Genomic DNA, 52,156 nt, shown 5'->3' with positions numbered 1-52,156 from the left:
GCGAAGGAGCGCTGCACGCACAGGGCGACCAGGCCATCGGGGCGCAGGCCCTGGGCGATGAGGTGGTGCGCGAGCTGGTTGGCCTGTGCGTTGAGTGCAGCGTAGCTGAGCGTGTGCGTGTCCAGGACCAGGGCCGTGGCGTGCGGGCTGCGCTGCACCTGCTCCTCGAACAGCTGGTGGAGGCAGCGATCGTCGGGATAGGGGGCCGTGGTCTGGTTCCATGTCTCCAGCAACAGCTGGCGCTCCTGCGGTGCCAGCAGGTCGATGCGGGACAGCGGCTGGTCTGGCGCATGTACGCTTGCCTCGAGCACGCGGACCAGCGCGTCTGCCATGCGCTCCATCGAGGCATCCTCGAAGAGGCTGCGGTTGAAGCGCCAATCCACGATCAATCCCGCATCCGACGCAACGGCGTCCACCTGCAGGTCGAACTTCACCGGAGCGCCGGGGTTGTCCAGTGCCTCGACGTCGATGCCAGGCAGGCGCAACCCGGCGCGCTCCTGTGTTTGCAGCGCCAGGAAAATTTGCACCAACGGCGTGTAGGCGGGGCTGCGCCCCGAGCACAAGGTGTCGACCAGGGTGTCGAAGGGCACGTCACGATGCTGCAGCGCTTCGATCACGGCCTCCCGGCTGAGCGCCAGGGCATCGGCGAACGTCATGTCGCCGCGCATTGGCACGCGTAGTACCAGCGTGTTGACGAACAAGCCGACGACCGTTTCCAGTTCCTTGCGTTGCCTGCCACTGACGGGGAAACCAAGAGTGATGTCGTCCTCGTTGCTGTAAGCAGACAGGACAGTGGTCAGTGCCGCATGCAGATACATGAAAAGCGTGGCGTTGCTGGCCTGGCATAGCGTCTGCGCGGCTTGCAGCCAGCGTTGCGGCAGAATCCGGCGGACGGTGCCGCCGTCGTAGACCTGGACTGCAGGCCGCGGCTTGTCCAGCGGCAGGCTGTGCAGCGCCGGCAAATCAGCCAGCTTTGCTTTCCAATAGTCGAGCTGCGCCAACTGATCGGGGCCCTCGGCCTGCTGGTTGCTCCATGCTGCGTAGTCGATGTAGTGGAGGGTCGGTGCCGGCAGCGCCGGCGGCGTGCCGGCGGAAAGCGCCGTATAGAGCGCGCTGATCTCGTGCTCCAGAATGCCGATGGACCACTCGTCCCCGGCGATGTGGTGGATGTTCAGCAGCAGCATCCAGTTGCCGTTGCCGAGGTCGCTGCAGGTGGCGCGGAGCAATGGTCCGGCGGCAAGGTCGAAACGCCACCGGTTCTCGCGCTGCAGCAAGCGCTGCAGGGCATGCTCGGCCTCATCGGAGGTGGCCATGGAGAGATCGAGGTGCTCGAATGCCACGCGCCCTGTGGGCTGCACGCATTGCCGCACCTCGCCATCTTCCTCGGCAAAGACGGTCCTCAAGGCCTCGTGGCGCGCCACCAGCGTATCCAGCGCGGCCTGCATGTGCGCGGCATCGAAACTGCCGCGCACGCGGTAGACCCCGACCATGTTGTATGCGCCATTCGCCTCCTCCAGCATGTGGAGCAGCCACATGCGGCGTTGCGCCATGGATGCCGGAGCCGATGTCCTCGTCTCCGGGGCCAGTGCCTGGATGCCCGCGACATGCCGCGTCTCCGACTTGGCCAGTTGTTGCAGGATGTCCTGCTTGTGCCGGCGCAAAAGATCGAGCAGTGCGCGATCCGGGGTGGGACCATCGAAGTGGACGCGCAGATCGCCGTTGTTCTCGGCCAGACGGATGCCGCTGCGAACGCATTCGCTCAGGAGATCGTGAATGTTCATGTGCGCGCAGACGTCCGTTCCAAAGTGAAAGGGTTCATGGCGGGCTGGCGGCTGCCTGGGGGGCTGTCGCGTTCCACGCAACAGGCATCGCTCGGAGTGTTTTGGGTGGTGGACGCGATCACGCCGTTGTCGAACTTCAGCACCTTGTCGGCGAGATGGAAGTAACGCTCGTCGTGACTGACCACGATCGAGGTCTTGCCCAGCTTCTTCAGCCCGGGCAGGAAGGTGCCGTAGAAGAACTCGCGAAACTCCACATCCTGGTCCGCGGCCCACTCGTCGAAGACGTAGATCTCCGACTGCTCGAAGTAGGCAATCAGCAGGGCCAGGCGCTTACGCTGGCCATAGGACAGCCTGGTGGTGGACAGGCGTCCGTGCTCGACGCTGACCTTGTCGGAGAGATGCAGCCTGTCCAGCCAGTCTCGCACCTGCTCGGGCTCAATCTCCTTGCCGTGCTTCGCCACCAGCGTTTCGAACAGGTAGTAATCCTGGAAAATCGCAGAAAAATACTGGAAGTGCGCCCGCTGGTCTGCCAACTGCACGCCATTGATCAGCACTTCGCCGGCATGGCGCTCGTACAATCCGGTCAGCAGCTTCGCCGCGGTGGTCTTGCCGCTTCCGTTGCCGCCGACGAAATAGACGATCTCGCCACGCGCGATGTCCAGGTCCAGCGGGCCGACATTGAACCCGGGACATTCTCCGTCCGGATTGTCATGGCGGAAAAACAGTCCTTTCGCCGACAGCGACTGAAACGGCTCCATCGCCAAAGGTGAGGAGGAGGCGGTATCCGTGGCATCGAGTCTGAGCGCATGCAGGTGCGCGATGGCCGCCTTGGCGGCATGCACGGTGCGGAACGAATTGATGAGGACCGTGAGCGGGCCGACGATATAGAAAATGGTCAGCACGAAGGTCACCACCGGTTCGCGGTCCGGCACGCCGATGTGCGAGGACAGGAACAGAAGCGTGCCGACCCCGATGAAGATGATCGCGGTCGCCCAGCTGTTGGAGATGTTGAGAAACAACTCCGCGGTCTTGGTGGCGTCCTTGTATTTTTGGGCGAATCCCTCCAGCTCATCCCGGATCAACCAGCCCTCCCGGTCCGGGTTCAGCTTGAGTTCCTTGCTGCCGTCGATGACCGCTTCGTAGCACTTGAACAGATCGTTCTCCACCTTGCGGCGCAACTGGAAGCGCGCCTCCGCCCGGTCGGCGATGACGACCTTGGCCACGTAGAGGCCGATGAGGAGGAGTACGAAGAAGACCAGGAACAGGCGGGATGAGATGACGGCGAGATAGACCAGGCACGCCAGCACCACGGTGATGTTGAACACGTAGTTGGGCAGCGCGACGAGGAAGTCGTGCAACGCAGGGACGTCGCGGGTGAGCGCGGCGTACAGCCGGTGGCGCCCGATGGCCTCGATTCTGCGAACCGATAGGTGGCTGATGGCCTGCACCAGCTTGTGACGGAGGCCATGCAGCATGTTGGCGCTGAGTCGCGACAGCGCCACCTGAGAAACCAGGCCGAACCCGACCATCAATACCAATGCGCCGGCAAATTCTGCGATTGCGTCCGGCGCGGCGACGGCGGCGCGCATGTCGCGGCCAACCAGGGCCAACAGCCAGATGTTGGCTGCGCCGGCAGCGATGCTGATCGCGCTGGCGAGCGCGATTTGCGGCTTGCTTTGCTTGACGACGTCCAACACCATGGCTTGATAGTCCGTTCTGCGATCAAAGATCGATGAAGGTGTCCGATGACGCTTCCCGCAGATCGCATGTCGCGTGGCGCACGCGCTCCAGTTCCAGTTGCTGGATCAGCAAGCGGCCTTGTGCGGCGATCGTGGTGTTGGAGAACAGCAGCGGCAGGTCGACGCGCAGCGCGAATTCGCGTTCGATGGACGAGGCAAGCTTGAGCAGCAGCAAGGAGTCGCCGCCTCTCGAAAGAAAGTTCTCGTGAATGCCGATGCCTTGTTGCTGCAGCGTCTCCTGCCACAGCATGGTCAGACGGTGTTCGGTGTCATTGCGGGGTGACGCGTCGGCAGCCGCGCCGCGTGGTGCGGAGCCTGGCGCAGGCAATGCCTTGCGGTCCACCTTGCCGTTGGGGGTCAACGGCAGCGCGGAGAGCGGAATGAAGCGCGATGGCAGCATATGTGCCGGCAGGCGCATGGTCAGGAACCTGGCGAGATCGTCCAGAATCTCGGGCATGGCGGGATCTGCTTTGTCCTCGCCTGCCGGCGCCACGACGACATAGGCCAGCAGGATCCGGCCTTCGGCGACCCCCGCCGTGCCGTGGCCGACCACGGCGCATTCGGTGACCGCGGGGTGCTCCAGCAGGCATGCCTCGACTTCCCCTGGCTCGACCCGATAGCCGCGGATCTTCTCCTGATTGTCCTTGCGTCCTCTGTACTGCAGGCGGCCATCGCTGGTCCAGCGCGCCAGGTCGCCGGTCCGATAGACCCGAGTTTGCGCGTGGGGGTTGAACACGAACCGCTCCGCGGTGGGCGCGGGTTGGTTCAGATAGCCCCTGGCCAGACCGGCACCGGCGATATGGAGTTCGCCGACCATGCCGGTCGGAAGCGGATCGCCTGCCTCGTCCAGGACGTAGACCTGGGTGTTGTGGATAGGCCTTCCAATGGAGGCGTCCCCGCCTTTGCTGCGCAGGCAGACGGTGGAATAGGTCGTGCTTTCGGAGGGGCCGTAGAGGTCGTAGACCTTCACTGCCGCAAGCTGCATATAAAGCGCGTCCACCAACTCCTGCTGCAACAGTTCCCCGGCCAGGTTGAGGCAGCGCACAGAGGTGGGAATGGCTGCGGCATCGAGCAGTGCTCGGATCGCCGATGGAACCGTATTGATCAGCGAGACGCCGTCGAACTTCTGGTCCCTGAGCGCCAGCACGTTTTCTGCCAGGACGACGCGGCCGCCGATGGCGAGCGGCACGAAGAGTTCGAATACCGACAGGTCGAAGCAGATCGATGTTGCAGCGAGCACCGCGGACAACTCGCTGGCCGAATAGTGCGCGAGCGCCCATTGGATGAACGCGGCGGCGTTGCGATGCTCGATCAGGACGCCCTTGGGTCGCCCTGTCGAGCCGGAGGTGTAGATGACGTAGGCGACTTCCCGCGCGGACAGCCCGGTTGTCGCGCGCGCCGGATTCACCGCTGCACGCTCGTCCTGTGCGGCCTTGGCGCAAGGGAGGTCCGTACGGATGGCTGACCCACCGACATCACCCAGGGCTTGGGCACCCACCGCGTCGGCGAGCAGGATCGCTGGGCGCGCATCGTCGAGAATGTGGCGTATCCGCGATGGTGGATAGGCCGGATCGATCGGGACATAGGCAGAGCCGGACTTCAGCACGGCGAGCAACGCGACCACCAGTTCCAGCGATCTGCCATGGCACACACCCACCATGTGCCGAGGGCCGGCGCCTTGCTCGATCAGCCGGGCGGCCAGCAGGTTGGCCCTACGGTTGAGTTCGGCGTAAGTGAGCGTGGAATAGCCGCACGCCACGGCGACGGCGTCGGGTGTGCGCTCGGCCTGCTCTTCGAAGAAATCGTGGATGCATGCGCCCGGGCGCAACGCGACGTCGGCGCCTTGCCAGACGCTGAACTGATCCTGCGATTCCTCCGCGAGCAGGAGCCGGTACGCAGCGACCTGCTGTCTGCCATCGGCAGCGACCTGGTGCAGGACGTGCACGAGCCTGTCGAGCACGGCCTGCGCGTCGGTCTCGCCGAAATGGCCGAGCGCATAGTCCAGATGCAGCCGCACGTCCTGGTTTCCATAGTCGCAAAGCACGAAGGTCAGTGGGACACGCTCCTGCGAGTGCGACAGGTAATGCGTTTCCACCGGCTCGCCATGGATCTGGAAATCGAAATCCAACTTCTGATAGTTGAAGGCGATTTCGTATGGGAGATCGTCGCTGGTGCCGTGCTTTTCGCGAAGTGCCCTGACCAGGTCGCCGAGCGGGAAGCGGCCATGGCGATAGTCCTGCCGCAGCACCGAGGCCACGTATTCGACCAGCTGGATGAAGGAGATGCAGGGTTGCGCGGCGAACCGATGCATGTTGACGTTGACGATGGAGCCGATGGTGTCCTTGTCATCCGCATTGCGTCGGTTGTGCACAGGCGAGCCGATGACGAGATCGGTGCGCTGGTACGACCTGGAAAAATAGAGGCACAGCGCTGCATGCATCACCGCGACCAGATCGGCCTTCGCGTCGGCGGCCAGTTGCCGCAGCGAGGTGAGCAAGGCCGCATCCAGGACTGCACTGACACGCTTGCTGCCAATTGCTGCCGGCGCATGCAAAAGCGGGAACAGCGCATCCCTTGTGCCAGTGTGGCGCGAAAGCCAATGTTCGCGGCTGCGCAGATACTGCGGGCTGCCGCGATAGCCGGATTGGCGCAGCATGTGATCGACGAAGGAGCAGGGTGGGCGGCCGAGCGCCACCTCAGGAGCGGTCTCGCCCAGGTCCGCGTACATCCCAAGAAAGCGGCGCATCTGCAGGGCGAATCCCCAGCCATCCATGATGAGATGATGGGCTTTGGAGAAATACCAGTGCTCGCCGGATGCCAGGCGCAGCAGCGCATCTTCGAATACGTTCGATGCGATGTCGCCGAACGCCGTCGCCATGCGTTCCTCGATCCAGGCCAGCGCAGCCGCCGCGGTGGCAACATCCACGATGCGCAGTTCGGTCTGGCACACGTCGCTGAGAAACGGCGTGCAACGGCCCCCGACTTCGCGGAAACGCAGGCGATAGGCATCGTTTTCCTGCAACAGACGAGTGCGTGCCTGCCGAAAGCGGCCAAGATCCAGCTCGCCGCGATAGACCTGATAGCCCCCGATGTTGTTCACCACCTTCCCGAAGAGCTGTCCCTCCAGATAGATGTCCTGCTGTGCGGGTGTCAATTCGAGAACCATGTGCTTCATCCAATCGCTTCCATCGCCATACGGTGATGTCGGACGTGCGACGCGGCTTACGCCGCCGCCGTGCTCTTGCCTTGCTGGTGGTGCCAGGTATGGATCGGGAGCGCCTCTTTCGGGTCAGAGCGTGACGTCGCTGATGACGACGCTTTGGTCGCCGTCCTGGTAAGGCACGGCGCTGCTGTCCCTGGCCTTCGCCAGCGCGCCAGCCTGCTTGGCCAGGGGTGAGAATGACTTGACCAGCACGGTGGCCGGGCCCTTGTTGGCCATCGCGAGGGTGAGCTGCATGCCGTTGCATGACCTGCCTCGACAATTGAGGACCTTGTATCGCCCGTAGCTGGAGCGGCTGCCCGCATAGTCCATCCGTTGGTCTGCGGTTTCGATCGAGCGCAATCCCATTGCCTCCGGGAAAAACAGGCCTACACGCCGGATCGAGGCATCCGCATCGATGCGAATGGTCGAGGTCCTTCCGGTGGCGGTTTGCTCCGTTCTCAGAACGATCACGTTTGCCGGGCTCAGCGACGCGGATGCCACAGGCACGGCGAGATAGGTCTCACCGGACTCGGGGAAGACGGGTTTCATGGACGCCCTGGCTCCCATTGCACGGGCCACAGCGAGAGGCGGCGTCGCGGTTGACGAGACGAGATGGGCCTCGCCGCCGGCGCCCTGTACGTAGAGGATGTTCACCGCCTGCGGCTGCTCTGCGTCGTAGGCGGGGGCGTGCATCGAAAAGAAGGCGCTGCCGGCAACGACCAGCAACATCGCGGCGCCGCCGTAGCGCAGGGTCCTGGAGGGCGCGCCGGTCGGCATCAATGGCGCAAAGAACGAGGCGGCCAGGCCGATGAGCACGCCCATGCCGACAGCGCCGATTGCCTCATTGAATCCGAGCAGCATTTCGAAGAGGAATGCCGCGTTCAGCAAGGTCGCGAACGCCACAGATGCCGGCAGCAACAGAACAAGCGGCAAGGCCTTGCGCAATGGCGGGGCAGCCAGGAGCAGCAGTGCCGCGGCCGACAGTGCCATGGAGGGAAGGATGAACAGGTAACTGATGCCGGGCAGGAGCAGGGCCGTCACCACGCCAGCCAACAGCCACGCATAACCCACGCCGATCCAGCTTCCTTCGGGACTGCTCCAGCGCCTGAGTGCGCGTTGCGTGGCCAATGTCGCCAGCAGCACGCACGTCCATAACAGCAACCGGTTGGCCGCGGTGGCGCTGTGCCATGACGGATCGCCCCCATTTGCCATGGACAGGGCGGCCGTCAGCAAGTAGCCGACCAGGCCGCCCAGCACGGCGCAGGCGACGACCAGCAAGAACCCGGTCAGGATGCTGACCCCGGCAATGGGCTGCCGCTGTCCGCGGCGCCAGTGGCACAACGCGAAGATGCCAAGCAGGGCGACGGCCAGGCCGGTGCCGGCGCTTGCCGGCCATCGAACCACGCCCACTCCCATGATGTCGGTGTACACCCGGCGGCCCATCGCCTCCGGTGCAGGAATGTCGCGATCCAGCAGCGAGACAAGCAGGCCGTAGACGTGATCGCCTTGTTGCTGAAGGCTACCGCGGTTCAGCGACTGCAGATTGTCGCGTGGCGTGTGGTAGTAGGCCATGTGATCGCCATAGGCGAAGTTGACGCCCTGCATGCCGTGCGATTTGAAGATCGTCAGGTCGGTGTCGTTGGGCAGCAGCGCATATGCTGTGTCGAGCAGGGAATTGGCCAGCGGCCGTGCGGAGCTGGCGGCGAAGGCGTCGACCAGCCAGCCGCTGGTGCTGCCGGTTTCGAACAACGCACTTTGTCCGGACGTGCCGCGTGCCTCGATGTTGATCGCCAATGCGAGACCGGCGGCGAGCGGGGACTGGGTGGCGAATGCGTTGGCACCCAGCAGTCCGGCTTCTTCGCCGTCCGTGAACAGGAAGCGAACGCTGTTCCTGCCTGCGGGACGTTGCGCAAGCATCCGCGCCGTCTCAAGCAGGATCGACACGCCCGCACCGTCGTCGCTTGCACCGGGGCCTGCATCGACCGAGTCGTAGTGCGCAGACAACAGCAACGTCTTGCCGTCTGCCGATCCCTCGCGCAGCGCGGTGATGTTCTCCACCTTGGCGCAGACGTAGACCCTAAGCTTGCGGCAGGACATGGCTTGTTGGACGTCCGGCTGATAGCCGTACGCGCGCAGTGTGGCGAGAATCCGCTGGCGTACTTTGTCGTTTTCTTCGCTGTCAACAGGATGTGGCAGCTGCTGCGGCAGGAGGTGCGTCAATACGTCGAAGGCCCGATCGGCGGAAAAACGGTCCGCGTCGGTTGGCGTGGCCGGAGGAACCGGCTCAAGACGCCACTTCGTGAGCGCCGCAAAGATAATGAATAGGCTGACGGAAACAATGAATGAAATATTCGCTACTTTCCCAATCCATTTGGGGTCTGCCTGAACATTCGGTCGCGTCAAGGCCGTACTCCATGTAATTCAGCATAATGCAGCGTGCTGCAGGAATTGCAGTTCTCTGTGCGTCATCCTGGTTGCGTTGCAGCATGTCGCAAGTGAACTTGATCCTGGCGATGGTGCAGCGAAGGGATCGTTGCGACAGGCGCGAACTCTATGCATTTCCACGTTTTTTTTGGTAGACAATTCCAGCTCTGTTCGATTTCCAGATGGCGTTCCGTGTGGTTGCGCACTGTTTGCAAGTGGACAGGAAATCGCAGTCGAATGGTCACATTTTCCGTTTAGAACTGTCTTCGTAAATCTGTGCTGGATTGCGCGGCGTATCGCAGAATCTTCGTTGACAGTGCGAATCTCCCGAGAGTAGGATCGGTTCCTCGCTGAGGGGCTAGTGCCTGATTTTTCAGCAGTGCATATTCGACGCATTCGCGCTGCTGCCGCAATCGCGGCGGCTTACCAGCAGAGATCGCCGCTTAATCTGAGCGTTTCTGTCCCGACGTCAACGGCCATTGATAGGCGGTGAGAAGAATGGAAAGTGCACCTACGACGTTGTATTACTCCGCTCCGCTCACCCCAGGAGGTCGGGTGGACAACTGGCAATGCGACGCGGCCACGCGTCCGCCGGAGGTCATCTGCAACTTCCTGACAGTCGGGATCGAGCTAGGCGTAAACGATCTGCGAACCGCACCCGATCTGAGTCCGACGCTGGATGGCTGGGGATTCCAGAAATTCGACGCCCCCACTGCAGTGGACCAGAAGGATTTTCTGGAGTACGGAAATGCGTCGATCGAGTCTTACATCGAGGAAACCAAGGACCTGCTGAAGAACGTGCTTGGCGCGGACGATGTCGTGCATTTCGATACATGCATCCGCCAGAAAGATACGGAATCCGCCGTCAAGCTGGTCAACAATCCGTTCGTCGGGCCATACCAGCGCGTGCACGTTGACCAGAATCCAACCAGTGCGCAGGCGCGGCTCGATCATCATGCCAGCCACGCGCGGCATGTCAGCCGGTTTCAGATCATCAACGTCTGGCGTGCGTTCGTCGAGCCGGTCAAGAACTTTCCACTCGCGTTGCTCGACTACCGCACGGTGGATCCGGTAGAGGATCTGGTGGTCACGCGCAGGATCCTTCCGGAATGGATGCATGAGCGCTGGGTGCAGGACCGTGAAGGATTTTCGCTCAAGCACAGCGACGCGCATCGCTGGTATCACTGGAGTGGGCTGAGGCCGGAAGAAGTCATCCTGTTCAAATGCCACGACAGCGCCAGTAAGAGTCTGCTCACCTCGCATGGCAGTCTCTCGTCGGGAACCGACACCGGCTTGCGCGATGTCGCGGGGGTGTGTGCGCATACCGCCTTCTTCAATGCGCAGGGACCGGCCACGGGTCACCTACGCAGTTCGGCCGACCTGCGGTTTCTGGTGCTTTACAACTAGGGTCTCAGGTTGGCCATGTCGCTAGACGACCACCGCTTTCCATGTCCGAGTCACTGATTCATGGTTTTCAAGGAGATTGGCAATGACGAACGAAGAAGAGCAGGTTGAATCGGTGGCAAAGCTGTACGCGAAAGCGACCGAAAACGATTGGCGCACGGTGCAGTCTGCTGCGCAGCACGTGCAAGCCGATCGCCCGGTGGCTGCAGGTGAAGAGCCGGTCGGCGGGCAGGCGTCTACCGAAGCGTCATCGTCGGCGAGTCCGATGACGACGGCCGAGACGGTCAAGCTGATGAATGTCGCCCGCTCGATTCTCGTGAACGAGAATGGCAGCGTCGGCTAGACATGGATGCGCTATCGGCGTCGTAGTGCCGCCCTGGCCTTCAGGGCGGTTTTTTTTGCAGGAGGAGTCGCAGGGTGTACTTCGTACACGAGAACCCGGTGCGCTCGTCCTTTCCGGATTTTCAGATGGCGCCAGGGAAAGGAGGCGTCCAGTTCATGCGGCACGACAGCGATCTGCTTGAGGCATCGCAGTCTGGCTCGATCCAGGCCTTGCACGCATTTCACGGTGCGCTTCTTCCCGGAACGATCGCTAACGCGCTCGATACCCCTTTTTATCGCGCGCACTGGTCAGGATGCTCGCTGCGGCATGTCGGCCTGGATAGCCTGGCAGAGTTGCCACCGGTCGAGAAGGATCACATCCGCGCGGCCGGCGATGCAGCGAGGAATCGCGCAGGGGTCATCTGCGACGATGTCTTCACCACGGGGACGACGGGAAATCCGCTGATCACGGTGCGCAGCGACCGTGAGCAGGCGTTCATCGCCGATTTCTTCGCGAGAGTGCTGCGCGACCGCCCACCGGGGCCACTGTTGCGTGGGCTGGAGTTCAAGAACCCGTATCACGGCCACCTGGTCCGGGTGCCCGGGGCTGCCCATTATCATCGTGTCAGCGTATTCGACGCGGGCAGTTTCGAGTACGGGCGGACCACTCTCCTGCGCAGCCACAACGACGCCAACGTGGATGCACGCTGCTCGGTGCTGATGGGGCTGGAGCGCTGCTTGCGCGCGTTCACCCTGGACACGTTGCGAACCTATCCGGATGGCTTCCCAGTCACGGCGCTTCGCCTGGTGGTTTCTTACTCGCAGTATCTGACGCAGGCCTGGCGCCGTAGGCTGCAGGAGACCTGGGCGGCGCCGGTCGTCGACCGGTTCGGCGTCAGCGAGGTGTTCGGCGGCGCCAGCCAGTGCCTGGCCTGTGGCTGGTACCACTTCGAGCCGTTCGTCATCGCAGAAGTGATCGGTGCCGAAAGCGGAAACCCCATTTCCGCGGGGCAGGGTCTGCTCGCCTTGACCGCGCTGTCTCCCTTCCAGCAGGCGCAGCCTCTGATCAGATACTTGACTGGAGACCTCGTCGAGGTGACGCACACCTCCTCGTGCCGTCCGGGCACGACAGCGATAAAGCCGCTGGGGCGCGCGCGATACGGCGTGCCGAAGCCTGGCGGTGATCGTTGGCTGGTCACTCCGGCGTCCGTGCTTGAGGCAGTGGACGAAGTGCCTGAGATCGAGCGCACGGCACGCTTCGCCGGCATCGAGCAGGTGCGCGATCCTCATGCGGTCGGTAACCCGAAATTCCGGACCCGCTGGTCGCAGCAGGGGGGCGTCGTCGCTGTCAAGGTGGAGGTGGCGCTTTGCGATGGCCTGTCCGAACGCCGCCGCTTCGATATCCTTGCCGAACTCCGGAACGAGGTCTTGCGTCGCAACAAGGCGTTGGCGGATGCGCTTCAAGACAACGCTGCGACGCTCGACGTCGACGCCTGCGACGGTATCGAGGAGGGCGATCTGATTGCGCAGGCGCATTCGGGTGGGGTATGGAGCGCGGCATGATGCTGGTCGAGCCGTACGACGTCAGGGTGTGCGGTGCGGCGTGTCCGCAGCATTCCGGCAATGAGCCAAGAGGGTCCGATGCGAGAGGATGAAGGTGAGTCCTTGTGTCTGCGTGGAGTACGGACATGGCACGAACAGTGCGTCCAGGGAGTTTTCGGGGACGTGTTGGGCAGGCCGGTCGACCGGATAGATTTCGACAGCAGCTTCTTCACCCTGGGGGGGACTTCTACGCAAGCGGCGCAGTTGGCCAGTCGGATCGGGGAAGCGTTCGACATCGCCGTTCCTGTGCAAGCGGTTTTCGAGCAGTCGACCGTGCGGGACCTGGGGCAGTGGCTCGAAGAACGCACCAAGCGTCTACCGCAAGGTGCGCCATTGGCGCTGAGTCCAGAAGGTCGCAATCGCACGCTGGTATGTATTCATCCTTCCAGCGGATTCGGTCGACCTTACAGGGTGTTGCTGCCGCATATGGCAGCCGATATGTCGGTCTACGCCCTGGAGGCGCGCGGCCTGCGCGACGGCGAAGCCTTGCCCGCAACGCTTGATGAGATGTGCGCCGACTACATAGGGCAGATCCAGCGACTTCAGGCGCGTGGTCCTTATCACTTGCTCGGTTGGTCTTTCGGAGCGATCCCGGCCCATGCCATCGCGACCGCTATGCAGGCGCGTGGGCTGGAGGTGGACAGTCTTGTGCTGATCGACGGGTTTCCCTTCGATGGCGAACCGTGGATCGAACAAATGGTGTCAAGCCATCGCGCGCATTGGAGCCAGGAAATATTGAGCTTCCGGGAAGTGCGTGATGCCTGTCCCGAGCGGCAGGCCGCCATGCTGGATCGTCTCTGTGCGATCAAGAGAAACAACGTGCGCCTGCAGGCATACAAGAATCGCGCTGTCTTCATGGGAGACGCGCTTCTGGTCAATTGCGGGGCGCATCCGTTCTCGTGGAACGCGTATGTGTCCGGAGCGCTGCAGGAAGTGAGTGTTCCGTTTGGACACAATGTGCTGATGATGGAGGAAGCTGCTGCGTTCTACGGCCCCAAGATCGCCGATTACCTAGGCCGCGGCATACGGGGCAGCGCGTCGCAAGGCGCTTGATCCAGCGTTTTTCGCAACAAAGGCGCGTCGCGCGAGCGGCCTAACGCACGTTCCGGCGGTCGTGGTACCGCCGGAATGCGCAATCCAGTCGGGATCTATCAGGGCCGGGGCCGCACTACTGGGGCGACTGCAGCATCTTTCCAGCGGGGCGGACGACGTACTCCCCATCAGGATGGAACTTCACGGCCTTGAGGAAGCGGATTCCCTGATATGCCTCTCTACGATGGACAAGCTGCATGTTGTCGTAGAGCAGCACGTCTCCCTGCTTCCATGGGTGTGAGTAGATGTTTTCTGGCTTCAGAATCTTCTCAAGAAGATACGCGGCCTTCTTGTCGCTATCTGCGATGCTTTCGCCGTCGGGTCCAATGAACTGGCGAGTGTTTTCGCTGATGTAGATGAACTCGTTTCCAGTGAACGGGTTGGTTTCAACCACCGGATGTGCCACGATGCTTGCGGCTTGCCGTGTCGACCAGAGTTTGCGTAGTTCGGACAGTTCGCTTGGGTCGATATCGAGATTGTCCACCGCGGTCGTCGCAAAACTTGTGGCGCCCTCGTTGTCGGTGGGAATCAGGCAATACAGCATGGCGATCGATGCGGGAGCTTCCCTGAATTCCTGGTCGGAGTGCCACACGTCGGTGGAGTCCGCTGCGAACCCGAGTGCAGAACCGTCGGGTTTCTTCAGGTTGGTAAGGTAGGCGATACTATCGGAAGGGCTGTTGAACGCCTTGGGAGGCGCTTCGATCTTGCCCGACCCAAGGCGTCGCGAAAAATGGATCAGATGGTGGTCTTCGAGAACCTGATCGCGGAAGATGAGCAGGCCGTGCACCGCAAGCAACTTCCGTATCTCGACGATGTCCTGGTCGGACGCCGACTTTATGTTGTAGTGCTGCAGTTCCTTGCCGTAGCGCGCCTGTCCCGGCAGCGAGTCGCCTTGATGGCCAAGCGCTTGGCGGCGCGAGATCTCTTCTACGGAGATATCAGAAAGCATTTGCAACCCTCCCTAGCTGGTGTTGGGATACTGCCTGTTGTTGATCGGTTCTCGCCTGCGTCGAGTCGAACGCTGTCCAACATGTGTTGGATCTGCATAGTGTCTTGGGAACGTCAGGAAAAAGCGCCTCCCCGGAAGCATCTCGATACTAGAGGATGGCGTCTAGGCAATCGTTAAATCGCTGCAGATGTCTACGATCGCATGCCCGGCAAGTTAATCGTGGCCACAAGCTATCGCGATGGCGAGGCACACCGTCAAGCGCTTCATGCCGCTGCCGTACGCGTCGCAAGTGAATGCCGCGACCATGTTTGCTGGTTCGCAGGAGCCAGTTCACTGTGCCGTTATCAGCAGTAGAGGTCGGTACGCTGGGTCGCAACGCAGAAGCGGTGTCGCATCGTGCGGGAGCAGCTTGAAGCGGACAAACGTCCTGCGATGATCGATGTTGAAGCTCAGCAGTTCGAAGTCGTTGCGGTAGGCATGAAGCAGGGTGTTCCTACCATTGGTTTCGCTGGTGCATATAGCCATCGCCGTAGCTTCCTGGCAATCGAGCCTCGCTGGCGTGGTTCTTCTTTGCCAATGGGTAGTGTGGAGGACGCGTCCAAGAACAGTCCTGCACTAACAATCCTGAAGAAGCGGGTGCGAATCTTTGTTTCTCTTTCCCATTACGGGATGCACCGGGTGTCCGTCAACATCGGACTGCCCCTGCCGGCAGGGGCATGCGACCGAAGTGCCATTGGCGGGCGATCATAGTCTGCTTCCGGCACCTGGCATCAAAGAACGGCGGTCTCAGCAAGTCTTGAATACCACTGTCTCGGCTACTCGAAAAATCCGCATGCGTTGGGCCGCGGCGTTTCGTTCTTGCGTTTATATAGAGGTGATGTCACACGGATCGGCTTCGTCATCACCTCGGTGCTGTGCCTTTGCCTGACAGGGCCAGCATCATCATCTTCCGAGCAGCCAACAGCAGCGCTGACATCTCTGCTGGAAGTAGATGGAACAGTCGAGAAGCTTGATGACGAAAAAAGGTGTTTTCAAAACGTCAACTTCTCCGTTGCGGAGCCGGCACTGCATTTCGAAGATTTTAGTGTGGCCCCTGAGGCGATCTGTGTGGTCGCATCAAGGCTGGATCGCTGTTCACGTCACCTTCGACATATGGACGGCTTCGGTAAAGATGAGGGTTTGCTTCAACGATGAAAGCCTCGGCACGCCAGAGCGGCGCTCCAGGCGTGGCCCAGAATGACTGGCTCGGCGTCGTGATCGGACTGATCGATTTGACCCTGCATGACGTATCAAGCAGGATTGTTCAACTATCCGTGTTGAGCGTCATCATGATATGGATGATTCTTTCATGTTCAAGTTGAAAGGAGATGCGCTTATTGCCCGCTTCATAATATAGCCAATGCTGACTGTTGCTGTCATCTGCCGTACCTTGGCCATACTTGCTGAGCAGCACGTTCTCCGTATCGCCGATCGTGATGCCTCTTGCTGTTTTGACCGCGGATGTGTTGATGGTTATCTGCGCGATCAGATAGCTATCGATGTCGCGCCGCTCTTCTTGCCAGAATAGGTTGGCCGTGTAGATTTCAAATCCGTCATATTGATGTCGGTAGTACTTGTAACTGATATCTCCGGCAGGCACATCGCCCACGAAATCTTCGCTGATTTGAGTGCCTGCCTGTTTTTTGGCCTGGTCACTCCATTTTTCTCCCAGGAAAAAAGAACGGTTGTTGATTTTAACGCTAAAATCAGCTTCTGTTATTTTGGCGGGCGCTGCGAGAGTTGTTGCTGCAATGGCCATATTGGCCTGGGCGGCAGGAAGCAATAGGGCAAGCAGAAGTGATGCTATTCTGGGAGAGTTAATAATGTTGATAAATGTTTTATTTAAATTCATGAGGTGGCAAGAAGACTCGCAGTGGAAGGCGCTCTAACATTATCGGCTGTCGAGTCGTGCCAAGCAACGCGTAGCGGCGTCCATCGTGAAGGCGCTTGCCATGGGCTACCGTCTTCGCAGCTGCGTCACGCCAGCGGCAAACCCTGCTCAATGGCATAACGATTGGTGCATCGTAGTCGACACCCGTGTCTGGAATGCATCGCGGCGATCGGCAACCTGCATCGACATCGCGTCACTGCCCAAGCCGCGTGCTGCTTGGAGAGCGAAGGACTGCACCTGTGTATGGTCGCGGCGCTGCGCAGCCCAGCAATGACGTGGAAGGCGAGCCGGTGACACGTGTCGCTCAACGCCGCCAAGGCGATTCGGGGCATGGGCCGTTGCCAGCTTTCCGCAGTGCATGGCGAATTGGTAACCGATGCGGATAAATGCACGCCGCCAGCGTAAGCGGGGCTTTGACAGCGTGGAGTGGCTCCGCTTCGCTTGGGCTGAATTGCGGCAGTTGCAGCGCAAGCCACACCGTCTCCGCCAAAACGGCGCCTGTTAGTCCGAGAGTACGACGTACTTCTTCCGAGCACAGTGACCTACGCTGCGCAGTACTCGCATGGTTATCGATGTGCTCCAAGAGCTCCGCAGCGCCAATCAGCTTCAGGGCCTGCTGGTGTGTGATCGACATGCGTGCCGTTGAGCGGAGGTGGCGACACGCCTGATGAACGCGGCAACGCATTTCGATACTGAGTTCGACTCGCGGGCCATGCTAGTGGGCTATACGAATCCGGAGAGTCGAAGGCATCGGATGAGTTCGCAGATCAGCGAGGCGGCATGTAGGCCGCTCCCAGAAGCTCCCCAGCCTTGCAAGGCAGGGGAGCACGAACGCCTGGAACTTAGCCGCGCGCGTTGTCGCGCGCCTTGCCCACTTCGCTCTGCACCTTGCCGGCGTTCTTCTGCACCTTGCCTTCGACTTCCTTCATCTTGTTGCCGGTCACCTTGCCGGCGACTTCCTTGACGGTGCCCTTGATCTGGTTCTTGGCGCCTTCGGTACGATTCTTGTCCATCGTTGACTCCGCAGTAGGGATGCCCTCAAGTGGGCATCGCCAAACTGCGCGCCGGCCGGTAGCGCTCGAGTGAAAATCGAGCGGGCGCGCACGCATCGTTTAGGCGGCGGAAGGGTTGCGCCCCATGCCTGCGCTATTCATCTGGCTTGTCATTGCGCATTCCCTGCGCTGGCGTGCTCCAGCGCCTTGTAATGGGGGCACGAGCACAGTGACGCGATCTTTCGTTTCCCGCTAGAAGCGAAGCCATCCGTCAGCATCGGCAGGCCGATCGATGGCCTGCGCCAGCGCTGTGCACTCAATACCAGCCGAGATACAGCGTGGTCACGCCCCAGGTGTCGATCAGGCCGTGCGCGAGGATCATTGCCCACAGGTTACGCCTGGAACGCAGATAGGCGTACCCGAACAGCAGGCCGACCACGCCTGTCAGCAGGATGCCGGAAGCGCCCTGGGCGGCGTGCATCAAGCCGAACACCACGCCGCCGGCCAGCGCGGCAATCCAGCGGCCGCCGCGTATCCGCCCCAGCAGGGCATCGAGTTGATGCATGAGGAAGGCGCGGAACACCAGCTCTTCGCCGAGCGCTGCGCTCAGCCATGCCGCGCCGATCAGATGGGTCGTGGCCTGGACGTTGCCTTTCAGCGCGCCGTAGGCACTGTAGTCGGTCTTGTGTCCGGTGATGGTGTCAATCAGCGGTTGCAGCACCGGCGTGATGAAGCCGACGGTCAGCAACACCAGTAGCGCGGTCCAGCCGATCACGGACACCAGGCGAGGGCGCGCCACGCCGCAGGCCATGCGCGAGCGCGTTTCGATCCATACCAGCGCGAGGCCTAGCAGGCCGACCACCGGCATTCGCCACGGGAACGGCAGCCACGGGTAGGACGCCAAGGAGAGGACTGCGACGCTCAGTGCGATGCGCAGCAGCGGGTGGCGCATGAAGGCCATGCTGGAAGCAGGGTGGAGAGTGCGTTGGGTCGAGTCGTGCATGCCGGATGCGGAAGCGAGTGAGCGCTCAGCGTAGCGAGCCGGCTTCATCGAATACCGTGCCAAAGGCCATGCAGGCCAGTTGCACCTGCATGACGACGTCACCGGCGTAGCGTGACGCAAGCTCGCATCTCATCGGTACCGGGACGTTGTCACGGCTGGCACTTGCGCAAGCACAGATAGAAGTGAGAGGCGGATCGTGCTTCTCCAGCAGTTCCGTAAGGGCCGCAGCAGGTGACCGTCGCGGTTTGCGATACGCCTTCAGATCAGAAGGATCGCCGCCCGCCGGGTCCGCAAGCAGCCGCCGCAACAGCGCAGTGGCGCTGTGAGGCGCTGCGGCCTCATCGAAGTGGTCGACGTCTCTATTGCATGCGTGAGGCAGGCACGGCGATCAGGCAAGGTATTCACGCGCTGCCAGCAATTCGCACGCGTGCAGAACGTCTCTACGCTTCACTTGCCTTGCGTCTACCGACGGCGAGCGTGAGCATGTGGTGTGCGCGCAGGTCGCAGCGTGAGGCCGGATGCGCTGCCGGGCCGAGCTTGCCTTACGCTTCTCGCCGCCAGCATCGCATCCTGGCGGCGAGAAGTGACACGGGAACGGCTCGCTCAGCGGCCTGCAATCACGCAGACGCTGACGTCTGGCACTCGAACACGCTCACACTGCGCGGCGGCGCCAGGAACTCGCTGGCGCCGGCCGGCATGCTGTCGACCTGCAGCGCGTCGTCGGTGGACAGCACCAGCTTCCAGTGCAGTTCCTCTTCCGACGAGGGCAGCACGAAGCTCACGCCCTCGTGGTAGGCATTGATGACGATCAGCAGGGTGTCGTCGTTGGCCAGCTCCTTGACGCCCGAGGTCTGGGCCTTGCCCTCCAGCAGCAGGCCGACCGAGCGCGCGCCGGCGTCGGTCCAGTGCGCCTCGTCCATTTCGGTGCCGCCGGGGTTGAGCCAGGTCAGGTCGCGCACGCCCGCATCTTCGTTGTACTGGCCGTTGAGGAAGCGGCCACGAGTCAGGATGCGATAGCGCCGCCGCAACGCACTCACTGCCTTGACGAACTCGGTCAGGCGGCCCTCGGTCGGGTCGCGCTCCCAGTCGATCCAGGTGATCTCGTTGTCCTGGCAGTAGGTGTTGTTGTTGCCGCCCTGGGTCTGCGCGCGCTCGTCGCCGGCCAGCAGCATCGGCGTGCCCTGTGCCAGCAGCAGCGTCGCCAGCAGGTTCTTCATCTGCCGCTCGCGCAACTGCAGGATGTCGGCATCGTCGGTCTCGCCTTCGGCACCGTAGTTGCAGGAGCTGTCATGGTCGGAGCCGTCGCGGTTGTCTTCGCCGTTGGTCGCGTTGTGCTTCTCGTTGTAGCTGACCAGGTCGTGCAGGGTGAAGCCGTCGTGCGCGGTGATGAAGTTCACCGAGGCCCACGGCCGGCGCCCGCGGCGATCGAACAGATCGGCCGAGCCGGTGAAGCGGGTGGCGAATTCGGCGAGCTTGCCCTCGTCGCCTTTCCAGAAGGCGCGTGCGTTGTCGCGGAACTTGTCGTTCCATTCCGACCAGCCCGGCGGGAAGTGGCCGACCTGGTAGCCGCCCGGGCCGCAGTCCCAGGGTTCGGCGATGAGCTTGACCTGCGACAGCAGTGGGTCCTGGTTGCAGGCGTCGAGGAAACCGCCGCGCTGGTCGAAGCCGGTGGGTTCGCGGCCGAGGATGGTGGCCAGGTCGAAGCGGAAGCCGTCCACGTGCATCTCGCCGGCCCAGTAGCGCAGCGAGTCGTTGACGAACTGGATCACCCGCGAGTTGCTCAGGTTGAGCGTGTTGCCGGTGCCGGTGTCGTTGATGTAGTAGCGCTTGTCCTCGGCCAGCCGGTAGTAGCTGGCGTTGTCGATGCCACGGAAGGACAGGGTGGGGCCCAGTTCGCTGCCTTCGGCGGTGTGGTTGTAGACCACGTCGAGGATCACTTCCAGGCCCTGGCGGTGCAGCGCCTTGACCATGTCGCGGAACTCGTCGCGGTGGCCGCTGGCCAGGTAGCGCGACTTGATCGCGAAGAAGCCGAGCGTGTTGTAGCCCCAGTAGTTGCGCAGGTCCTTGTCGAGCAGGTGCTGATCGTCGAGGTAGGCGTGCACCGGCAGCAGTTCCACTGCGCTGACGCCCAGTTCCTTGATGTAGCGCAGCACCGGTTCCTGTGCCAGTCCCGCGCAGGTGCCGCGCAGCGCTTCCGGTACCTGCGGGTGGCGCATGGTGTAGCCGCGCACGTGGGTCTCGTAGACCAGGGTCTCGTTCCACGGCGTCAGCAGGCGCTCGTCGTCCTCCCAGTCGTAGGTATCTTCCACGACCACGCACTTGGGCATGAACGGCGCGCTGTCGCGCTCGTCGAAGCTGAGGTCGCCGTCCGCATGGCCGACGGTGTAGCCGTACAGTTCGTCGGCCCAGATCAGGTCGCCCTCGAGCTCGCGCGCGTACGGGTCGAGCAGTAGCTTGTTGGGGTTGAAGCGGTGGCCTTCGCTGGGCGCATAGGGGCCGTGCACGCGATAGCCGTAGCGCTGGCCGGGCTTCACGTCGGGCAGATAGCCATGCCAGATTTCGTTGGTGTATTCGGGCAGGTCCAGGCGCGTCTCGGCGCCGGCATCGTCGAACAGGCACAGCTCCACGCGGGTGGCGTGCGCCGAGAACAAGGCGAAGTTGGTGCCCTGACCGTCGAACACGGCGCCGCGGGGGAAGGGACGCCCCTCGCGGATGCGCGAGGGAGTGGCATAGGCGGCGCTGGTGGGGTGGCGCATCGGGCAGGCTCTCGGCCGGAACGCCGGCAGTAGGGGAGGGAGAGCGGAAGCATGGCCGCGAAGGCCGTGCAGGACGCGTTACGGGGCGCCGAGGGTGGCGTGAGGACATGGGCGGCACGAGGTGCAGCCGATGCAGGAATGACCCAGCGACGCCATGGCGCAGCTGGGCAGGCAGACAGCGCGAGACCATCGCGGCCCGGTCCGGTATGGCCCCGGGCGCGACCTGGCCTGGCGCGCTTAGCGCGGCAGGTCGAACAGCAGGAACTCGCTGTCCTTGGCATCGGCGAACTGCAGGCTCGCCTCGTCGATCGCCTGGAGCGCGTCGCCGGCCTGCAGGGTCTGGCCGTTGACGCTCAGCGTGCCGCGCACCACCTGTACGTAGGCGCCGCGCCCGGCCGCCAGCGGGTAATCCAGGCGCGCATCGCCGTCGAGGATCGAGGCATAGATGCGCGCGTCCTGGTGGATGCGCACCGCGCCGTCCTCGCCCTGCGGAGCGGCGATCAGGCGCAGCTGGCCGCGCTTGCTGTCCGGCGCGAAGTGCTTTTCCTCGTAGCCCGGATCGATCCCGGCGCGCTCGGGCATCACCCAGATCTGCAGGAAGTGCACCGGTTCACTGGCGGAGTGGTTGAACTCGCTGTGGGTGACCCCGGAGCCGGCGCTCATGCGCTGCACGTCGCCGTAGCGCAGCACCGAGCCGTTGCCCATGCTGTCCTTGTGCTCCAGCGCGCCCTCGACCACGTAGGACAGGATCTCCATGTCGCGATGGGCGTGGGTGCCGAAGCCCTGACCCGGCTGCACGCGGTCTTCGTTGATCACCCGCAGCGGCCCGAAGCCCATGTGGCGCGGGTCGTGGTAGTGGCCGAAGGAGAAGGTGTGGCGCGAGGACAGCCAGCCGTGTTCGGCGCGGCCACGGGTGTTGGCGGGGCGGATCTGCAGCATGGGAGGCTCCTTGGTGGCGTTGATATGCAAGTGGATCGAAAGGGCTGAATTGGCGCGATTTGGCGTGCGCTTCGGCTTGGAAACAAGTATCCGCGCTGTCGCCGGGTTTGAAAAACGGATAGATTCGGCATCCATCATCGAAAAATTCGAATGCTCAAGCTCAGCCTCGACGCCCTGCAGATCCTCGACGCCATCGACCGCCGCGGCTCGTTCTCGGCCGCCGGCAAGGCCCTGCACAAGGTGCCGTCGACCATCTCCTACACGGTCGCCAAGCTCGAGGAGGACCTGGGCGTGCAACTGTTCGAGCGCCTGGGGCCGAAGGCGGTGCCGACCGCCGCGGGCGCCGAACTGCTGCGCGAAGGCCGCCACCTGCTGCGCGCGGCCGGCGATCTGGAATTGCGCGTGCGCCGCGTCGCCTCCGGCTGGGAGACCGAGTTCGCGCTGGGTCTGGATGCGGTGTTCGCGCCGGAATGCCTGGCGCAGGACATGGCGGCGTTCTACGCAGTCGCCGACCAGACCCGGCTGAGGGTTGTGCAGGAATCGCTGTCCGGCACCTGGGAGGCGCTGCTGGACCGGCGGGTGGATCTGCTGGTCGGTGCGGCCGGCGAAGGCCCCAGCGGCGGCGGTTACGTGGCCGAGCCCCTGGGCACGCTGCCGTTCGTGTTCGCGGTCGCGCCCGGGCACCCGCTGGCGCAGGCCCCGGAGCCGCTCAGCCGCAGCCAGTTGAGCGCGCATCGCGCGATCGCGGTGGCGGATTCGGCGCGGCGCCTGTTGCCGCGCACGGTCGGGCTGCTGTTCGGCCAGGACGCGCTGACCGTGCCGGACATGCGCAGCAAGTATCGGCTGCAGCTGGCCGGGCTCGGCTTCGGCTTCCTGCCCGAGCCCTACGCGCGTGCGGCGCTGGCGCGCGGCACGCTGGTGCGCAAGGCGGTGGAGGAGCCGAAGCCGGACGAGGTGTTCCAGCTGGCCTGGCGCAGCGGCGAGGAGGGCGCGGCGCTGGCCTGGTGGCGCGCGCGCATGCGCCAACCGGGCGTGTTCGCGGCGTGGCTGGCGCAGATGGCGGCGCGGCTGGACGAGGGCGTGTGAGCTTCGTCGGCCTGCACGCGGCGGCTCGGTAACGCGTTGAGACTGCGTTGCGTGCCGTGCTCCGGCGGTCCAGCCTGAGCGCGGTGTCTGCCTTGTCTCAATGCCGCGGGCGCTTTCTCTGCGTTCGGTGTCCGTCGCTCCGCAGGCGCCGCGCACTCGGGTTGGCGCCGGCCAAGGCGGCGCCTCGTAATCCCGCCAGCGCGGACGGCCAGCGCCTCTGGCCTCATGCGTGGCGCACGCTCCATCGCGGCGATGGATGGGTCTGTTCCGCCGGTGACGCCGTGGCGCCCGCGCACCTGGCGGATGCCGGGAGGATAATGCGCGGCATCCTCCTCTCTCCACCCGGCAAGCCATGCAGGAATTGATTGCGCGCTATGGTCTGGGGCTGGTCTTCGTCAACGTCCTGGCCCTGTCGCTGGGCCTGCCGGTGCCGGCGCTGCCAACGCTGATCCTGGTCGGTGCGACCTATGCGCTGCTCGACGGGTCGGCGATGTGGACTGCGCTGCTGGGCGCCTTGTCGGTGTCGATCGCGGCCAGCCTGCTCGGCGACCTGCTGTGGTTCGGCGCCGGCCGCCGCTACGGCAACCGCACGCTGCAGTCGCTGTGCCGGCTGTCGCTGTCGCGCGACACCTGCATGAAGCGTACCGAGCGCTTCTATGCGCGCTGGGGCGTGCGCGTGCTGGCGGTGGCCAAGTTCGTGCCCGGCCTGTCGATGGTGTCGGTGCCGATGGCCGGCGCGATGCGTGTGCGCGCCGGGGCCTTCCTGCGCTACGACGCGCTGGGCGCGGCGCTGTGGGCGGGCGGCGGCTTGTTGCTGGGCCTGTGCTTCGCCGACCAGGTGCAGGACCTGCTGGATTGGCTGAGCCTGCTCGGCAGGCGCGCGGCGCTGCTGCTGGTCGGCCTGCTGGCGCTGTACGTCGGCTATCGCGCCTGGCGCCGGCACACGCTGCACAAGGCGATGGAGACCCTGCGCATCGACGTCGACGAACTGCATGCGCTGCTGCAGGGCGAGACGCCGCCACTGCTGCTGGACATTCGCGCCCCGGGCTACCGCACGCTGGAGCCGTATGCCATTCCCGGCGCGCAGGAAGTGGACGATCGCCAGGTCGATGCGCTCGTCGCACGCTTGCCGCGCGATCGACGGATCGTCATCTACTGCGCCTGTCCCAACGAGGTGTCGGCCGCGGTGCTGGCCAAGCGCCTGCGCCAGCACGACTTCGAGGACGTGCTGCCGCTGCGCGGTGGCCTGGATGCGTGGCGTGCGGCGGGTCATCCGGTGATCGTGCTGGACGCTGCTGGGGCTGCAGTGGCGCCGCCGTCGAAGGGCACTACGATCGCGGCGTGAGTCGGCGTGCCGGGAATGTCATGCGTGCCGATGGCGTCTACGACGCACAGGTCGCGCGTGCGCCCTGGCTAATGCGAACGAGTGCGTTCTCTGCAGGCGCGCGCGGGCGGCTGGGCAGGACCGGGCAAGTGATGTGGTCACGCGCTCGATTCTTTTGCCTGCGTCGCCTGCACCTCGCTGATGCGGCAACCCGCTGCAACGGGTGAGGTTTACATCGCTGCGTTCACGTGTCGTTCCTTGCCTTGCGATTGGATGCGCACATGATGCAGTCGACGGAACAACCGGCGCGGTCGGCGTGTGTCGGTGGTGCTCCCGCAGCGTGGGGCGCCGAAGCGGATCCTCATCCTCATCTTCGTGCATGGAGACAGTCATGAACATCGATCTATCCGGTAAAACCGCCCTCGTCACCGGCTCGACCGCCGGCATCGGCTTCGGGATCGCCAAGGGCTTGGCCGCGGCGGGTGCCGAGGTCGCGCTGAACGGTCGCGACCAGGCCCGCACCGAGGCCGCGGCTGCTGCCCTCAAGCGCGACGTCGCCAATGCCCGCGTGCGTGCCGTGGTGGGAGACGTGGCCACTGCGGCCGGCTGCGACGCGATCGTCGCGGCGCTTCCTGCCGTCGATATCCTGGTCAACAACGCCGGCATCTTCGGGATGCAGGACTTCTTCGAGACGCCCGACGCGGAATGGGAGCGCTTCCTTGCCGTCAACGTGATGTCCGGCGTGCGTCTTTCCCGGGCGTATCTGCCGGGGATGGCCGACAAGGGCTGGGGGCGCGTGCTCTTCGTCTCGTCGGAGTCCGGACTCAACATCCCGGTCGAGATGATTCACTACGGGGTGACCAAGACCGCCGATCTCGCCCTGTCGCGTGGGCTGGCCAAGCGCATGGCCGGCACTGGCGTTACCGTGAATGCCATCCTGCCGGGGCCGACGCTGACCGAAGGCGTCGCCGCGATGTTGTCCGACCAGGTGCAACAGTCCGGCAAGCCGCTGGACGAGGTCGCCGCCGACTTCGTCAAGGCGCACCGCGCCAGCTCGATCATCCGCCGCGCCGCCACGGTGGAGGAGGTTGCCAATCTCTGCGTCTACGTCGCTTCGCCGCAGGCGTCTGCGACCACCGGTGCGGCGCTGCGCGTCGATGGCGGCGTGGTAGACACCATCGCCTGAGTCGGCCGGTGCCTCGGCGCTCGTGCGGGCGAGGCCGAGGCGACGCGGGTCCGCCTCGTAGCTCCGGTTGATCGTCTGTAATACGAATGTCTGTACGCGAAGCAGGTGCCGTGATCGGCGCATCGTCATGATGCGGATGCGCCCCTCGTCCTGGTGACATGTGTGCAATCGCCAACGCGCAGGCAAAAAAAACGACAAGCGCTGGCTTGTCGTTTTTGATCTGACTGGTGCGCCCGGAGAGATTCGAACTCCCGACCGCCTGGTTCGTAGCCAGGTACTCTATCCAACTGAGCTACGGGCGCGTTGTCAGGCGCGGGATTATTCACGACTTGCGGCGATTCGTCTACACCTGCGTGTCGTCGGCATGACGGTCGTGGGCGAGTGCGCCGCTGTGGGCTGCTTCGATGCGACCGGATCGCCGCGGCAGGGCAAAAAAAACGACAAGCGGTGGCTTGTCGTTTTTCATCTGACTGGTGCGCCCGGAGAGATTCGAACTCCCGACCGCCTGGTTCGTAGCCAGGTACTCTATCCAACTGAGCTACGGGCGCGTCGTCAGGAGCGGAATTATGCGGGAGTCGATCTGGCCCGTCAATGCTCTTTCCGAAAAATTTCACTGATCGGCCAGCAGCGCCGCGGCCACGGCGGCGGGGCGCTTCATCCAGGCGAAATGATCGGCGGCCGCGCCCAGCTGCGCGGCGTCCAGGCAGTGGATCTGCGCGGCCGGCGTGGCCAGCTTGTCCAGCAAGCCGCGCAGCGAGGATTGCGGCGCCAGCCAGTCGTCCTGCAGCACGACGCCACGCACCGGCAGCGTCAGTTGCGCCAACTGCGCTTCCAGGTCGGTGGCCAGGCCGGCCGCGGCGTAGCGGCCACTGCGGCCCACGCGCGCCCAGTCGGCGATCAGGCCGCGCGCTTCGGTGCCGCCGAAGCCCAGGCGGCGGCCGTGCAGCACGCCTTGGCGCTGCGCCAGCCACGGCAGCAGGCGGTAGGCCAGCGGCAGCAGATAGCCGCGCGGTGCCGGAAAACGGCGCCAGTACGGCGTGCCGCTGGCGACCAGCCACAACGCAGCGAACGTCTGCGGCTGCAGGCTGGCGTAGCAGCAGGCGAGTTGTCCGCCGAGGCTGTGGCCGCCGACGACCAGCGGCGCCGCGATCCCGCACCCGGCGATCGCCGCCTGGCTGGCGGGCAGATCCAGTTGCAGCAGGGCGCGATAGCCCCAGTCGCAGTGCCGCGACGGCCGCAGCGTGCTGCTGCCGTTGCCGCGCCATTCGTGCAGGAACACCGCGACGCCGTGTGCGGCCAGCGCTTCGGCGAACGGCAGGTAGTGGCGCGCGGCCACACCCAGCGCCGGCAGCCAAAGCAGCGCCTGCCGCGGCGCATCGGGAATGCGCGCCAGCAAGGTCCAGCGATGGCCGTCGGCTGCGGCGACGGGCAGGGCGTGCTCGGCGACCGCAGCGTCAATGGGGGCGGCGCTCATCATGGGCCGCGCGCCGCGCCGAAATGGTCCAGCACCGCCACGTCGCTGCGGCCGGGCCGGTAGCTGCCACGCAGCGCGCGCGCCACATAGTCGATCGCCGCTTCGCAGGCGGCCGGCAGGGCCAGGCCCTGGCACAGCTGTGCGGCGATCGCCGCGGCGAGGGTGCAGCCGGTGCCGTGTGCGTCCAGCGCCAGTCGCGCATGGCTGAACTCGCTGCGGCTGACGCCGTCGTCGTAGCGGTCGATCACCCGCTGGCCTTCCTGCAGGTGGCCGCCCTTGAGCAGCACCGCTTGCGCGCCGGCTTCGAGCAGCGCCGCGGTGGCGTGCTCGGCGTCGTCGGCGTTGTCGATCGGGCGGCCGAGCAGCAACTGCGCTTCCGGCACGTTCGGCGTCACCAGCGTCGCCAGCGGCAACAGGCGGCCGCGCAGCGCGTCCAGGGCGTCGTCCTGCAGCAGCTTGGCGCCGCTGGTGGCCACCATCACCGGGTCCAGCACCACCCAGGGCGGGCGATATTCTTCCAGCGCGTCGGCGACCAGGTGGATCACCTCGGCGTTGGCGAGCATGCCGAGCTTGACCGCGGCGATGTCGAAGTCGGCGAAGCAGGCGTCGATCTGCGCGCGCAGGAACGACAGTGGCGGCACGTGCACCGCGGTGACGCCACGGGTGTGCTGGGCGGTCAGCGCGGCCGCCGCCGTCAGCCCGTGCACACGGTGTGCGGCGAAGGTCTTGAGATCGGCCTGGAGGCCGGCGCCGCCGCCGGAATCGGTGCCGGCGATGCTCAGTGCGGAGACGACGGTGGGTTCGCTCATGCGCCGATTGTGCAGGGCTGGCGCGGGTTATGCACTCGGCGTGCCCTCAGCGCTCGCGGCTGCGGTAATGCGCCTGCAGCGCATACAGGGTGCCCACCGTGCCGGTCAGCAGGGCAGGGCCGAGCAGTGCGTCGAAGCCGACATGGCGGTAGGCCCAGGCGCCGAGCACGCCGCCGCACAGGAAGCCGCCGATGATCAACAGACTCAGGCGGATGCGCCGGCGCGGCAGCGGCAGGCCGCGCAGCGCCTGGCCCAGGCCGATGCCCAGGTCGGTGAACATGCCGGTGAGGTGGGTGGTGCGCACCACCGCGCCGCTGTAGATGGTGGTGGTGGCGTTCTGCAGGCCGCAGGCGATCGCGGCGAGCACGGCGCCGGCGAGTTGCTGCTGCTTGAACGCCTGCATCGCCGCCAGCAGCAGCAGCGCCTCCAGCGCCAACGCCACGCCGTAGCGCCGGCCCAGGCGCAGGCGGCTGTCCTGCACGATGAAGCCGCCGAGCAGTGATCCGCCAAGGAAGGCCAGCACCACGCCGGCCAGTTGCGCGATCGCGCGTGCGTCGCCGTCGGCCAGCGCCGCGCCGAGCAGGGTGGTGGTGCCGGTGAGATGGGTGACCGCCTGATGTTCGAAGCCCAGATAGCCGACCACGTTGACCATGCCGGCGACGGCGGCCAGCGCCCCAGCGAAGGCCCAGGCCCAGCGTGGCAGTTCCAGGTTCATGCCGCGCGCAGGGCAGCCGCGGCGCGGCCGCCGCGAGATGCGCACGCTCCAGCGTGCCGCCGCCACTGGCGCCTGCCTGCAGCCACCTCAGCGTGCGCCGTTGAGCGCGATCTCGGAAAAGCGTTCGCTGGCCGGGTCGTAGACCGCGCCCCAGAAACGGCTGCCGCCGCCGCAGGCCTTTACCGCGTCGACCGTGGGGTCGCGCTCGCTGTTGTCGTCTGGCGCGAAGGCGTTGACGTAGATCGCCTGCTTGCCGCGGTACAGGATGCCGACGTACTGGCGATCAGAGGCGGTGGGATCGGCGATCTGCGGCTGCAGTTGCGCCAGGTGCGCCTCCAGTTGCGCGATCTGCTCCGGGGTCGGGATCCAGTAGCCGGCGACGTCGCCGTCGTGGCGCGCCGGGCTGTCGCGCGAGCAGGTGTCGAGCACCTGCGCCGCGGTGCTGTTGCGGGTGACGATCCACGACTGCCCGGCCTTGACCGCGGTCGGCACCGTGGCGGCGGGCCCGCGCGCGGTGGCGCAGGCGCCGAGCAGGGCCATGGCCAGCGCCGCGCCGGCCAGGCGCGTGCCGGCCGCCGCGTTCACAGCACCTCCGAGGCGTAGTCGGCCAGGCGCGAACGCTCGCCGCGGCGCAGGGTGATGTGCGCGCTGTGCGGCCAGGCCTTGAAGCGATCCACCGCGTAGGTCAGGCCGGAGGTGGTCTCGGTCAGGTAGGGCGTGTCGATCTGTTCGACGTTGCCCAGGCAGACGATCTTGGTGCCGGGGCCGGCACGGGTGATCAGCGTCTTCATCTGCTTCGGGGTCAGGTTCTGCGCTTCGTCCAGGATCAGGTAGCGCGACAGGAAGGTGCGCCCGCGCATGAAGTTCATCGAGCGGATCTTGATGCGGCTGGCGAGCAGGTCGTTGGTGGCCTGGCGGCCCCAGGTGCCGCCTTCCTGGGTGTGGGTGAGCACTTCCAGGTTGTCGGTGAGCGCGCCCATCCACGGCGTCATCTTCTCTTCCTCGGTGCCGGGCAGGAAGCCGATGTCCTCGCCGACGCTGACCGTGGCGCGGGTCATGATGATCTCGCGGTAGCGCTGCTGGTCCATGGTCTGCGCCAGGCCCGCGGCCAGCGCCAGCAGGGTCTTGCCGGTGCCGGCGGTGCCAAGCAGGGTGACGAAGTCGATTTCCGGGTCCATCAGCGCGTTGAGCGCGAAGTTCTGCTCGCGGTTGCGCGCGGCGATGCCCCACACCGCGTGCTGGCCGCTGCGGAAGTCGTCGACCAGCGCCAGCGTCGCCTTGCGCTCGGCGCTGACCTTGACCACGCGCAGTTCCACTTCGTCTTCGCCGGGCAGGTACAGGTACTGGTTCGGGTACCAGTCCTCGTCGGCGGCCAGGGCGATCTCGTAGCAGGTGCGGCCCTTGTCGCTCCAACTGCGCAGGTCCTGGTTGTGCTTCTGCCAGAAATCCTCCGGCAGCTCGATCGCGCCGGTGTAGAGCAGGCTGAAATCGTCGAGCGCGCGGTCGTTCTCGTAATCCTCGGCGACCAGGCCGCTGATCGCCGCCTTGATCCGCAGGTTGATGTCCTTGGACACCAGGATCACCGGAATTTCCGGCTGTTCCTCGCGCAGCGCCAGCACCGCGGCCAGGATCTTGTTGTCCGGGGCGACGCTGCCGAAGCTGCGCCCGGGCTCGACCGGACGGATCTGGAAATACAGCCGGCCGATGCTGCCGGTGCTCTTGAGCTGGATGCCCTGCGGATGGCTGAGCGGAATGCCGGATTCGATCTGCTCGGCGCCGGCGCCCTCGATCAGTTCGTTGAGGAAACGGCTGACCTGGCGCGCGTTGCGGCTGACTTCGGACATGCCCTTCTTGGCATTGTCCAGTTCTTCGATCACCTGCATCGGCAGGAACACGTCGTGCTCCTCGAACTTGAACAGCGCGGTCGGATCGTGCATCAGCACGTTGGTATCCAGCACGTAGATGCGCTTGCCTCGGGTCATCATGGATTCCTGGAAGAGGAGCAGGGACGAACCATCGCTGCCTGCGGGGCAGGGCGATGCGGGGTGCGGGAAACGGCAGTGATCACTGCTTGGCGGCGGCCTGCAGCGCGTCGAGCACGGCCTGGGCGTGGCCGGGAACCTTGACCTTGCGCCAGCTGCGGACCAGTTGGCCGGTCGGCGAAAGCAGGAAGGTGCTGCGCTCGATGCCCAGCACCTGGCGGCCGTACATGTTCTTTTCCTTGATCACGTCGAAGGCGCGGCACAGCGCCTCGTCGGCATCGCTGATCAGCGGGAAGCGGAAGCCCTGCTTGGCGCAGAAATTGTCGTGCGACTTCACCGAGTCGCGCGACACGCCCAGCACGGTGGCGCCGGCCTGTTCGAACTGCGGCAGCAGCGCGTTGAACTCGATGCCCTCGGTGGTGCAGCCGGGCGTGCTGTCCTTCGGATAGAAATACAGCACCAGCCAGCGGCCGGCGTAATCGCCGAGCGTGGCGCTGGCGCCGCCGGACAGGGCCAGCGGCAAGGCCAGCGTGCTGCGGTCCAAGGTGTCGCCGTCCTTCATGGGGTGTCCTCCGCGTGCATCGCCATCATCTGCGTTCGATTGCGTCGGTGTCCAGCGTGGCTCAGAACTTCATCGGGTCCATGATCGCGTCCAGGTTGAGGTGGTCGCAGAACTCGAGGAAGTCGTCGCGCAGGGCGGCGATGTGCATGTTCGCCGGCACCCCGATCGTCACCTGCGCCGAGAACATCTCCGCGCCGGTCTGCATGGCGCGGTAGCGCGTGCTCTGCAGGTTTTCGATGGTGATGCCCTGGCGGTCGAAGAAATCGGCCAGCTGGAACAGGATGCCCGGTTTGTCGGCGGCGATGACCTCGACGATGTACGGCAGCAGGTTGGACTGCGCCTGCTTGGCGCCGGTGCGGTACCACACCAGCTTCATGCCTTCCTCGCGGTCGAGGCGGGTGAGCATGGCTTCGAGCTTGGCCACAGAGTCCCACGAGCCGGTCGCCAGCGCGGTCACCGACACGTCGCGGCCGACCGTGGCCAGGCGCGCATCGACGAGATTGCAGCCGCTGTCGGCGATACGACGCGTCACCGGCAACAAGGGCGACTCCGGATGCGTCGTGTAGGCGTTGATCAGGAGGTGGTTTTCGGTCGGCGCGGGCCGGGGCGTGGTGTCGGTCAAAGGGGCTTCCGGCATTGCGTAAGGCTGAACGGCATCCGGGCGGTCGCCCGGCACGGTGTGCAGCATACTTGCCCGCGCTTTCGGGCCGCAAGTAACATGCGGGGCGACCCTGCCCCGCGTGCGGGGCCGATCCGTCCGCGCAGCCTGCGCGGCCCTCATCCTCCCAGCGAGCACCCGGCATCTTGTCCCTCTCCGGCATCATCACCGCCCTGGCCACGCCCTTTGAGGGCAATGGCGACCTCGACCTCGACGCCTGGCAGCGGCTGCTCAAACGCCAGCTCGACGGCGGCGTGCAGGGGTTGGTGGTGGCCGGATCGACCGGCGAGGCGGCCACGCTGCTGGACGCCGAATACGACCGGATCCTGCGCGAGGCGGTGCAGGCGATCGGCGGGCGCGTCCCGGTGCTGGCCGGGACCGGCCTGTCCGGCACCGCCAAGACCGTGGCGCTGACCCGCCGCGCCGCCGCCAACGGCGCGCAGTACGCGCTGGTGGTGACGCCGCCGTACGTGCGCCCGACCCAGGCCGGGCTGATTGCGCATTACACCGAGGTCGCCGAGCAGGGCGGCCTGCCGGTGATGCTGTACAACGTGCCCGGTCGCACCGGCTGCGACCTGCTGCCGGAGACCGTGGCGCAACTGGCGCAGCACCCGAACATCGTCGGCATCAAGGACGCCAGCAGCGACCCGCAGCGCATCGCTGCGCTCGCGGCCCTGCGCAGCGAGCACTTCGCCGTGTTCAGCGGCGACGACGGCAGCGCCGCGCAGGCGATCCTGGCCGGCTACGACGGACTGATTTCGGTCGCCTCCAATGCCTTGCCGCGCGCCTACCGGCGCCTGTGCGACCTGGCGCGCGCCCGCCAGACCGAGCCCGCGCAGGCCTGGGACGCGCGGCTGCAGCCGTTCCATGCCTTCTGCGGCATCGAATCCAACCCGATTCCGGTCAAGGCGCTGCTGCAGCGTGCCGGGATCGGCCAGGGCCTGCGGCTGCCGCTGCTGCCGCTGTCCGCGGCGCACCACGCCACGGCCGACCGACTTGCCGCCGACGCTGCCGCGTTGGAAGACCTATCCAGCCGCGAAACGCTCGCGGCCTGACTCCAGGAGATTGATTGATGCGTGCTTCCGTTCCCTACGTCCGCGTGCTGTCGGCCGCCGTGCTGGCGACCACCCTGGTCGCGGCCACCAGCGGTTGCAGCTGGTTCCACAAGGGCAAGCCGCGCGGCGACTACGCGCTGGCGCCAGACATGCGCCCGCTGGAAGTGCCGCCGGATCTGACCTCGCCCGATACCTCGGCGGCGATGAAGGTGCCGGCGCTGGCCTCGGCGCAGCGTCCTGCGGCCCCGGCCGGCCAGGCCCCGGCGGCGTCGAACAGCGGCTTCGTGGTGCCGGGCGCGCGCGACCAGGTGTTCGGCCAGGTCGGCGACGCGCTGGGCGGCATCGAAGGCGTCACCATCGCCAGCCGCGCGCAGCTGCTGGGCTCCTACGACGTGGCCTACGAAGGCAGCAACTTCCTGGTCCGCGTGGTGGCCGTGGATGCCGGCGTGTACGTCTCGGCGGTGGATCCGCGCGGCCTGCCGGCCACCGGCGAAGCGCCGGTCAAGTTGATCGCGGCGCTGAAGGCCAAGCTGGGTCATTGAGCCGGTACGGGTCCGGCGCGTGCGCCGGATCTGTTGCAGAACGCGAAACGGGCGCCGTAGTGCGCCCGTTTTCGTTCGGCGAGAACACGGCGCGGTTTCTTTGCAGATGCAAGGGGCGGCTTTAGCCGGGATGGGCTTGATCGGGATGTCCGTCGTGGCTGATCCAGAAAAGGGGACAAGCGCCATTCCTTGCTTCAGCGCGACGCTGCGCGCCGTACCCTCACCCCAACCCCTCTCCCGGAGGGAGAGGGGCTCGCGCTTCTCCCTTCTCCCTCTGGGAGAAGGTGCCCCGCAGGGGCGGATGAGGGTCGGGCGAAGCCTCGCGTCCTACGCGGGTGTAACCACCCACGTGCCCGGTCGAGCGGCAGCAACGCGAGTTGTCAGAGGCGCCCTGAAGTCGCAGCTTGTCTCTACGGTTTTGTACGGTCTGGCGGGCGGCGCCTGGGCGGAATCCGCGGCGCGGTTACTTCTGCAGCAGCGGCAGCTTGTTCGGCTTGCCGTCCCACTCGGCGGCGTCGGGCAGCGGTTCCTGGCGCGTGGTCAGCACCGGCCAGGCCTTGGCCAGTTCCGCGTTGAGCGCGACGAAACCTTCCTGGCCGGCCGGCACGTCGTCCTCGGGATAGATGGCGTTGGCCGGGCATTCCGGCTCGCACAGGGTGCAGTCGATGCACTCGTCCGGATCGATCACCAGGAAGTTCGGGCCGGCGTGGAAGCAATCCACGGGGCACACTTCCACGCAGTCGGTGTATTTGCACTTGATGCAGTTTTCGGTGACGACGAAAGGCATGGCTCGATCCGGCGATTAACCCGGTAATTCTAATGCAAAGCGGCTGTCACCGCCGTGTGTGGGCCGGCTGGGGGCGGCGCGCGACGTGCGGCTCAGCCGGCGAGACCGCCGTGCTGCCGCGCAAGGCGATACAGGCCGCGCGCAGCCAGATCTTCCGGATGGGTGCGCACGCTGCTGCCGAGTGCGGCCAATGCATGCGCGTAGCGCGCCAGCAGGCCGCTGCCGCCGACCAGGTGCACCACCGGCGGCAAGGTGGCGTGGGCGCGCAGTTCGTGGCCGATCAGCAGCCCGGACAGGTAGGACGGTGCCGCGGCGCCGCTCAGGCGGTCGAACAGCCCCAGGCTACGCACGCCGAACAGATGGTGCAGCAGGCCGCCGGGATCGCCGCTGCGTTGCACGCCGGCATCGAACGCAGCGGAATCAAAGGCGCCGTCGTCGCTATCCATCAACCGCGCCAGCAGGCTGTGCGTGCGCAGCAGCGCGTACAGTTCGCCGGTCATCAGCGTCGCCACCGAGGCGATGCGCCCGTCCTGCAGCGTCACCCACTTGCTGTGGGTGCCGGGCAGGCAGACGTGGTGGACGTCGGCCGCATGCGGTTCCTGTGCGAGCAATGCGAGCAGGCCGATCAGTTGGGTCTCCTCGCCGCGCATCACGTCCGGCACGGCATCGGCATCGCTGGCCACGCCGGGCACGAACCACAGGGTACGGCCGGGCAGGGCCGGGTCCTGCAGCGGCTGCATCGCCGCGGCCAGCGCGGCGGCGTCGGCCGGGCAGGGCGCGTATGGCAGTTCGATCCAACCGTTGCGGCTGCCGATCATCCCGCACAGGACGACGTCGCCGTCCCAGCCGTCGATCAAGGTGGCCAGGGTCGCGGCGAAGCGGCCCTGGCAGGCGGCGATGCCCTGGTCGCTGCGGCGCTGTTCAAGGATGCTGCCCTCGGCATCGAGCCGATAGCCGCGCAGGCTGCTGGTGCCCCAGTCGACGACGATCATGCGCTGGCGATGCGTCCTTCGGGCAGGCCGGCGATACCGACCGCAGCCACGAACACGCCGCCGGCCTGCGGCGTGCGCGCCAGTTCATCGTCGGTGTGGTCCTGCCGCGAGGTGCTCAGGAACAGGGTGCCGCCATCGGCACCGCCCAGGGCGGGGCAGGTGGGATGCTTGACCGGCAGGGCGACGCTGCGCTCGACGCTGCCGTCGGGGCGATAGCGCACCACGCGCCAGGCGCGCCATTGCGCGTTCCACAGGTGGCCTTCAGCGTCGACGATGGCGCCGTCCGGCTCGGCATCGGGGTGATCCAGTTCGGCGAACACGCGGCTGTTGGCGGTGTGCGCGGTGTCCGGGTCGTAGTCGCAGCACAGGATGCGCGGCTGCACCGAGTCGCAGTAGTACAGGGTGCGGCCGTCGGCGCTGAAGCAGATCGCGTTGGGGATGGCCACGCCCGGCAGCGGCAGGCGGCGCAGGCCGTGGCGCGCCGACCACTGGTAGAAGCTGCCGACCGGCGCCTGGTCCTCGCGCTCGCTCATGGTGCCGAACACGAAGTTGCCGTGGCGATCGGCGCGGCCGTCGTTGCTGCGGGTGTCGTCGCGCTCCGGCTCCACGTCCGCCAGGTGCTGCAGCGGCAGCGCGCTGTCGGCCTCGGCGGCGGCATCCGGATCGGCGGCGTACACGCCCTTGGCCAGCGCCAGCAACAGGCGGCCGTCGTCGAACAGGCCCAGGCAGCCGGGGCGGTCGGGCAGGTCCCAATGGCGGCTGACGTTGTTGGCGGGATCGTGGCGCCACAGGCGGCGGCCGCTGATGTCGACCCAGAACAGCACGCCGCGGCGCTCGCACCACAGCATGCCTTCGCCATGCTCGCAGCGGCTGTCCACCGCCAGGGTAGCGGTGTGGCGGGGCGGAATGGAAACGTTCATCGGCTCACCACTCGGCGATGCTGCCGTCGGCGTGACGCCAGATGGGGTTGTGCCAGTCGGGTGGGTTGGCGTTGGCATGGCGCAGGCGCTCCTCATCGATCTCGACGCCGAGGCCCGGTTTGGGCAGGGCGGCGATGCTGCCGCCATTGTCGCAGGCGAAGTCGTCCTTGTTGAGCACGTAGTCGAGCAGGTCGGCGCCTTCGTTGTAGTGGATGCCGATGCTCTGTTCCTGCAGCACCGCATTGTGCGAGACGAAATCCACCTGCAGGCAGGCCGCCAGCGCCACCGGGCCGAGCGGGCAGTGCGGCGCCAGGCCGACCTCGTAAGCCTCGGCCATGCTGGCGATCTTCAGGCATTCGGTGATGCCGCCGGCGTGCGAGAGGTCCGGCTGCAGCAGCGACAGGCCGCCGGCCTGCAGCACCGGCTTGAAGTCGAAGCGCGAGAACATGCGCTCGCCGGCCGCCAGCGGGATGGGCGTGGACGCGGCCAGCCGCGGGTAGTACTCGGCCTGCTCGGGCAGCACCGGCTCCTCGACGAACAGCGGCTTGAACGGTTCCAGTTCGCGCAGCAGCACGCGCGCCATCGGTGCGGCCACGCGGCCATGGAAATCGATGCCGAAATCGATGGCGGTGCCGAAGGCCTCGCGGATCTGCGCCACCTTGGCCACCGCCGCATCCACCGCGCGCGGGCCGTCGATCAGCTTCATTTCCTCGGTGCCGTTGAACTTGAAGGTGTCGAAGCCGAGGTCGCGGTAGCCCTGGATCTGCGCGATGGTCGCCGCGGGGCGGTCGCCGCCGACCCAGCGGTAGGTCTTCATGCGGTCGCGCACGCGCCCGCCCAGCAGTTCGTACACCGGCACGCCCAGCGCCTTGCCCTTGATGTCCCACAGCGCCTGGTCGATGCCGGCAATGGCGCTCATCAGGATCGGGCCGCCGCGGTAGAAGCCGCCGCGGTAGAGCATCTGCCAGATGTCGTTGATCCGCGCCGGGTCCTTGCCGATCAGGCTCTCGCCGAGTTCGCGCACCGCGGCCTCGACGCTGCGCGCGCGGCCTTCGATGACCGGCTCGCCCCAGCCGGTGATGCCTTCGTCGGTCTCGACCTTCAGGAACAGCCAGCGCGGCGCGGCGTGGTAGGTGGTGAGGCGGACGATCTTCATGCGCGGTCCAGATAGGCGTGGCGGAAGGCGGCGGCGTGCGCCTGGGTCTGGGTCAGCGGCTGGCCGGGGCGGTACAACTCGCCGCCGATGCCGGCGCCGATCGCGCCGGCGCTCAGGTAGTCGTGCAGGGTCTCGGTGTTGACGCCGCCGACCACGAACAGCGGCACCTGCGCCGGCAGCACCGCGCGCAGGGCGCGCACGTGGCCGGGGCCGTAGGTGGCGGCGGGGAACAGCTTGAGCATCTGCGCGCCGGCGTCCAACGCATCGAACGCCTCGGTGGCCGTGGCGAAGCCGGCCACCACCTGCAGGCCGCGCGCCACCGCGTGGCGGATCACCGGCGGGCGCGTGTTGGGGGTGACGATGAAGCGCGCGCCCAGATCGGCCAGCGCGTCGACGTCGCCGATCTGCAGCACGGTACCGCCGCCGATCCAGCCGCGCTGCCCGAACGTCTGCGCGGCCGGGCCGATGCTGTCGGCCCAGCGCGGCGAATTGAGCGGAATCTCGATCGCGTCGTAGCCGGCGTCGACCAGCGCCCCGACGTGCGCCAGCGCGTCCTCCGGGGTGAGGCCGCGCAGGATCGCGATCAGCGGGAGTCGGAACGGGGAAGCGGCGGACATCGGGGTACCTGGCGGAAGCGGCGTTGAAGGAGGCGCGCGGTCAGCGCGGTGCCGGGTGCGGCCTGGCGGCAAGGCCGCGGTCCGCGCACGCTGCATCAACGCTGGCGCGAACCCGGCTGAATCGGCCTGCCTGCGTTGGCACGGGCGGCGGCGACGCCAGCAGGGGCGCGATGGGCGGTAGCCTGCGCGCGTGAGCTATGCTCTGCAAATGAAATTTTAGGCATATTCTATTCCGTCGCCGAATACACGGCGTCGCCCTCAGGATGCCTGCCCACGATGAATGCTGCCGCCAATCCCTGGTTCAATGCCGCGCGCCTGAAGACCCGGCACCTGTTGCTGCTGCTGCAGTTGCACGAACACCGTTCGGTGCTGCGCGCGGCCGAGGCGGCCAGCATGACCCAGCCGGCGGCGTCCAAGCTGCTGGCGGAGATGGAGGACCTGCTGGGAGTGAAGCTGTTCGAGCGCCACGCACGCGGGGTCGAGCCGACTTGGTACGGGCAGGTGCTGATCCGCCGCGCGCGCGCGGCGATGTCGGAGATCGGCCGCGCCCAGGAAGAGATCGCCGCGCTGTGCGAAGGGCGCATGGGTCAGGTCTCGATCGGCACCGTGGTCAATCCGGGCACCAACCTGGTGCCGCAGGCGATCGCCGAGGTCAAGCGCGAGTTCCCCGGCATCCTGGTGCGGGTGGAGATGGACTACAGCCGGCCGCTGGTGGCCAAGCTGCTCGACGGCCAGCTCGACATCGTGATCGGGCGCATCCTCGGCCCTTACGGCGCCGAGGCGCTGGAGTTCGAGCCATTGGCCGACGAGCCGCATTCGGTGATCGCCCGCGCCGGCCATCCGCTGTCCACCCGCGCCGACCTGCGCCATGCCGACCTGGCCCGCTACGGCTGGGTGCTGCCGCCGGCCGACAGCGTGCTGCGTGCGCGCCTGGACGCGATGTTCCTGGAGCACGCGGTGCCGGCGCCGCAGAACGTCATCGAGACTTCCTCGCTGCCGGTGATGACCAGCCTGCTGCGCGGCAGCGACCTGCTGGCCGCGCTGCCGGCCGAGGCGGTGGCGCCGTACGTGCAGGCCAAGCTGCTGACGGTGCTGCCGATCACGCTGGGCGTGCGCATGGAATCGTTCGGCATCGTGCGCCGCCGCGACTACCTGTTGCCGCCGGGCGCCGAACGGGTGTTGCTGGCGCTGCGCAACGCCGCCAAGCGGCTGTATCCCGAGCGGGCGGCGAACGTTTGAACGCCGCCGCAGGCACTGCCCATCGCACACGGACGATTTCGTAGACATGCCGTGGTGCGCATCCCGCTAGTCTGGAATCACATAGCTGGACGGGAATTTTTCATTTGCTTCACGCGAAGTGCATTTCTAGTCTCGGCCGATCGCGTTAGCGACCGACCTGCCACTCTGCGCAGCGGCGCCTTCCGATACGGCAACGGCTGAGACCGACGCCGTCACAACTCGCAGGACGGCGCCCTGGCGCGACCGTCGCCCGTGTCTGTGTGCATGTCTCCTGGGAGGGAAACAGCATGGCATCGCAGCATCCTCGTGGTCCGGCTCTGCCGACCGCAGCGTCACGTCGTCCCCGCGTTTTGCCGCGTTCGCTCATCGCGCTGAGCATCGGCTTGCTGCTCAGCGCACAGGCGCTGGCGCAGGAGGCGGAGCCTGCGACCGCGCAGCCTGCCGCCCGCAAGAAGGGCGACCCCGTGACCCAGCTCGATGCGGTCGAGGTCAAGGGGGTACGCGGTAGCCTGATCAAGTCGCAATCGATCAAGCACGATGCCGAGCAGATCGTCGATTCGGTCAGCGCCGAGGACATCGGCGCATTGCCGGACCGCAGCGTCACCGAGACCCTGCAGCGGGTCAGCGGCGTGACCATCGATCACTTCATGGCGCGCAACGATCCGGACCACTTCTCGGCCGAGGGCAGCGGGGTGATGATCCGCGGCATGACCCAGGTGCGCGGCGAACTCAACGGCCGCGACAGCTTCAGCGCCGCCAGCGGCCGCGGGCTCAGTTTCGAGGACGTGCCGGCCGAACTGATGGCCGGCGTGGACGTGTACAAGAATCCATCGGCGGAAATCATCGAAGGCGGCCTCGGCGGCACGGTCAACCTGCGCACGCGCATGCCGTTCGACCAGCCGGGACGGGTGGTCGGCTTCACCGCCGACGCCAACTACGGCGATCTGAGCAAGACCTACAAGCCGTCCGGCTCGTTCCTGTTCAGCGATCGCTGGACCACCGGCCTCGGCGAGATGGGCCTCATGCTCGACGTGGCGCACTCGGAACTGGCCACGCGCAGCGACGGCATCCAGGTCGAGCCGTTCGTGCGCCGCACCGATCCGGCGCTGCTCGCCGGGACCACCTTCGACAAGGTGTACGTACCGGGCGGGGTCAACTGGCGGCAGATGGATTTCGAGCGCAAGCGCAAGGGCGTGGCGGCCGCATTCCAGTGGCGCCCCAGCGACGCCACCGAGCTCTACGTGCAGTACCTGCGCTCGTCCTACGACATGAACTGGCGCGATCGCGCCGCGTTCTTCAACGACGACACCAACGCCATCGTGCCGGCGCCAGGCACCACCTTCACCTATGACAGCGAAGGCCGTTTCGTCAGCGGCTCGCCGGTATCCACCTCGTGGCGCGGCAACGTCACCGGCAACGATGGCGTGCGCTTCTACACCGACAACCGCTATGCCCAGCAGAGCACCACCACCTCCGACCTGTCCGGCGGCTTCAGCCACCGCCTGACCGACCGGCTGACCGTGCGCGGCGACATGCAACTGGTGCGCTCGCAGAGCGACGTGCTGGATTTCACCTTGTTCAGTTCGATCTACCTGCCGGGCCTGAACGTGGACCTCGGCGGCCGCTACCCGGCGGTGACCCTGGCCGACCCCGGCTACACCGCCAACCCCTCCAACTATTTCTGGAGCGCGGCGATGGACCACCTGGCGAAGAACCGCGGCCGCGAACTGGCCACGCGCTTCGACCTGGAATACAGCTACGACGACAACCCGTGGCTGCGCACCTTCCGCGCCGGCATCCGCGCCACCGACCGCACCCAGACCAACAAGAACTCCGGCTACAACTGGGGCGTGATCACCGACAACTGGGCCACCATCCCCGGTACGGCCACCGGCCTGGCCGACCTGGCCAACTACATGACGGCCTCGTCATCGCTGTACACCTACTCGAACCTGTTCCGCGGCAAGGTGAACGTGCCGACGCAATTGGTCTTTCCGCGCAACAGCGCGGTCAAGGACTACGCCGGCACCTCGGCGCTGATCGAGCAGATCGTCGCGCTGCGCGGTTATGGCTGGGCACCGGATCAGTACCAGTTGCAGGACACCAACCGCCAGTTCGAGCGCACCCAGGCGGCGTACATGGTGATGTATTTCGGCAACGACGATGCGCTGGGCGTGCCGGTGGACGGCAACATCGGCGTGCGCGTGGTGCAGACCAAGACCGAGGCGGCGGGCTATGGCCAGTATCCGGACCTCTCTGCCACCTCGGCTTCGGGCGATCTCAAGTCCCGGTACTACGGGCAGTACTTCCAGAACTCCGCGCAGAATAGTTACACCGACGTGCTGCCGAGCTTCAACCTGCGCTTCAAGTTCTCCGATGCGCTGCAACTGCGCCTGGCCGCGTCCAAGGCGATGGCGCGACCCGACTACACCCAGTTGCAGCCGTATCTGCTGTTGGCTGCCACCATGAACGACGACGGCTCGCCGAAGGACTGGACCGGCACCGCCGGCAATCCCAACCTCAAGCCGATGAAGGCCGACCAGTACGACGCGGCGCTGGAGTGGTACTTCGACAGCAGCGACATGATGTACCTGACGCTGTTCTACAAGAGCGTCAGGGACTACTTCTCCAACCAGACCGTCACCGAGAACTACGGCGGCCAGGACTTCCTGGTGACGCGCCCGTACAACATGGACAAGGGCCGCATCCGCGGCTTCGAATACGGCTACACCCAGTTCTTCGATTCGCTGCCGGGCTGGATGAGCGGCTTCGGGGTCAATGCCAACTTCACCTTCGTCGACAGCAGCGGCGGTGTGAACACGGCCACCGATCCGTACACCAAGACCACCGTGACCGGTGTGGCGCTGCCGCTGGAAGGCCTGTCACGGCGCAGCTACAACCTCGCCGGCATCTACGAGAAGGGGCCGCTGTCGGTGCGCCTGGCCTACAACTGGCGCTCGCGCTACCTGCTCACCGCCAGCGACGTGGCGACCAAGCTGCCGACCTGGTCGGACGACTATGGTCAGCTCGACGGTTCGGTGTTCTACCGCTTCACCCCGCACCTGCAGTTGGGCATCCAGGCCAACAACCTCACCAATTCGGTGACCAAGGTACTGATGGGGCCGACCTCCTACAGCGACGGCGAGGTCGATCCGCGTCTGTACACGCGCAGCTGGTTCGTCAACGATCGCCGTTACTCGCTGGTGCTGCGCGCCAACTGGTAGGCGCTGCGCAGCGTCCGGCACGCGGACCGCCTGCGGCGAGGCGGGCGGTCGCTGCCGGCTTTTCCCCCATGTAGGACCCGCTCATGGCCGCACCCTTGTTCCCCACCGTTCGCCGCCTGGCGCTGCTGGCCCTGGCGCTCGCGTCATGGCCGGCGGCGGCGGAGCTGCAGTTGCCCTTGCTGTTCGACGACGGCGCGGTACTGCAACGCGATGCGCCGATCCCCATGTGGGGCTGGGCCACGCCCGGCGCACGCATCCAGGCGCGCCTGGACGGCGCCAGCGCCAGTGCGGTCGCCGGCGCCGATGGCCGCTGGCAGCTGCAGTTGCCGGCACATGCGGCCGGTGGCCCGTACGTGCTGCAGGTGCAGGGCGACGGCAGCCAGCGCCGCATCGCCGACGTGTTGATCGGCGACGTGTGGCTGGCCAGCGGCCAGTCCAACATGGAGTGGCCGCTGGCGCAGGCGCGCGATGGCGCGCGCGAAGTGGCGGCGGCGACGGATCCGCAACTGCGCAACTTCAAGGTGCCCAAGGCCTGGGCGGCGCAGCCGCAGCCGCGGCTGCCCGGCGGCAACTGGGTCGCGGCCACACCGGCCACCGCGGGCGCGTTCTCGGCGGTGGCGTATTTCTTCGCGCGCGACCTGCGCCAGCACACCGGGGTGCCGATCGGCATCATCGACAGCACTTGGCAGGGCAGCGCGATCGAGGCCTGGATGGACGCGGCCTCGCCCGGCGTGGACGCGGCGCAGGTGCGCACGCGCATCGCGCAGATGCAGGTCAAGGACGCCAAGGAGCTTGGCGAGACCAGGCGGCGCCTGGCGCGCTGGCCGCAGCCGACGGGCGCGCAGGCGGACGCGGGCTGGGCGGCGGCCGACCTGGACGATCGCGACTGGGACCGTCAGCCGCTGCCGGGGCTGTGGGAGCAGCACGGCTACGTCGGCATGGACGGCGTCGCCTGGTATCGCACCACCTTTACCCTGAGCGCGGCCGAGGCCAAGACCGGCGCGGTCGTGGGCATCGGGCCGGCCGACGATGCCGACACCACCTACGTCAACGGCGTCGAGGTCGGCCACACCGAAGGGCGCTACACCGAGCCACGCCGTTACCGCGTGCCGCCGACGGCGCTGCGCGCTGGCGTCAACCACATCGCCATCCGGATCCTGGACACCGGCGGCTTCGGCGGCATTCCCGGCGATGCGGCGGCGTTCTTCGTGCAGCCCGACGGTGGCCAGCCGCGCTCGCTCGCCGGCGACTGGCAGTTCCGTCCCGGCAAGGTCACGCTGGCCGCCAACGACGACAAGAACCAGGTCCCGACCCTGCTGTACAACGCGATGATCCATCCCCTGCAGCCGTTTCCGGTCAAGGGCGTGATCTGGTACCAGGGCGAGAGCAACGCCTACCCGGTCGGCGCGCTGCGCTACCGCGAGCAGTTCGCGTCGCTGATCGGGCGCTGGCGGCAGGAACGCGCACAACCGCAACTGCCGTTCCTGTGGGTGCAACTGGCCAACTGGAAGGCCGGCAACGACCAGGGCGACCTGAGCCCGTGGGCGCAACTGCGCGAATCGCAGACCAGGACGCTGGCGCTGCCGGCGACCGGACAGGCGGTGACCATCGACATCGGCATGCCGGACAACATCCATCCCACCAACAAGCAGGACGTGGGGCATCGCCTGGCGCTGGTGGCGCGGCATGTGGCCTACGGCGAAACGCTGGTCTACAGCGCGCCGGTGTTCGCGCGCGCCACGTTCGCCGACGGCCAGGCGCGGGTGATGTTCGACCTGATGGGCAGTGCGTTGGCGGTGCGCGGCGGCGGCAACGTGGTACGCGGCTTCGCCCTGGCCGGTGCCGATCGCCGCTTCCACCCGGCGCAGGCGCGCATCGAGGGCGACCAGATCGTGGTCCACAGCGACGAGGTGCCGCAGCCGCAGGCGCTGCGCTACGCCTGGAGCGAGAACCCCGAGGACGCCAACCTGGTCAACCGCGAGCAGTTGCCGGTGGGCCCGTTCCGCACCGACAGCTGGTGAGGCAGGGCACGCGCCACGTGGGAGGCACCGGATCGCGGCTTCGCGCCGCGCGCTGCGGATGGGGGCTGCAGTGCCTGCTGTCGTTGCTGCTGGCCGCCTGCCAGGCCGCGCCGGATGCACCGCCGGCCCATGCGCGCGCTGCGGCCGCCGCCACTGCGCCATCGGCGCCGGCACAGGTACCGATCCCGCGCCTGGTCAGCAGCGACGGCCGTCATGCGCTGCTGGTCGACGGCGCGCCATTCCTGATCCTCGGCGCGCAGGTCAACAATTCCAGCAACTATCCTGCGGCGCTGGCGCAGGTGTGGCCGGCGATCCGCGCGCTGGGGCCGAACACCGTGCAGGTGCCGATCGCCTGGGAACAGGTGGAGCCGGAAGAGGGCCGTTTCGATTTCTCCTTCGTCGACACGCTGCTGGCGCAGGCGCGCACGCAGCGGGTGCGCCTGGTGCTGCTGTGGTTCGGCACCTGGAAGAACAACGGCCCCAACTACGCGCCGCACTGGGTCAAGACCGACGATGCGCGTTTTCCGCGCGTGGTCGCGCGCGACGGGCGTCGTCTTGGCTCGCTGTCGCCGCTGGCGGCGGCCACGCTGGAGGCCGACCGCAAGGCCTTCGTCGCTTTCATGCGGCATCTGCGCCAGGCCGATCCGCAGCGCACCGTGATCATGGTGCAGGCGGAGAACGAGCCGGGCACCTATGGCAGCGCGCGCGACTTCTCGCCGATGGCGCAACGCGTGTTCGAGGGTCCGGTACCGCCTGACTTGCTGCAGCGGCTCGGCAAGCCGCCGGGCAGCTGGGCACAGGTGTTCGGTGCCGATGCCGACGAGATCTTCCACGCCTGGCACATCGCCCGCTTCATCGACCGCGTCGCCGAGGCCGGCAAGGCCGCATATCCCTTGCCGATCTACGTCAACGCGGCGTTGCGCGGCCCATTCAATCCCGGCCAGCCCGGGCAGTACGCCAGCGGGGGTCCCACCGACAACGTGCTGGACGTGTGGAAGGCGGCGGCGCCGCACATCGATCTGCTGGCGCCGGACATCTACATGCCGGAGTACCCGCTGTACACCACGGTGCTGCAGCGCTATGCGCGGACGGACAACGCGCTGTTCGTCGCCGAGACCGGCAACCGCCCCGAGTACGCGCGTTATCTGTATGCGGCGCTGGGCCACGACGGCATCGGCTGGTCGACCTTCGGCATCGACTACAGCGGCTACTCCAACTATCCGCTCGGTGCCAAACGCGTGGACGCGCAGGCGCTGGCGCCGTTCGCGATGGGCTACCGCGCCGTGGGCATGGGCATGCGCGTGTTTGCTCGAGCCGCGGCTGCGGGCAAGCTGCACGGCACCGCCGAGGCGCCAGGCCAGGCGGTACAGGAACTGCCGCTCAATGCCCGCTGGAGTGCCACCATCACCTACGGCGTGCCGCAGTTCTGGTTCCAGGGCACGCCGCCCGGCAATCCCACGCCGATCGGCGCGGCGCTGATCGCCGAACTCGGGCCGGACACTTTCCTGATCACCGCCCAGCACGCGCGGGTGACCCTGCATCCGGCCAGCGCGGCGACCGCCAACCTGCTCTACGACCGGGTCGAGGAGGGCGTCTACGAGGGCGAACACTGGCGGTTCCGGAGCAACTGGAACGGCGACCAGACCGATTACGGGCTCAACTTCTCCGACGTGCCGCAGTTGCTGCGCGTCACGCTGGCGACCTACTGACGACGCGGCGGCGCCCGTGGCGCCGTGCTGCGTGACCATCCAAGGGAGTGAACATGCACAACGCGAACCGTCACCTGCCGCCATCGTTGCCACGCCTGTTGCTGCTGTCGCTATCGCTTGTCACCGCGTCCGCCGCTGCGCAGCAGGTGACCCGCGATGCCGATGGCGTCACCGTGCATCCCAGCGCCAAGGGCGCGGCGCCGGTGCGGCTGCAGGTGATCGACCGCGGCATCGTCCGGGTCAGTGCCGATCCGACCGGCGCGTTCCAGCGTACGCCCAGCCTGATGCGGGTGCCGGTGCAGGGCGACACCGGCTTTACGCTGGAGCAACACGGCGAGACGGTGCAACTCAAGACTGCCAAGCTGAGCGCGCAGGTGTCCACCGTCGACGGCCATGTCGGCTTCGTCGATGCGCAGGGCACGCCCTTGCTGGCGGAAGTGTCGGGCGGGCGCAGCTTCGCGCCGTTGCAGGTCGAAGGGCGCAGCTACCTGAGCGTGCGCCAGCGCTTCGTCTCGCCGCGCGACGAGGCCTTCTACGGGTTCGGGCAGCACCAGCAGGGCTGGATGAACCAGAAGGGCCACGACATCGAACTGCTGCAGAGCAATCTCGACATGGCGATGCCGTTCCTGGTCTCCAGCCGCAACTACGGCATCCTCTGGGACAACAATGCGATCACCCGCTTCGGCGATCCGCGCGGGCTGCAGCCGCTGCCGGCATCGCTGCGCCTGTACGACGCGCAAGGCAAGCCCGGCGCGCTCACCGCGCACTACGCGATCGACGGCAAGCCGGTGCTGGAGCGCCGCGAGTCCGATATCGACTACCAGTACATCAAGGACCTGGCCAAGTTTCCCGCCGCGGCCAAGCCCGGCGACAAGCGCCGCGTCCAGGTGCGCTGGGAAGGCCAGATCGAGGCCGAGCGCGGCGGCACGCACACTTTCTCGCTGTATGCCAGCGAATACGCCCGGCTATGGGTCGACGGCAAGCTGCTCGTCGACCGCTGGCGACAGAACTGGAACCCCTGGCACCACGAGTTCGCGTTGCAGCTGCAGCCCGGCCAGCGGCATACCCTGAAGGTCGAGTGGGACCTGATCGACCCCAGCTACATCGCGCTGCTGCATCGCGACCCGCTCCCGGCGGCCGAGGCCGGCGACCTGTCGCTGTGGTCCGAAGCGGGGCAGATGATCGACTACTACGTGGTTGCCGGCGACAACGCCGACCAGGTCATCGCCGGCTACCGGCAACTGACCGGCAAGGCGGTGTTGCTGCCGAAGTGGGCCTACGGCTTCTGGCAGAGCCGCGAGCGCTACAAGACCCAGGACGAATTGCTCGGCGCGCTGGCCGAATACCGCCGGCGCCAGTTGCCGATCGACAACATCGTGCTCGACTGGTCGTACTGGCCGGAGAACGCCTGGGGCTCGCACGACTTCGACCGCAGCCGTTTTCCAGACCCGGACGGCATGGTCAAAACGGTGCACGCCAGTCACGCGCAGCTGATGATCTCGGTCTGGCCGAAGTTCTACCCGGCCACCGCCCACTACAAGGAACTGGACGCGGCCGGGCACATCTACCGGCGCAACGTCGCCGTGGGCGAACTGGACTGGATCGGCAAGGGCTACACCAACGCCTTCTACGACCCGTACGCGGCCGACGCACAGGCGATCTACTGGCGGCAGATCGACGAAAAGCTCAACCGCAAGGGCATCGACGCCTGGTGGCTGGACGCCGACGAACCCGACGTGCACTCGAACCTGGATATCGCCGAGCGCAAGGCGCGCACCACGCCGACCGCGCTGGGGCCGTCCACCGAGTTCTTCAATTCCTATCCGTTGCCGCACACCCACGGCGTCTACGCCGGCGATCGCGCCGCCGATGGCAAGCGCGTGTTCATCCTGTCGCGCAAGGGCTACGCCGGCATCCAGCGCAACGCCGTGGCGGTGTGGAGCGGCGACATCGCCTCGCGCTGGGAGGACATGCGCGAGCAGATCTCCGCCGGCGTCAACGTGTCGATGTCGGGCCTGCCGAACTGGACCTTCGACATCGGCGGCTTCGCCGTGGAGAAGCGTTACGAACGCCAGGATCCGGCGCATCTGCCCGAGTGGCGCGAGCTCAACACGCGCTGGTTCCAGTTCGGCGCCTTCGTGCCGCTGTTCCGCTCGCACGGCCAGTTCCCGTACCGCGAGATCTGGAACATCGCGCCGGAAGGCACGCCGTACTACGCCAGCATGGCCTACTACAGCCGCCTGCGCTACGCGCTGCTGCCGTACATCTACACGCTCGCCGGCGACACCTACCACCACGACGGGGTGATGATGCGCGGCCTGCCGATGGACTTCCCGCACGACCCCAACGTCGCCGACATCGACGACGAATACCTGTTCGGGCCGGCGTTCCTGGTCGCGCCGGTGACCCGCTTCGGCGCGACCTCGCGCAAGGTCTACCTGCCGGCGGGCACCGACTGGATCGACTTCAACAGCGGCGCGCGCCACACCGGCGGCCAGACCATCGACGCCGCCGCGCCGCTGCAGCGCATGCCGCTGTTCGTGCGCGCCGGCGCCATCGTGCCGATGACCCCCGTGCAGCAGTACGTCGACCAGGTCCCGGATGCGCCGCTGACCGTGGTGGTCTACACCGGCGCCGACGGCCGCTTCTCGCTGTACGAGGACGATGGCACCGGCTATGGCTACGAGAAGGGCGAGTTCAGCCGCATCCCGTTGCAGTGGGATCAGGCCAGCGGCGTGCTGCGCATCGGCGCGCGCGAGGGCCGCTGGCCGGGCATGCAGGCACGGCGCAGCATCCATGTGCGCTTCGTCGATGGTCCGCGCGCGGATGCCGGTGCGCTCGAACCCAAGGCCGACGCGAGCGTGGAGTACAGCGGCCAGCCCCTTGAAGTGTCGCGCAGCGGCACCGGCCATGCCGTCGCGGCGCAGGCCGGATGAGCCTGGGGCGACACACGAGGGATTGCCAAGGCCGATTGCCGCATGCCGGCGGTCGTGGCGTACGGCGTGGGTCGCGATGCAGCGAAGCGCATGCTCCAACGCAAAGGCGTCGTCCTGGCGATGGCAAGGAAATAGCCGCGGCGCGTTCTAGCCCCTCTCTCCTCGGGAGAGGGGTTGGGGTGAGGGTACGGAGCGAAGCCCTGGTGCCAACAACCAGCGCAAGTCGTTACCTGACGCTGGCTACGCCCGTACCCTCATCCGCCCCTGCGGGGCACCTTCTCCCGGTGGAAGAAGGGAGACGTGTCCCGTCGTCTCCCAGACCTGACTGCATCCCAACCCCATCCGCCGCGATCTTGCAGTGCAGCACGCATCGCGCTGGCCTGACGCGATGGTGGCCGGCATCATGCGCGACGGAACCACAGGCGCCTCGCGCACTACACTCTGCCCCTGGCGCGCCATCCGCGTGCGCCGACCTTTCTTCTGGAGCGACGATGGAATTGGCGGTGCGCAAGACGTGGCGGGTGCGGCAATGAGTCTGTACATCGGCCTGGACGTGGGGACGCAGAGCGTCAAGCTGCTCGCCTACGATGCCGACAGCCGGCAGGTGGTGGCCACGCACGGCCACGCGCTGGAACTGATCAGCCGCGACGACGGCACCCGCGAGCAGCAGGCGCAGTGGTGGATCGACGGCATCGTCGCCTGCTTCGCCGCGCTGAGCGCCGAACAGCGGGCGCAGGTGCGGGCCATCGGGGTGTCCGGGCAGCAGCACGGCTTCGTGCCGCTGGACGCGCAGGGCCAGGTCACCGCGCCGGTGAAGCTGTGGTGCGACACCAGCACCCAGCGCGAGTGTGAGGAGATCATGGACGCGGTCGGCGGCGCGCAGCGCTGCGTGGAACTGGCCGGCAACCCGATCCTGGCCGGCTACACCGCCTCCAAGCTGCCGTGGACGCGCAAGCATCGCCCCGACGCCTACGCGGCGATGACCTCGGTGCTGCTGCCGCACGACTACATCAATTTCTGGCTGACCGGCGAGCGCTACGCCGAGGTCGGCGACGCCTCCGGCAGCGGCTGGCTGGACGTGCGCACGCGGCAGTGGTCGGCACCGCTGCTGCAGGCCATCGATCCGCAGCGCGACCTGGCCGCGGCGCTGCCGCCGCTGGTGCCGACCGAGACCAGTTTCGTCCTGTCTGCCGCCGCGGCGCAGACGCTGGGCCTGCCGCGCGAGGTGCGGGTGGCCACCGGCGGCGGCGACAACATGATGGCGGCGATCGGCACCGGCAATGTGGTGCCCGGACGCCTGAGCATGAGCCTGGGCACCTCGGGCACGCTGTTCGCCTATGCCGAGCGCCCGGTGGTGGACCCCGACGCGCGCTGGGCCGCGTTCTGCTCCTCCAGCGGCGGCTGGCTGCCGCTGATCTGCACCATGAACTGCACCGTCGCCACCGAGACCATCGCGCGCCTGTTCGGCATCAAGACCGGGCAGGGCGAGGCCTTGCTCGCCGCCACCGCGCCCGGTGCCGACGGACTGGTGCTGCTGCCGTTCTTCAACGGCGAACGCACCCCGAACCTGCCGGCCGCGCGCGGTTGCCTGACCGGCATGGATCTGCACAACAGCACGCCGGCGCATTTCTATCGCGCGGCGATGGAGGGCGCCAGCTACAGCCTGCGCAACGGCTTCGATGCCTTCGTCGATGCCGGGCTGCACTTCGATGCGATCTCTCTGACCGGCGGCGGCAGCAACAGCGCCGGCTGGCGCCAGCTCATCGCCGACCTGTTCGGGCTGCCGGTGCACGTGCCGGCGCAGGCGGAGGGCGCGGCGTTCGGCGCCGCGCTGCAGGCGCTGTGGGCCGATGGCTGGGCGCAGGGCGAGCGCGCCAGCCTGGCCGAGGTGGTGCTGCAGCACCAGCAGGACGACGCCTCGCGGTCCGCGCAGCCGGATGCGCAGCGCGGCGCGCAGTATCAAGCGCACTACCAGACCTTCCAGCGGCATCTGCAGGCCATCGGCCCGCTGTACGCCGCGTGATTTCCCTTCCCCCGCAACGCACCAGGACTTCGTGATGAGCACTTCCGTCTACACCGGCGCCAAGGCGTACTTCCCGGGCATCGGCCGCATCCCGTTCGAAGGCAAGGCTTCGGACAACCCGCTGGCGTTCAAGGTCTACGACGCCGACAAGAAGATCGGCGACAAGACAATGGCCGAGCACCTGCGCTTCGCCGTGGCCTACTGGCACAGCTTCTGCGGCAACGGCGCCGATCCGTTCGGCCCGGGCACGCGCGCCTATCCCTGGGATGCCGGCAGCGATGCGCTGGGCCGGGCCGAGGCCAAGGCCGATGCGGCATTCGAGTTCTTCACCAAGCTCGGTGTGCCGTACTACTGCTTCCACGACGTCGACCTGGCGCCGGACGCCGAGGACGTGGGCCAGTATGAAAAAAACCTCAAGCACATGGTCGGTATCGCCAGGCAGCGCCAGGCCGAGACCGGGGTCAAGCTGCTGTGGGGCACCGCCAACCTGTTCTCGCACCCGCGCTATATGAACGGTGCGGCGACCAACCCGGACTTCGACGTGGTCGCGCGTGCGGCGGTGCAGGTCAAGGCCGCGCTGGAGGCGACCGTGGAGCTGGGCGGCGAGAACTACGTCTTCTGGGGCGGCCGCGAAGGCTACGCCTGCCTGCACAACACGCAGATGCGGCGCGAGCAGGAGCACCTGGCGCGGTTCCTGACCCTGGCACGCGACTACGGGCGCAGCATCGGCTTCAAGGGCAATTTCCTGATCGAGCCCAAGCCGATGGAGCCGATGAAGCACCAGTACGACTTCGACAGCGCCACCGTGGTCGGCTTCCTGCGCCAGTACGGCCTGGACCAGGACTTCAAGCTCAACATCGAGGCCAACCACGCCACGCTGTCCGGGCACAGCTTCGAGCACGACCTGCAGGTGGCCAGCGACGCCGGCCTGCTCGGCAGCATCGACGCCAACCGCGGCAATCCGCAGAACGGCTGGGACACCGACCAGTTCCCAATCGACCTGTA

Annotated in this window: 40 protein-coding genes and 2 tRNA genes (1 of these 42 only partly in view); 18 read left to right on the top strand and 24 right to left on the bottom strand. The window is 66.5% G+C overall.

Annotated elements, in window-relative coordinates; translation table 11 throughout:
• The 4 genes from GGR64_RS16880 to GGR64_RS16865 all read right to left on the bottom strand — a co-directional run.
• A partial coding sequence (locus GGR64_RS16880) for a condensation domain-containing protein (RefSeq protein ID WP_184647248.1) occupies positions 1-1,781 on the bottom strand: 1,781 nt, incomplete at its 3' end.
• A complete protein-coding gene (locus GGR64_RS16875) occupies positions 1,778-3,481 on the bottom strand; it encodes a cyclic peptide export ABC transporter (protein WP_160969564.1) in 1,704 nt (567 codons plus the stop codon). The genes GGR64_RS16880 and GGR64_RS16875, both read right to left, overlap by 4 nt.
• Positions 3,482-3,503: 22 nt before the next feature.
• The gene (locus tag GGR64_RS16870; RefSeq protein WP_184647246.1) at positions 3,504-6,695 is read right to left on the bottom strand and encodes a non-ribosomal peptide synthetase; all 3,192 of its coding nucleotides are present in this window, start codon (positions 6,693-6,695) and stop codon (positions 3,504-3,506) included.
• A 114-nt stretch (positions 6,696-6,809) separates the two neighbouring features.
• Positions 6,810-9,125 (bottom strand): M28 family peptidase, encoded by a 2,316-nt coding sequence (locus GGR64_RS16865; RefSeq protein WP_184647244.1) that lies wholly within the window; start codon positions 9,123-9,125, stop codon positions 6,810-6,812.
• Positions 9,126-9,644: 519 nt separating this feature from the next.
• On the opposite strand from GGR64_RS16865, the gene GGR64_RS16860 reads away from it, so the two are divergent.
• From GGR64_RS16860 to GGR64_RS16845, 4 genes are all read left to right on the top strand, one after another.
• Complete coding sequence (locus GGR64_RS16860) at positions 9,645-10,553, top strand: CmcJ/NvfI family oxidoreductase (protein WP_184448067.1); 909 nt, start codon at positions 9,645-9,647, stop codon at positions 10,551-10,553.
• A gap of 82 nt (positions 10,554-10,635) precedes the next feature.
• Positions 10,636-10,893: a hypothetical protein gene (locus GGR64_RS16855; RefSeq protein WP_184647242.1), complete on the top strand. Its 258-nt coding sequence runs from the start codon at positions 10,636-10,638 to the stop codon at positions 10,891-10,893.
• A 74-nt stretch (positions 10,894-10,967) separates the two neighbouring features.
• Positions 10,968-12,434 (top strand): hypothetical protein, encoded by a 1,467-nt coding sequence (locus GGR64_RS16850; protein WP_184647240.1) that lies wholly within the window; start codon positions 10,968-10,970, stop codon positions 12,432-12,434.
• Positions 12,435-12,494: 60 nt separating this feature from the next.
• Entirely contained in the window at positions 12,495-13,526 is a 1,032-nt protein-coding gene (locus GGR64_RS16845; RefSeq protein ID WP_326520359.1) for an alpha/beta fold hydrolase, read from the top strand.
• Between the two features lie 115 nt (positions 13,527-13,641).
• Here the strand turns inward: GGR64_RS16845 and GGR64_RS16840 are convergent, their stop codons facing one another.
• Positions 13,642-14,514, bottom strand: coding sequence for a TauD/TfdA family dioxygenase (locus GGR64_RS16840; protein WP_237475423.1), 873 nt, complete (start codon positions 14,512-14,514; stop codon positions 13,642-13,644).
• Between the two features lie 396 nt (positions 14,515-14,910).
• Between GGR64_RS16840 and GGR64_RS16835 the strand changes: the two genes are divergently transcribed.
• Together GGR64_RS16835 and GGR64_RS16830 are read left to right on the top strand one after the other, a co-directional pair.
• Positions 14,911-15,264 carry a hypothetical protein gene (locus GGR64_RS16835; RefSeq protein WP_221236258.1) on the top strand — a complete coding sequence of 118 codons (354 nt, stop codon included), beginning with the start codon at positions 14,911-14,913 and terminating at the stop codon, positions 15,262-15,264.
• A gap of 108 nt (positions 15,265-15,372) precedes the next feature.
• On the top strand, positions 15,373-15,708 hold the full coding sequence (locus tag GGR64_RS16830) for a hypothetical protein (protein ID WP_184647234.1): 336 nt from the start codon (positions 15,373-15,375) through the stop codon (positions 15,706-15,708).
• A 109-nt stretch (positions 15,709-15,817) separates the two neighbouring features.
• On the opposite strand, the gene GGR64_RS16825 is transcribed toward GGR64_RS16830, so the two are convergent.
• The 5 genes from GGR64_RS16825 to GGR64_RS16805 form a co-directional block, all read right to left on the bottom strand.
• On the bottom strand, positions 15,818-16,405 hold the full coding sequence (locus GGR64_RS16825) for a hypothetical protein (RefSeq protein ID WP_260303064.1): 588 nt from the start codon (positions 16,403-16,405) through the stop codon (positions 15,818-15,820).
• Positions 16,406-17,286: 881 nt separating this feature from the next.
• Positions 17,287-17,457, bottom strand: coding sequence for a CsbD family protein (locus GGR64_RS16820; protein ID WP_184647232.1), 171 nt, complete (start codon positions 17,455-17,457; stop codon positions 17,287-17,289).
• A gap of 295 nt (positions 17,458-17,752) precedes the next feature.
• Positions 17,753-18,304 (bottom strand): CPBP family intramembrane glutamic endopeptidase, encoded by a 552-nt coding sequence (locus GGR64_RS16815; protein WP_184647263.1) that lies wholly within the window; start codon positions 18,302-18,304, stop codon positions 17,753-17,755.
• Positions 18,305-19,056: 752 nt separating this feature from the next.
• Positions 19,057-21,195: a glycogen debranching protein GlgX gene (gene glgX, locus GGR64_RS16810; protein ID WP_184647230.1), complete on the bottom strand. Its 2,139-nt coding sequence runs from the start codon at positions 21,193-21,195 to the stop codon at positions 19,057-19,059.
• A gap of 237 nt (positions 21,196-21,432) precedes the next feature.
• Entirely contained in the window at positions 21,433-22,134 is a 702-nt protein-coding gene (locus tag GGR64_RS16805; protein ID WP_160969586.1) for a pirin family protein, read from the bottom strand.
• A 150-nt stretch (positions 22,135-22,284) separates the two neighbouring features.
• Between GGR64_RS16805 and GGR64_RS16800 the strand changes: the two genes are divergently transcribed.
• The 3 genes from GGR64_RS16800 to GGR64_RS16790 all read left to right on the top strand — a co-directional run bounded on the left by GGR64_RS16800 (position 22,285) and on the right by GGR64_RS16790 (position 25,730).
• Positions 22,285-23,220 carry a LysR substrate-binding domain-containing protein gene (locus GGR64_RS16800; protein WP_160969588.1) on the top strand — a complete coding sequence of 312 codons (936 nt, stop codon included), beginning with the start codon at positions 22,285-22,287 and terminating at the stop codon, positions 23,218-23,220.
• Positions 23,221-23,572: 352 nt separating this feature from the next.
• A complete protein-coding gene (locus GGR64_RS16795; RefSeq protein ID WP_184647228.1) occupies positions 23,573-24,565 on the top strand; it encodes a VTT domain-containing protein in 993 nt (330 codons plus the stop codon).
• A gap of 370 nt (positions 24,566-24,935) precedes the next feature.
• Positions 24,936-25,730: an SDR family oxidoreductase gene (locus GGR64_RS16790; protein WP_184647226.1), complete on the top strand. Its 795-nt coding sequence runs from the start codon at positions 24,936-24,938 to the stop codon at positions 25,728-25,730.
• Between the two features lie 225 nt (positions 25,731-25,955).
• Here the strand turns inward: GGR64_RS16790 and GGR64_RS16785 are convergent.
• The 9 genes from GGR64_RS16785 to GGR64_RS16745 form a co-directional block, all read right to left on the bottom strand.
• Positions 25,956-26,032 (bottom strand) — tRNA-Arg (locus tag GGR64_RS16785).
• 169 nt (positions 26,033-26,201) lie between these two features.
• A tRNA-Arg gene (locus GGR64_RS16780) sits at positions 26,202-26,278 on the bottom strand.
• A 62-nt stretch (positions 26,279-26,340) separates the two neighbouring features.
• Positions 26,341-27,204 (bottom strand): alpha/beta fold hydrolase, encoded by an 864-nt coding sequence (locus tag GGR64_RS16775; protein WP_184647224.1) that lies wholly within the window; start codon positions 27,202-27,204, stop codon positions 26,341-26,343.
• A complete protein-coding gene (gene thiD, locus GGR64_RS16770) occupies positions 27,204-28,013 on the bottom strand; it encodes a bifunctional hydroxymethylpyrimidine kinase/phosphomethylpyrimidine kinase (protein WP_184647222.1) in 810 nt (269 codons plus the stop codon). Before thiD ends, GGR64_RS16775 begins: the two co-directional genes overlap by 1 nt.
• 46 nt (positions 28,014-28,059) lie before the next feature.
• Complete coding sequence (locus GGR64_RS16765; RefSeq protein WP_184647220.1) at positions 28,060-28,728, bottom strand: YoaK family protein; 669 nt, start codon at positions 28,726-28,728, stop codon at positions 28,060-28,062.
• Between the two features lie 87 nt (positions 28,729-28,815).
• Positions 28,816-29,268, bottom strand: coding sequence for a hypothetical protein (locus GGR64_RS16760; protein ID WP_184647261.1), 453 nt, complete (start codon positions 29,266-29,268; stop codon positions 28,816-28,818).
• A gap of 41 nt (positions 29,269-29,309) precedes the next feature.
• Positions 29,310-30,710, bottom strand: coding sequence for a PhoH family protein (locus tag GGR64_RS16755; RefSeq protein ID WP_160969602.1), 1,401 nt, complete (start codon positions 30,708-30,710; stop codon positions 29,310-29,312).
• 82 nt (positions 30,711-30,792) lie between these two features.
• Positions 30,793-31,272 (bottom strand): peroxiredoxin, encoded by a 480-nt coding sequence (locus GGR64_RS16750; RefSeq protein ID WP_010343914.1) that lies wholly within the window; start codon positions 31,270-31,272, stop codon positions 30,793-30,795.
• 61 nt (positions 31,273-31,333) lie between these two features.
• Entirely contained in the window at positions 31,334-31,909 is a 576-nt protein-coding gene (locus GGR64_RS16745; RefSeq protein ID WP_087943489.1) for a glycine cleavage system protein R, read from the bottom strand.
• A gap of 167 nt (positions 31,910-32,076) precedes the next feature.
• Between GGR64_RS16745 and dapA the strand changes: the two genes are divergently transcribed.
• Both dapA and GGR64_RS16735 read left to right on the top strand, forming a co-directional pair.
• Positions 32,077-32,985 carry a 4-hydroxy-tetrahydrodipicolinate synthase gene (gene dapA, locus GGR64_RS16740; protein WP_184647218.1) on the top strand — a complete coding sequence of 303 codons (909 nt, stop codon included), beginning with the start codon at positions 32,077-32,079 and terminating at the stop codon, positions 32,983-32,985.
• A 17-nt stretch (positions 32,986-33,002) separates the two neighbouring features.
• Positions 33,003-33,527: a hypothetical protein gene (locus tag GGR64_RS16735; protein ID WP_048489026.1), complete on the top strand. Its 525-nt coding sequence runs from the start codon at positions 33,003-33,005 to the stop codon at positions 33,525-33,527.
• A gap of 463 nt (positions 33,528-33,990) precedes the next feature.
• Here the strand turns inward: GGR64_RS16735 and fdxA are convergent, their stop codons facing one another.
• The 5 genes from fdxA to GGR64_RS16710 form a co-directional block, all read right to left on the bottom strand.
• Complete coding sequence (fdxA, locus tag GGR64_RS16730; protein ID WP_017909525.1) at positions 33,991-34,314, bottom strand: ferredoxin FdxA; 324 nt, start codon at positions 34,312-34,314, stop codon at positions 33,991-33,993.
• Between the two features lie 92 nt (positions 34,315-34,406).
• Positions 34,407-35,306 carry a 2-dehydro-3-deoxygalactonokinase gene (locus GGR64_RS16725; RefSeq protein ID WP_184647216.1) on the bottom strand — a complete coding sequence of 300 codons (900 nt, stop codon included), beginning with the start codon at positions 35,304-35,306 and terminating at the stop codon, positions 34,407-34,409.
• Positions 35,303-36,226, bottom strand: a complete 924-nt coding sequence (locus GGR64_RS16720) for an SMP-30/gluconolactonase/LRE family protein (RefSeq protein WP_184647214.1) — start codon at positions 36,224-36,226, stop codon at positions 35,303-35,305. The genes GGR64_RS16725 and GGR64_RS16720 overlap by 4 nt, the downstream gene beginning before the upstream one ends.
• Positions 36,227-36,230: 4 nt before the next feature.
• Entirely contained in the window at positions 36,231-37,382 is a 1,152-nt protein-coding gene (dgoD, locus tag GGR64_RS16715; RefSeq protein WP_160946586.1) for a galactonate dehydratase, read from the bottom strand.
• Positions 37,379-37,999 (bottom strand): 2-dehydro-3-deoxy-6-phosphogalactonate aldolase, encoded by a 621-nt coding sequence (locus tag GGR64_RS16710; RefSeq protein WP_184647212.1) that lies wholly within the window; start codon positions 37,997-37,999, stop codon positions 37,379-37,381. Before GGR64_RS16710 ends, dgoD begins: the two co-directional genes overlap by 4 nt.
• 276 nt (positions 38,000-38,275) lie before the next feature.
• Here GGR64_RS16710 and GGR64_RS16705 point away from each other — a divergent pair, with 276 nt between their 5' ends.
• The 7 genes from GGR64_RS16705 to xylA all read left to right on the top strand — a co-directional run.
• Entirely contained in the window at positions 38,276-39,238 is a 963-nt protein-coding gene (locus GGR64_RS16705) for a LysR substrate-binding domain-containing protein (RefSeq protein WP_184647210.1), read from the top strand.
• Between the two features lie 287 nt (positions 39,239-39,525).
• Positions 39,526-42,462: a TonB-dependent receptor gene (locus GGR64_RS16700; RefSeq protein ID WP_184647208.1), complete on the top strand. Its 2,937-nt coding sequence runs from the start codon at positions 39,526-39,528 to the stop codon at positions 42,460-42,462.
• A gap of 83 nt (positions 42,463-42,545) precedes the next feature.
• Positions 42,546-44,483 carry a sialate O-acetylesterase gene (locus GGR64_RS16695; protein ID WP_184647206.1) on the top strand — a complete coding sequence of 646 codons (1,938 nt, stop codon included), beginning with the start codon at positions 42,546-42,548 and terminating at the stop codon, positions 44,481-44,483.
• Between the two features lie 89 nt (positions 44,484-44,572).
• Complete coding sequence (locus tag GGR64_RS16690) at positions 44,573-46,192, top strand: DUF5597 domain-containing protein (protein WP_260303067.1); 1,620 nt, start codon at positions 44,573-44,575, stop codon at positions 46,190-46,192.
• 53 nt (positions 46,193-46,245) lie between these two features.
• Complete coding sequence (locus GGR64_RS16685) at positions 46,246-49,128, top strand: TIM-barrel domain-containing protein (RefSeq protein ID WP_184647204.1); 2,883 nt, start codon at positions 46,246-46,248, stop codon at positions 49,126-49,128.
• 529 nt (positions 49,129-49,657) lie between these two features.
• A complete protein-coding gene (gene xylB / locus GGR64_RS16680; protein WP_184647202.1) occupies positions 49,658-51,151 on the top strand; it encodes a xylulokinase in 1,494 nt (497 codons plus the stop codon).
• A gap of 34 nt (positions 51,152-51,185) precedes the next feature.
• Positions 51,186-52,156, top strand: the 5' portion of a protein-coding gene (xylA, locus tag GGR64_RS16675) for a xylose isomerase (protein ID WP_184647200.1). It continues 370 nt past the right edge of the window; 971 of the gene's 1,341 nt are visible here — the first part of the coding sequence; it begins with the start codon at positions 51,186-51,188; its stop codon lies beyond the right edge, outside the window.

It is taken from the genome of Xanthomonas sp. 3307 (genome assembly GCF_014199735.1).
GTDB classification, from domain to species: domain Bacteria; phylum Pseudomonadota; class Gammaproteobacteria; order Xanthomonadales; family Xanthomonadaceae; genus Xanthomonas_A; species Xanthomonas_A rydalmerensis.
Note: the sequence above shows the minus strand (reverse complement) of the source record. Positions and strands in the feature narration are given on the sequence as shown.

Excerpts from the sequence above, each read along its gene's own strand:
- GGR64_RS16775 (WP_184647224.1), bottom strand. The coding sequence starts at position 27,204 with ATGAGCGCCGCCCCCATTGACGCTGCGGTCGCCGAGCACGCCCTGCCC.
- GGR64_RS16750 (WP_010343914.1), bottom strand. The coding sequence starts at position 31,272 with ATGAAGGACGGCGACACCTTGGACCGCAGCACGCTGGCCTTGCCGCTG.
- GGR64_RS16860 (WP_184448067.1), top strand. The coding sequence starts at position 9,645 with ATGGAAAGTGCACCTACGACGTTGTATTACTCCGCTCCGCTCACCCCA.
- thiD (WP_184647222.1), bottom strand. The coding sequence starts at position 28,013 with ATGAGCGAACCCACCGTCGTCTCCGCACTGAGCATCGCCGGCACCGAT.
- GGR64_RS16795 (WP_184647228.1), top strand. The coding sequence starts at position 23,573 with ATGCAGGAATTGATTGCGCGCTATGGTCTGGGGCTGGTCTTCGTCAAC.
- GGR64_RS16735 (WP_048489026.1), top strand. The coding sequence starts at position 33,003 with ATGCGTGCTTCCGTTCCCTACGTCCGCGTGCTGTCGGCCGCCGTGCTG.
- GGR64_RS16870 (WP_184647246.1), bottom strand. The coding sequence starts at position 6,695 with ATGAAGCACATGGTTCTCGAATTGACACCCGCACAGCAGGACATCTAT.
- GGR64_RS16695 (WP_184647206.1), top strand. The coding sequence starts at position 42,546 with ATGGCCGCACCCTTGTTCCCCACCGTTCGCCGCCTGGCGCTGCTGGCC.
- GGR64_RS16765 (WP_184647220.1), bottom strand. The coding sequence starts at position 28,728 with ATGAACCTGGAACTGCCACGCTGGGCCTGGGCCTTCGCTGGGGCGCTG.
- GGR64_RS16805 (WP_160969586.1), bottom strand. The coding sequence starts at position 22,134 with ATGCTGCAGATCCGCCCCGCCAACACCCGTGGCCGCGCCGAACACGGC.
- GGR64_RS16855 (WP_184647242.1), top strand. The coding sequence starts at position 10,636 with ATGACGAACGAAGAAGAGCAGGTTGAATCGGTGGCAAAGCTGTACGCG.
- GGR64_RS16745 (WP_087943489.1), bottom strand. The coding sequence starts at position 31,909 with ATGCCGGAAGCCCCTTTGACCGACACCACGCCCCGGCCCGCGCCGACC.
- fdxA (WP_017909525.1), bottom strand. The coding sequence starts at position 34,314 with ATGCCTTTCGTCGTCACCGAAAACTGCATCAAGTGCAAATACACCGAC.
- GGR64_RS16710 (WP_184647212.1), bottom strand. The coding sequence starts at position 37,999 with ATGTCCGCCGCTTCCCCGTTCCGACTCCCGCTGATCGCGATCCTGCGC.
- GGR64_RS16815 (WP_184647263.1), bottom strand. The coding sequence starts at position 18,304 with ATGCCGGTGGTCGGCCTGCTAGGCCTCGCGCTGGTATGGATCGAAACG.
- GGR64_RS16685 (WP_184647204.1), top strand. The coding sequence starts at position 46,246 with ATGCACAACGCGAACCGTCACCTGCCGCCATCGTTGCCACGCCTGTTG.
- glgX (WP_184647230.1), bottom strand. The coding sequence starts at position 21,195 with ATGCGCCACCCCACCAGCGCCGCCTATGCCACTCCCTCGCGCATCCGC.
- GGR64_RS16825 (WP_260303064.1), bottom strand. The coding sequence starts at position 16,405 with ATGAATTTAAATAAAACATTTATCAACATTATTAACTCTCCCAGAATA.
- xylB (WP_184647202.1), top strand. The coding sequence starts at position 49,658 with ATGAGTCTGTACATCGGCCTGGACGTGGGGACGCAGAGCGTCAAGCTG.
- GGR64_RS16720 (WP_184647214.1), bottom strand. The coding sequence starts at position 36,226 with ATGAACGTTTCCATTCCGCCCCGCCACACCGCTACCCTGGCGGTGGAC.
- GGR64_RS16875 (WP_160969564.1), bottom strand. The coding sequence starts at position 3,481 with ATGGTGTTGGACGTCGTCAAGCAAAGCAAGCCGCAAATCGCGCTCGCC.
- GGR64_RS16840 (WP_237475423.1), bottom strand. The coding sequence starts at position 14,514 with ATGCTTTCTGATATCTCCGTAGAAGAGATCTCGCGCCGCCAAGCGCTT.
- GGR64_RS16755 (WP_160969602.1), bottom strand. The coding sequence starts at position 30,710 with ATGACCCGAGGCAAGCGCATCTACGTGCTGGATACCAACGTGCTGATG.
- GGR64_RS16705 (WP_184647210.1), top strand. The coding sequence starts at position 38,276 with ATGAATGCTGCCGCCAATCCCTGGTTCAATGCCGCGCGCCTGAAGACC.
- GGR64_RS16845 (WP_326520359.1), top strand. The coding sequence starts at position 12,495 with ATGAGCCAAGAGGGTCCGATGCGAGAGGATGAAGGTGAGTCCTTGTGT.
- GGR64_RS16820 (WP_184647232.1), bottom strand. The coding sequence starts at position 17,457 with ATGGACAAGAATCGTACCGAAGGCGCCAAGAACCAGATCAAGGGCACC.
- GGR64_RS16700 (WP_184647208.1), top strand. The coding sequence starts at position 39,526 with ATGGCATCGCAGCATCCTCGTGGTCCGGCTCTGCCGACCGCAGCGTCA.
- GGR64_RS16790 (WP_184647226.1), top strand. The coding sequence starts at position 24,936 with ATGAACATCGATCTATCCGGTAAAACCGCCCTCGTCACCGGCTCGACC.
- dgoD (WP_160946586.1), bottom strand. The coding sequence starts at position 37,382 with ATGAAGATCGTCCGCCTCACCACCTACCACGCCGCGCCGCGCTGGCTG.
- GGR64_RS16800 (WP_160969588.1), top strand. The coding sequence starts at position 22,285 with ATGCTCAAGCTCAGCCTCGACGCCCTGCAGATCCTCGACGCCATCGAC.
- GGR64_RS16760 (WP_184647261.1), bottom strand. The coding sequence starts at position 29,268 with ATGGCCCTGCTCGGCGCCTGCGCCACCGCGCGCGGGCCCGCCGCCACG.
- GGR64_RS16725 (WP_184647216.1), bottom strand. The coding sequence starts at position 35,306 with ATGATCGTCGTCGACTGGGGCACCAGCAGCCTGCGCGGCTATCGGCTC.